This is a genomic window from Streptomyces sp. NPDC042346, from assembly GCF_055581845.1.
The window spans coordinates 556,023-608,864 of record NZ_JBVJEH010000001.1; the positions used below are offsets into that span (position 1 = coordinate 556,023).

Sequence of the window (52,842 nt, forward strand, 5' to 3'; positions counted from 1 at the left end):
CGCTCGCCGGGCCCGCGGGGGAGGACAGGGCGGCCCGCCTCGCCGAGGTGCGGCACGTGCTCTACCTCGTCTTCAACGAGGGCTACACGGCCAGCGGCGGCGACGACCTCACCGTGCCCGAGCTGGCCACGGAGGCGATCCGGCTCGCCCGGCTCCTGCACCGGCTCGTCCCCGAGGACACCGAGACGGCGGGCCTGCTCGCGCTCATGCTGCTCACCGACGCCCGCCGCCCGGCCCGCACGGGCCCGCACGGCGAGCTGGTGCCGCTCGCGGAGCAGGACAGGGGCCGCTGGGACGGCCGGCTGATCGCGGAGGGCATCGAGCTCATCAGCCGTACGCTGCCGAAGGGGCGGGTCGGCCCGTACCAGCTCCAGGCGGCGATCGCGGCCGTGCACGACGAGGCCGAGTCCGCCGGGGCGACGGACTGGCCGCAGATCCTCGCGCTGTACGAGCTGCTGGAGCGGACCGAGGACAACCCGGTGATCACGCTCAACCGCGCGGTCGCGGTCGCGATGGTCCACGGCCCGGAGGCGGGTCTGGAGCTGCTCGCCGGCCTCGCGGAGGACAAGCGGCTCGCGCGCCACCACCGGCTCCTCGCGACCCGCGCGCACCTTCTCGAACTGCTGGGCGACGAGGGGGGCGCGGCCGCCGCCTACCGCGAGGCGGCCCGTCACACGACGAGTGCTCCCGAGCGCCGTCATCTGACGGAGCGGGCGCGGCGGTTGGGATGAGAGGGGCTGAGCGGGACTTCCGGGGCGGCACGTGCGCCCCGAGGCTTGGCCGTACGTGACGTGGGGTACAGTCTTCGCCCCCGATTGGCGGCCGGAAGGTCCCGTATGGCAGACTGTCGGGGTTGCTCGGTTGAGTGCCGATGCTGCGCGCCTCCCGTCGGGAGGACCGGAAGCGAGTCCCACAGTACTCGTCGCTCCTTCTCAGGAGCGGACGTACGGGAATCTTCCGGGAAGCGTCAGCGGGGTGCAGACCAGGCACTCGGGTGGTGTTCTGCCCCCGGCCCGCGGTTCTAGGGACCGCACCCCCTTGGTTGGGAAATCCTTCGGGATTTCTGCGTAGAGGGAGTGCGACACGCCCGACCGCGTGGGTCGGAGACAGAGTCAAGAGAACCCCCGAGTCCAGAGCGTTACGAGAGACAGGACTACTAGTAGCCATGGCGGGACAGAAGATCCGCATCCGGCTCAAGGCCTACGACCACGAGGTCATCGATTCCTCGGCGAAGAAGATCGTCGAGACGGTGACGCGCACTGGTGCGTCGGTCGCGGGCCCGGTGCCGCTGCCCACTGAGAAGAACGTGTACTGCGTCATCAAGTCGCCGCACAAGTACAAGGACTCGCGCGAGCACTTCGAGATGCGCACGCACAAGCGCCTCATCGACATCCTCGACCCCACGCCGAAGACGGTTGACTCGCTCATGCGTCTCGACCTCCCGGCGGGCGTTGACATCGAGATCAAGCTCTGAGGGCGCGCGAGATGGCTAAGAACATCAAGGGCATCCTGGGCGAGAAGCTCGGCATGACGCAGGTCTGGGACGAGAACAACCGGGTCGTCCCGGTGACCGTCGTCAAGGCCGGCCCGAATGTCGTGACCCAGGTCCGTACGAACGACGTCGACGGCTACGAGTCGGTCCAGATCGCCTTCGGCGAGATCGACCCTCGCAAGGTGAACAAGCCCCTCAAGGGTCACTTCGCCAAGGCTGACGTCACCCCGCGCCGCCACCTGGTGGAGCTCCGCACCGCTGACGCCTCCGAGTACACGCTCGGCCAGGAGATCACCGCCGAGCTCTTCGAGGCCGGCGTGAAGGTCGACGTCACCGGCAAGAGCAAGGGCAAGGGCTTCGCCGGTGTCATGAAGCGCCACAACTTCCGTGGTGGCAAGGCGTCGCACGGTGCCCACCGCGTGCACCGCAAGCCCGGCTCCATCGGTGGCTGCGCCACCCCGGGTCGTGTCTTCAAGGGCATGAAGATGGCCGGTCGCATGGGCAACGAGCGTGTGACCACCCAGAACCTGACCGTCCACGCCGTTGACGCCGAGAAGGGTCTGCTGCTCATCAAGGGCGCCGTCCCCGGCCCTAACGGTGGCCTCGTCCTGGTCCGCACCGCGGCCAAGGGGGTTTGAGGAACCGATGAGCACCATTGACATCCTTTCGCCGGCAGGCGACAAGACCGGGACCGTCGAGCTCCCCGAGGAGATCTTCGGCGCCAAGGTCAGCGTTCCGCTGATCCACCAGGTCGTCGTCGCTCAGCTGGCCGCTGCCCGTCAGGGCACGCACAAGACCAAGCGTCGTGGCGAAGTCCGTGGTGGTGGCAAGAAGCCTTACCGCCAGAAGGGCACCGGCCGCGCCCGTCAGGGTTCGACCCGCGCTCCGCAGTTCGTCGGCGGTGGCGTCGTCCACGGCCCGCAGCCGCGTGACTACTCGCAGCGGACCCCGAAGAAGATGAAGGTCGCCGCCCTCCGCGGTGCCCTCTCGGACCGGGCCACCCACTCCCGCATCCACGTCGTCACCGGCGTGGTCGAGGGTGACGTTTCCACCAAGGCCGCGAAGACGCTGTTCGGCAAGATCTCGGAGCGCAAGAACCTGCTCCTGGTCGTCGAGCGCTCCGACGAGGCCGCGTGGCTGTCCGCTCGTAACCTGCCCCAGGTGCACATCCTGGAGCCGGGCCAGCTCAACACGTACGACGTGATCGTCTCCGACGACGTGGTCTTCACTCAGGCCGCCCTCGAGTCCTTCGTGTCTGGCCCCCAGACCGCTGAGACCGAAGGGAGCGACGCCTGATGACTGAGGCCGTCGTCACCAGCAAGACCTTCTCGGACCCGCGCGACATTCTCGTCAAGCCGGTTGTCTCGGAGAAGAGCTACGCCCTGCTGGACGAGAACAAGTACACGTTCATCGTCGCGCCTGGCTCCAACAAGACTCAGATCAAGCAGGCCGTCGAGGCGGTCTTCTCGGTCAAGGTCACCGGGGTCAACACGATCAACCGCCAGGGCAAGCGCAAGCGCACCAAGGCCGGTTTCGGTAAGCGCAAGGACACCAAGCGCGCCATCGTGACCCTTGCCGAGGGCAACCGTATCGACATCTTCGGCGGTCCGACCGCCTAAGGGCGGTCTGGATCGTCCGGAATCGGACGAGGACTGAGAAATGGGAATCCGCAAGTACAAGCCGACTACGCCGGGCCGTCGTGGCTCCTCCGTAGCCGACTTCGTCGAGATCACGCGGTCCACGCCGGAGAAGTCGCTGGTCCGCCCCCTGCACAGCAAGGGCGGCCGTAACAACACCGGTCGGATCACGGTTCGACACCAGGGTGGCGGCCACAAGCGCGCCTACCGGGTGATCGACTTCCGTCGTCACGACAAGGACGGCGTGCCGGCGAAGGTCGCTCACATCGAGTACGACCCCAACCGCACCGCGCGCATCGCGCTGCTCCACTACGCGGACGGCGAGAAGCGCTACATCATCGCCCCGAAGAACCTCTCGCAGGGTGACCGGGTCGAGAACGGCCCCGGCGCGGACATCAAGCCCGGCAACAACCTGGCGCTCCGCAACATCCCGGTCGGTACCACGATCCACGCGATCGAGCTCCGTCCCGGTGGCGGCGCCAAGTTCGCGCGCTCCGCTGGTGCCTCCGTGCAGCTGCTGGCGAAGGAGGGCACGATGGCCCACCTTCGTATGCCGTCCGGCGAGATCCGTCTCGTCGACGCCCGCTGCCGCGCGACGATCGGCGAGGTCGGCAACGCCGAGCAGTCGAACATCAACTGGGGCAAGGCCGGCCGTAAGCGCTGGCTGGGCGTTCGCCCGACCGTTCGCGGTGTGGCGATGAACCCGGTGGACCACCCGCACGGTGGTGGTGAGGGTAAGACCTCCGGTGGTCGCCACCCGGTCTCCCCGTGGGGTCAGAAGGAGGGTCGTACTCGCTCGCCGAAGAAGGCTTCGAGCAAGTACATCGTCCGCCGCCGCAAGACGAACAAGAAGCGCTAGGAGCGGGTTTAGATGCCGCGCAGTCTCAAGAAGGGACCCTTCGTCGACGGACACCTCGTAAAGAAGGTGGACGTACAGAACGAAGCCGGTACCAAGAACGTCATCAAGACCTGGTCCCGTCGCTCGATGATCATCCCGGCCATGCTCGGCCACACGATCGCGGTGCACAACGGCAAGACCCACATTCCGGTGTTTGTCACCGAGTCGATGGTCGGCCACAAGCTCGGCGAGTTCTCGCCGACGCGCACCTTCCGGGGTCACGTGAAGGACGACCGGAAGTCGAAGCGCCGCTAGTAGCGGGGTGGAATCGACCATGACAGACACTGGAAGGACAACCATGGAAGCCAGGGCCCAGGCGCGGTACATCCGCGTCACGCCCATGAAGGCCCGCCGAGTGGTGGACCTTATCCGTGGCATGGACGCCACGGAGGCTCAGGCGGTCCTGCGTTTCGCCCCGCAGGCCGCGAGCGTGCCGGTTGGCAAGGTGCTGGACAGCGCCATTGCCAACGCTGCACACAACTACGACCACACTGACGCCTCTTCGCTGGTCATCAGCGAGGCGTACGTCGATGAGGGCCCGACCCTGAAGCGGTTCCGTCCGCGTGCTCAGGGCCGTGCATTCCGGATCCGTAAGCGGACCAGCCACATCACCGTGGTCGTCAGCAGCAAGGAAGGAACCCGGTAATGGGCCAGAAGGTTAACCCGCATGGGTTCCGGCTCGGCATCACCACGGACTTCAAGTCCCGTTGGTACGCCGACAAGCTGTACAAGGACTACGTCAAGGAAGACGTCGCCATCCGTCGGATGATGACGTCCGGCATGGAGCGCGCCGGCATCTCGAAGGTTGAGATCGAGCGCACCCGTGACCGTGTGCGTGTGGACATCCACACCGCGCGTCCCGGCATCGTCATCGGCCGCCGTGGCGCCGAGGCCGACCGCATCCGCGGTGACCTCGAGAAGCTCACGGGCAAGCAGGTCCAGCTGAACATCCTCGAGGTCAAGAACCCCGAGATGGACGCTCAGCTGGTTGCTCAGGCCGTTGCCGAGCAGCTCTCCTCCCGCGTCTCCTTCCGTCGCGCCATGCGTAAGAGCATGCAGGGCACGATGAAGGCCGGCGCCAAGGGCATCAAGATCCAGTGTGGCGGTCGTCTCGGCGGCGCCGAGATGTCCCGCTCGGAGTTCTACCGCGAGGGTCGTGTGCCGCTGCACACGCTCCGCGCGAACGTGGACTACGGCTTCTTCGAGGCCAAGACGACCTTCGGTCGCATTGGCGTCAAGGTCTGGATCTACAAGGGCGACGTCAAGAACATCGCCGAGGTCCGCGCCGAGAACGCTGCGGCCCGTGCGGGTAACCGCCCGGCCCGTGGTGCCGGCGCTGGCGACCGCCCGGCCGGCCGTGGTGGCCGTGGTGGCGAGCGTGGCGGCCGCGGCCGCAAGCCGCAGCAGCAGTCCGCGCCGGCTGCCGAGGCCCCCAAGGCCGACGCTCCCGCCGCCGCTGCCGCTCCGGCTGAGAGCACCGGAACGGAGGCCTGACCGAAATGCTGATCCCCCGTAGGGTCAAGCACCGCAAGCAGCACCACCCCAAGCGCTCGGGTATGAGCAAGGGTGGTACGCAGGTTGCGTTCGGCGAGTACGGCATTCAGGCCCTCACGCCGGCGTACGTGACGAACCGCCAGATCGAGGCTGCTCGTATCGCGATGACCCGCCACATCAAGCGTGGCGGCAAGGTCTGGATCAACATCTACCCGGACCGCCCCCTGACGAAGAAGCCTGCCGAGACCCGCATGGGTTCCGGTAAGGGTTCTCCGGAGTGGTGGATCGCGAACGTCAAGCCGGGTCGGGTGATGTTCGAACTGTCCTACCCGAACGAGAAGATCGCGCGCGAGGCCCTGACCCGTGCGGCCCACAAGCTGCCGATGAAGTGCAAGATCGTTAAGCGCGAAGCAGGTGAGCTGTGATGTCGGCCGGTACCAAGGCGTCCGAGCTGCGCGAGCTGGGCAACGAGGAGCTTCTCAACAAGCTCCGCGAGGCCAAGGAAGAGCTGTTCAACCTCCGCTTCCAGGCGGCGACGGGCCAGCTCGAGAACCACGGCCGGCTCAAGTCCGTCCGTAAGGACATCGCCCGGATCTACACCCTGATGCGTGAGCGCGAGCTGGGCATCGAGACGGTGGAGAACGCCTGATGAGCGAGAGCAACGTGACTGAGAAGACCGAGCGCAACGCTCGCAAGGTCCGCGAGGGCCTGGTCGTCAGCGACAAGATGGACAAGACCGTCGTCGTCGCTGTCGAGGACCGCGTCAAGCACGCGCTGTACGGCAAGGTCATCCGCCGTACGAACAAGCTCAAGGCTCACGACGAGCAGAACGCTGCCGGCATCGGTGACCGCGTCCTCCTGATGGAGACCCGGAAGCTGTCGTCGACGAAGCACTGGCGCGTCGTCGAGATCCTCGAGAAGGCCAAGTAATTCTTGAAGGGGTAACCCTTCGAGTTCGTTCCGCCAGGCTCGGCCGGGGCTTCTTCTGAAGCCCCGGCCGGGAACCGGCAGACAATCAGGAGATAGACGTGATCCAGCAGGAGTCGCGACTGCGTGTCGCCGACAACACTGGTGCCAAGGAGATCCTTTGCATCCGTGTTCTCGGTGGCTCGGGTCGCCGCTACGCGGGCATCGGTGACGTCATCGTCGCCACCGTCAAGGACGCGATCCCCGGTGGCAACGTGAAGAAGGGTGACGTCGTCAAGGCGGTCATCGTTCGCACCGTCAAGGAGCGCCGCCGCCAGGACGGCTCGTACATCCGCTTCGACGAGAACGCCGCTGTCATTCTCAAGAACGACGGCGACCCTCGTGGCACCCGTATCTTCGGCCCGGTCGGCCGTGAGCTGCGCGAGAAGAAGTTCATGAAGATCATCTCGCTCGCGCCGGAGGTGCTGTAAGCATGAAGATCAAGAAGGGCGACCTGGTCCAGGTCATCACCGGTAAGGACAAGGGCAAGCAGGGCAAGGTCATCACGGCCTTCCCCCGCGAGAACCGCGTCCTCGTCGAGGGTGTCAACCGGGTCAAGAAGCACACCAAGGCCGGCCCGTCGCAGGCCGGTGGCATCGTCACGACCGAGGCCCCTGTCCACGTGAGCAACGTTCAGCTCGTCGTGGAGAAGGATGGCCAGAAGGTCGTCACGCGTGTCGGTTACCGCTTCGACGACGAGGGCAACAAGATCCGCGTTGCCAAGCGGACGGGTGAGGACATCTGATGGCTACCACCACTCCGCGTCTCAAGACGAAGTACCGCGAGGAGATCGCGGGCAAGCTGCGTGAGGAGTTCTCGTACGAGAACGTCATGCAGGTTCCCGGCCTCGTGAAGATCGTGGTCAACATGGGTGTCGGCGACGCCGCCCGTGACTCGAAGCTGATCGACGGTGCGATCCGCGACCTGACCACGATCACCGGTCAGAAGCCGGCCGTGACCAAGGCTCGCAAGTCCATCGCGCAGTTCAAGCTGCGTGAGGGCCAGCCGATCGGTGCGCACGTCACCCTCCGTGGCGACCGCATGTGGGAGTTCCTGGACCGCACCCTGTCGCTCGCGCTTCCGCGCATCCGCGACTTCCGTGGTCTGTCCCCCAAGCAGTTCGACGGGCGTGGCAACTACACCTTCGGTCTCACGGAGCAGGTCATGTTCCACGAGATCGACCAGGACAAGATCGACCGTGTCCGGGGTATGGACATCACCGTGGTGACCACGGCGACCAACGACGCTGAGGGCCGCGCCCTTCTCCGTCACCTCGGCTTCCCCTTCAAGGAGGCGTAAGCGAGATGGCGAAGAAGGCTCTCATCGCGAAGGCTGCCCGCAAGCCCAAGTTCGGCGTGCGTGGCTACACGCGCTGCCAGCGTTGTGGTCGTCCCCACTCCGTGTACCGCAAGTTCGGCCTGTGCCGCGTGTGCCTTCGTGAGATGGCTCACCGTGGCGAGCTGCCGGGCGTGACCAAGAGCTCCTGGTAATTCCCTTCCACCCTTTGGGTGTTGGGAATGACCGGAGACTCTCGGTAAGCACTGGGTTGGCGGTCGCCCACCCCTCCATGCCTTAGGCTAGGAGGGTTGGGCGTCCGTCGCCCGTACGACTTACTACGCCGTAGGTCCCCGCGCCGCACCCGTCCCGCCCCTGTGTGGGGAGAGGGATGGCGCATACAGGAAACCCCGGCGAGAGAGGCCGAAGGCCAATTCATGACCATGACTGATCCGATCGCGGACATGCTGACTCGTCTGCGTAACGCGAACTCGGCATACCACGACTCTGTGACGATGCCGCACAGCAAGATCAAGTCTCACATCGCGGAAATCCTCCAGCAGGAGGGCTTCATCACGGGCTGGAAGGTCGAGGACGCCGAGGTCGGCAAGAACCTCGTCCTCGAGCTCAAGTTCGGTCCGAACCGTGAGCGCTCCATTGCGGGCATCAAGCGGATCTCGAAGCCCGGTCTCCGGGTTTACGCGAAGTCCACCAACCTGCCGAAGGTTCTCGGCGGCCTGGGCGTGGCGATCATCTCCACGTCCCACGGCCTCCTGACCGGCCAGCAGGCAGGCAAGAAGGGCGTAGGTGGGGAAGTCCTCGCCTACGTCTGGTAGTCGGGAAAGGAAGGAAAGCTCATGTCGCGTATTGGCAAGCTGCCTATCCAGGTTCCCGCCGGCGTGGACGTCACCATCGATGGCCGCACGGTCACGGTGAAGGGTTCCAAGGGCACCCTGAGCCACACCGTCGCCGCTCCGATCGAGATCGTTAAGGGCGAGGATGGCGTGCTCAACGTCAACCGTCCGAACGACGAGCGTCAGAACAAGGCCCTCCACGGCCTGTCCCGCACGCTGGTGGCCAACATGATCACCGGTGTGACCCAGGGTTACGTGAAGGCGCTCGAGATCAGCGGTGTCGGTTACCGCGTTGCCGCGAAGGGCTCCAACCTGGAGTTCCAGCTCGGCTACAGCCACCCGATCCTTATCGAGGCGCCCGAGGGCATCTCGTTCAAGGTCGAGTCGCCGACCAAGTTCTCGGTCGAGGGCATCGACAAGCAGAAGGTCGGCGAGGTCGCCGCCAACATCCGCAAGCTTCGCAAGCCTGACCCTTACAAGGCCAAGGGCGTGAAGTATGCGGGTGAGGTCATCCGCCGCAAGGTCGGAAAGGCTGGTAAGTAAGCCATGGCATACGGTGTGAAGATCGCCAAGGGCGACGCCTACAAGGGCGCCGCCAAGAAGCGCCGCCACATCCGCATCCGCAAGAACGTGTCGGGTACGGCGGAGCGTCCGCGCCTCGTCGTGACGCGTTCCAACCGCGGTATCACCGCTCAGGTCATCGACGACCTCAAGGGTCACACCCTTGCGTCTGCGTCGACCCTGGACGCGTCGATCCGTGGCGGCGAGGGTGACAAGTCCGAGCAGGCCAAGCAGGTCGGTTCCCTGGTCGCCGAGCGCGCCAAGGCCGCCGGTGTCGAGGCTGTCGTGTTCGACCGTGGTGGCAACAGGTACGCCGGGCGCATTGCCGCTCTGGCTGACGCCGCCCGCGAAGCCGGGCTGAAGTTCTAAGCCCCGGTTCCGGGACTAACGGACGTAACAGAGAGAGGTAATCCAATGGCTGGACCCCAGCGCCGCGGAAGCGGTGCCGGTGGCGGCGAGCGGCGGGACCGGAAGGGCCGCGACGGTGGCGCTGCCGCCGAGAAGACCGCGTACGTTGAGCGCGTTGTCGCGATCAACCGCGTCGCCAAGGTTGTCAAGGGTGGTCGTCGCTTCAGCTTCACCGCCCTGGTTGTCGTCGGTGACGGCGACGGCACGGTAGGTGTCGGTTACGGCAAGGCCAAGGAAGTTCCCGCGGCCATCGCCAAGGGCGTCGAGGAAGCCAAGAAGAACTTCTTCAAGGTTCCCCGCATCCAGGGCACCATCCCGCACCCGATCCAGGGCGAGAAGGCGGCCGGCGTTGTCCTGCTGAAGCCTGCTTCCCCCGGTACCGGTGTTATCGCCGGTGGCCCGGTGCGCGCGGTGCTCGAGTGCGCCGGCGTTCACGACATCCTGTCGAAGTCGCTCGGCTCCGACAACGCGATCAACATCGTGCACGCGACCGTGGCGGCCCTCAAGGGTCTGCAGCGTCCCGAGGAGATCGCGGCGCGCCGTGGTCTGCCCCTCGAGGACGTCGCTCCCGCGGCTCTGCTCCGTGCGCGTGCTGGGGCGGGTGCGTAATGGCTCGCCTCAAGGTCACGCAGACGAAGTCGTACATCGGCAGCAAGCAGAACCACCGCGACACCCTGCGTTCGCTTGGCCTCAAGAAGGTCAACGACGTGGTTGTCAAGGAGGACCGCCCCGAGTTCCGCGGCATGGTGCACACCGTCCGCCACCTCGTGACGGTCGAGGAGGTTGAATAACATGGCGGAGAACAACCCGCTGAAGGCCCACAACCTCCGTCCCGCCCCCGGTGCCAAGACCGCGAAGACCCGTGTCGGTCGTGGTGAGGCGTCGAAGGGTAAGACGGCCGGTCGTGGTACCAAGGGTACGAAGGCCCGTTACCAGGTTCCGCAGCGCTTCGAGGGTGGGCAGATGCCCCTCCACATGCGTCTGCCGAAGCTCAAGGGCTTCAAGAACCCGTTCCGCACCGAGTTCCAGGTCGTGAACCTGGACAAGCTCGGCGCTCTCTACCCCGAGGGTGGAGAGGTCACGGTGGCCGACCTGGTCGCCAAGGGCGCGGTTCGCAAGAACAGCCTCGTCAAGGTGCTCGGCACCGGCGAGATCACCGTGGCGCTGCAGGTTTCGGTTGACGCCGTCTCCGGCTCCGCCAAGGAGAAGATCGCCGCCGCTGGTGGCACCGTCACCGAGCTCGTCTGAGTTCGGCTCGACACCACAAAGCCTGGCCGGTTCCCCCTCGGGGGGCCGGCCAGGCTTTTTGTCGTGTCCGGCGGGGCGGTGTCAGGCCGCGGCCGAGGTGAGTCCCCGGGCCTTGAGACAGGCCTGGAGCCGGCTCTCGACCTGCCCTTCCGCGCGGTGACGGGCTCGGGCCGGTCGGCACGCCGGAGGCGTTCCTCCGCCACTCGTCCGTCGATCCGCGTCACCCCGGTGCTCGGCGAACGTCTCCACCTTTCGGTGCGACATGACGGACTGGTCGGCGTTCGACGGTGCCGTCTCCGTGAACTGGATCCGGGAGACGGCCACGACCGTGGCCGTCACCGCGGCACAGCCCGCGAGGGCCGTCGAGGTGCGCTTCACGGCCCCGAGCAGGAGCGCGGCACCCGCGGCACCCGCGACGGGGAGCGACTTCTGCACAGGTGGTTCCCCCAGAAGTGGTCGTTGCGATGAGTGATTCCGGCCAGTCGGATCCGGAACCGCACGAAGCAGTCTCTGAGGACGGCATGCCCTGTCATCACGTCTCTTGGTCGGGATGCGCACCCGACGAACGTCGGATGGCCGCGACCGGGACGGCCGCCCGCGGCCGATGCGCAGTTGACGTGCCTCGGAGACGTTTCCCGCTGGCAGTGGTGGCGGGTATGGTAGCGGCTGTTAGCTTCCCCGGCAGTCTGCGCTTCTGGCGTGCGGCTGCCGTGTTCTGTTCTTGCTCGCATTCAAACCGTCACCCTCACGCGCGTAACGCGGGGGTCGCAGGAGGCACCGTGCTCACCGCGTTCGCCCGGGCGTTCAAGACGCCCGACCTGCGCAAGAAACTGCTCTTCACGCTCGCCATCATCGTGCTGTACCGCCTCGGCGCGCACATCCCGGTGCCCGGCGTCAGCTACGAGGCTGTTCAGCAGTGTGTCAAGCAGGCCAGCGAGGGCAACAACAGCCTGTTCGGCCTGGTCAACATGTTCAGTGGCGGGGCGCTGCTGCAGATCACCATCTTCGCGCTCGGCATCATGCCGTACATCACGGCGAGCATCATCCTGCAGCTGCTGACCGTCGTGATCCCGCGCCTGGAGGCCCTCAAGAAGGAGGGTCAGTCCGGTACCGCCAAGATCACGCAGTACACGCGGTACCTGACGATCGCCCTCGCCATCCTCCAGGGCACCGGTCTCGTGGCCACCGCGAAGAGCGGCGCGCTCTTCAGCGGCTGTGTGGTCGCCGACCAGGTCGTGCCCAACCAGTCGATCTTCACGATCGCCACGATGGTCCTCACGATGACCGCGGGCACCGCCGTCGTCATGTGGCTCGGTGAGCTCGTCACCGACCGTGGCATCGGCAACGGCATGTCGATCCTGATGTTCATCTCGATCGCCGCCGGCTTCCCGGGCGCCCTGTGGAAGATCAAGGTCGAAGGCGACCTGGCCGACGGCTGGATCGAGTTCGGCACCGTGATCCTCGTGGGCTTCGCGATGGTGGCCCTCGTGGTCTTCGTCGAGCAGGCTCAGCGGCGCATCCCCGTGCAGTACGCGAAGCGGATGATCGGTCGGCGTTCCTACGGCGGTACGTCCACTTACATCCCGTTGAAGGTGAACCAGGCAGGTGTGATTCCTGTCATCTTCGCGTCGTCGCTGCTCTACATCCCGGCCTTGATCGCCCAGTTCTCGAACTCCACCGCAGGGTGGAAGACCTGGATCGAAGCCCACTTCGTCAAGGGTGACCACCCCTACTACATCGCGACGTACTTCCTCCTGATCGTGTTCTTCGCCTTCTTCTACGTGGCGATCTCGTTCAACCCCGAGGAAGTAGCCGACAACATGAAGAAGTATGGTGGCTTCATCCCGGGTATCCGGGCTGGTCGACCTACTGCTGAGTATCTGAGCTACGTGCTCAACCGGATCACTTGGCCGGGCTCGCTGTACTTGGGTCTGATCGCTCTTGTGCCGACGATGGCGTTGGCAGGCTTCGGTGGCGCCAATGCCAACTTCCCCTTCGGTGGGACGAGCATCCTCATCATCGTGGGTGTGGGGCTGGAGACCGTGAAGCAGATCGAGAGCCAGCTCCAGCAGCGCAATTACGAAGGGTTCCTCCGCTGATGCGAATCGTCCTCGTCGGACCGCCCGGTGCGGGCAAGGGCACGCAGGCCGCGTACCTTGCCAAGAACCTGGACATCCCGCACATCTCAACGGGTGACCTGTTCCGTGCCAACATCTCGCAGGGCACGGCGCTCGGGCTCGAGGCTCAGTCGTACATGAAGGCCGGCCAGCTCGTGCCGGACTCCGTGACGATCGGGATGGCCAAGGACCGCATGGAGCAGCCGGACGCCGTCAACGGCTTCCTGCTCGACGGGTTCCCGCGCAACGTGGCCCAGGCCGAGGCTCTGGACGCGATCCTCAAGGCCGGGCACGTCCAGCTGGACGCGGTCCTGGACCTGGAGGTCCCCGAGGACGAGGTCGTGAAGCGGATCGCGGGTCGCCGCATCTGCCGCAACGACAGTGCGCACGTCTTCCACGTGACGTACAACGCGCCGAAGACCGCAGGCGTCTGCGACGCCTGCGGCGGCGAGCTCTACCAGCGCGACGACGACTCCGAGGAGACCGTCCGCCGGCGCCTGGAGGTCTACCACACGGAGACCGAGCCGATCATCGACTACTACCGGTCGCAGAGCCTGGTGTCGACGATCTCCGCGCTCGGCAAGGTGGACGAGGTCACGGCGAAGGCCATGGCCGCGCTGAAGAAGTAACCCCGGTTCGTCCGATACGGCCGCGGTGCCCTTGAGGGGCGCCGCGGCCGTATCGTTGTTCTGTCCCGTGTACACGCAAGGAAGGGCCCCCGACGATGGTGCAGATCAAGACCCCCGAGCAGATCGCGAAGATGCGCGAGGCGGGACTGGTCGTCGCCGCCATCCACGCGGCGACCCGCGAGGCGGCCGTGCCGGGTGCCACGACCCGGGACCTGGACGAGGTCTCGCGGAAGGTCATCGCCGACCACGGGGCGAAGTCGAACTTCCTCGGGTACGGCGGCTTCCCCGCGACGATCTGCACCTCGGTGAACGAGGTCGTCGTCCACGGCATCCCCGACGAGAAGACCGTCCTCAAGGACGGCGACATCATCTCCATCGACGCCGGCGCGATCGTGGACGGCTGGCACGGTGACGCGGCCTTCACGGCCTTCGTGGGCACCGGCCACGCGCCCGAGCTCGTCGAGCTCTCGCGGGTGACGGAGGAGTCGATGTGGGCGGGCATCGCGGCGATGAAGCTCGGCAACCGGCTCGTCGACGTCTCGAAGGCCATCGAGACGTACATCAAGCGGCAGCCCCGCCCGTCGGTCGGCGAGCACAGCCTCGGTCGGTACGGGATCGTCGAGGACTACGGCGGCCACGGCATCGGCACCGAGATGCACATGGACCCGCACCTGCTGAACTACGTCTCCCGCAAGCGCGGCAAGGGCCCGAAGCTGGTCCCCGGTCTCTGCCTGGCGATCGAGCCGATGGTCTCCCTGGGCACCCCGCACACCGAGGTCCTCAAGGACGACTGGACGGTCGTCACGACCGACGGCACCTGGTCCTCCCACTGGGAGCACTCGATCGCCCTCACCGAGGAGGGCCCCCTGGTCCTGACCGCGGTCGACGGCGGCAAGGCGAAGCTGGCGGAGCTGGGTGTGACGGCGGCGCCGGACCCGCTGGCGTAGCGCCGGATCCTCTCACGTACCCGCTTGCGTAATGATCTTCTACTGTGGGCAAACTTCCCGGATTCGTCTTTTCCAGGGGCCTGACGTAGACTGATGCGTCGGCTCTCGTGTACCCGTGTGTCCGCATACGGCGGCGAGAGTCGATCAAGGTAGCCGATTCGAAAGGCGAAGCGTGGCCAAGAAGCAAGGTGCCATCGAAATCGAGGGCACCGTGATCGAGTCCCTCCCGAACGCCATGTTCAAGGTGGAACTCCAGAACGGTCACAAGGTCCTCGCGCACATCTCCGGCAAGATGCGGATGCACTACATCCGAATCCTTCCGGACGACCGGGTCGTCGTGGAGCTCTCTCCGTACGACCTGACGCGTGGCCGGATCGTCTACCGGTACAAGTAGATCTTGCCCGCACCCCGCTTCACGGCGCGGGTGGTGGCACTGACCCGGAGAACCTCACATCCCATGAAGGTCAAGCCGAGCGTCAAGAAGATCTGCGACAAGTGCAAGGTGATCCGCCGTCACGGTCGGGTCATGGTCATCTGCGACAACCTGCGCCACAAGCAGCGCCAGGGCTGACGCACGCCGACCGACCTGCATTTCGCAGTTCTTCGCGCGACGCATAGCAGTACGTACATACGCAGAGCCCGTCGGGCCGTGTTCCACGGTTGACGGCACCTCCGGCGGGGGCCGGGGACCCGGACGTACCACTCTTCGAGACTTCGAAGGGTCGGCGGTCGGGAGCGGTTCTGCAGCAGACCCCCGAGAACACAGGAGCCATTGAATGGCACGCGTTTCCGGTGTTGACATCCCGCGCGAAAAGCGTGTGGTGGTCGCACTCACCTACGTCTTCGGCATCGGGCGTACCCGGTCCGAGGAGATTCTCGCCGCGACCGGCGTGAACGAGTCCACCCGTGTCCGTGACCTTGCCGAGGAAGACCTCGTCAAGATCCGTGAGTACGTGGACGCCAACCTCCAGACCGAGGGTGACCTCCGCCGCGAGATCGCCGCCGACATCCGCCGCAAGGTCGAGATCGGCTGCTACCAGGGCCTGCGCCACCGTCGTGGCCTGCCCGTTCGCGGTCAGCGCACCAGCACGAACGCTCGTACCCGCAAGGGCCCGCGTCGCGCCATCGCCGGCAAGAAGAAGCCGGGCAAGAAGTAGTCCTCAGCGGACGCTTGACCAAGCGGTCTTCGCTGTAGGACCGACCACCTCCCGTAGGAGTTATAGATGCCCCCCAAGGGTCGTCAGGGCGCTGCCAAGAAGGTGCGCCGCAAGGAAAAGAAGAACGTCGCTCACGGGCACGCCCACATCAAGAGCACGTTCAACAACACCATCGTCTCGATCACGGACCCCGCGGGCAACGTGATCTCCTGGGCCTCCGCCGGCCACGTCGGCTTCAAGGGCTCGCGCAAGTCCACCCCGTTCGCCGCGCAGATGGCCGCTGAGTCGGCCGCTCGCCGCGCGCAGGAGCACGGCATGCGCAAGGTCGACGTCTTCGTCAAGGGTCCGGGCTCCGGCCGCGAGACCGCGATCCGCTCCCTCCAGGCCACGGGCCTCGAGGTCGGTTCGATCCAGGACGTCACCCCCACGCCGCACAACGGCTGCCGTCCCCCCAAGCGCCGCCGCGTCTGACGCACGGCTGCTTGACCCAGGCTTCGGGCGGTACGGCTCTTCGGACCGTGCCGCCCGTACCCTTGTAGGTGCTACATCCCGTCGGGCGTCAAATAGTGGGCGTCCACGACAGAAGGACATAACGACATGCTGATCGCTCAGCGTCCGTCGCTGACCGAAGAGGTCGTCGACGAGTTCCGCTCCCGGTTCGTGATCGAGCCGCTGGAGCCGGGCTTCGGCTACACCCTCGGCAACTCCCTCCGCCGTACCCTCCTCTCCTCGATCCCGGGTGCCGCTGTCACCAGCATCCGCATCGACGGTGTCCTGCACGAGTTCACCACCGTGCCGGGCGTCAAGGAGGACGTCACCGACCTCATCCTGAACATCAAGCAGCTGGTCGTCTCCTCGGAGCACGACGAGCCGGTCGTGATGTACCTGCGCAAGCAGGGCCCGGGTCTGGTCACCGCCGCCGACATCGCGCCCCCGGCCGGTGTCGAGGTGCACAACCCCGACCTCGTCCTCGCCACGCTCAACGGCAAGGGCAAGCTGGAGATGGAGCTGACCGTCGAGCGCGGTCGCGGCTACGTCTCCGCCGTCCAGAACAAGCAGGCGGGCCAGGAGATCGGCCGTATTCCGGTCGACTCCATCTACTCGCCGGTGCTCAAGGTCACGTACAAGGTCGAGGCGACCCGTGTCGAGCAGCGCACCGACTTCGACAAGCTGATCGTCGACGTCGAGACCAAGCAGGCCATGCGCCCGCGTGACGCCATGGCGTCCGCCGGCAAGACCCTGGTCGAGCTGTTCGGTCTGGCGCGCGAGCTCAACATCGACGCCGAGGGCATCGACATGGGCCCGTCCCCCACGGACGCCGCCCTCGCCGCCGACCTGGCGCTGCCGATCGAGGAGCTCGAGCTCACCGTTCGTTCGTACAACTGCCTCAAGCGCGAGGGCATCCACTCCGTGGGTGAGCTCGTGGCGCGCTCCGAGGCCGACCTGCTCGACATCCGCAACTTCGGTGCGAAGTCGATCGACGAGGTCAAGGCGAAGCTGGCCGGTATGGGCCTCGCGCTGAAGGACTCGCCGCCCGGATTCGACCCGACCGCCGCCGCTGACGCCTTCGGCGCCGACGACGACGCGGATGCCGGTTTCGTCGAGACCGAGCAGTACTGATTCTCTTCCTGAGGATCGATTGACCTCTGCCGGCCGGTTTCGGCTGGTCGCGCAGTTCCCCGCGCCCCTTTAGGGGGCGCGGGGTCTCCGACGGGTGACCGCCCGCTCGGATACTGACCTCGGTACCTGATACGGCCGGGGCAGACACCAAGGAGAAACACCATGCCGCGTCCCGCGAAGGGTGCCCGCCTCGGCGGTTCCGCCGCTCACGAGCGTCTGCTGCTCGCCAACCTGGCGAAGTCCCTCTTCGAGCACGGCCGCATCACGACGACCGAGGCCAAGGCCCGTCGCCTGCGTCCCGTCGCCGAGCGCCTGATCAGCAAGGCGAAGAAGGGCGACATCCACAACCGTCGCCTGGTGCTGCAGACGATCACCGACAAGGGCATCGTCCACACCCTCTTCACCGAGATCGCCCCGCGTTACTCGGAGCGTCCGGGTGGTTACACCCGTATCACCAAGATCGGCAACCGTCGTGGCGACAACGCCCCGATGGCCGTGATCGAGCTGGTCGAGGGCGAGATCGCCAAGAAGGCGACCGTCGCCGAGGCCGAGGCCGCCACCGTGCGCGCCGTCAAGGAGGCCGACGCGGCCGCCGAGGCTCCGGCCGAGGAGTCGAAGGACGCGTAAGCGTTCCGACGAGTTTCTCGTGTGCGGGCCCGTACCCCCCTGGGGGTGCGGGCCCGTTCCCGTGTGTTTGATGGTTCGAGAGGATGGTTCCGCGTGAGCGATGACGTGCAGGACGGGTTCGTACGGGTACGCCTTGACCTGTCGTACGACGGCAAGGAGTTCTCCGGCTGGGCCAAGCAGCCCCAGGGCCGGCGCACCGTGCAGGGCGACATCGAGGCCGCGCTGCGGACCGTGACGCGGTCCACGGAGACGTACGAGCTGACCGTCGCCGGCCGGACCGACTCCGGGGTCCACGCGCGCGGTCAGGTCGCCCACGTCGACCTGCCCGTCGAGCTCTGGGAGGAGCACCGGGACAAGCTGCTCAGGCGGCTCGCGGGGCGGCTCTCCCACGACGTACGGGTGTGGAAGGTGGAAGAGGCTCCCGCCGGCTTCAACGCCCGGTTCTCGGCGATCTGGCGCCGCTACGCCTACCGCGTCACCGACAACCCCGGGGGCGTCGACCCGCTCCTGCGCGGGCACGTCCTGTGGCACGACTGGGCCCTCGACATGGACGCCATGAACGAGGCCGCGACCGCGCTCGTCGGCGAGCACGACTTCGCCGCGTACTGCAAGAAGCGCGAAGGGGCCACGACCATCCGCACCCTCCAGGTGCTGCGGTGGGAGCGGCGGGCCGACGGCATCCTCGAAGCGACCGTGAAGGCGGACGCCTTCTGCCACAACATGGTCCGCTCGCTCGTCGGCGCCATGCTCTTCGTCGGCGACGGACACCGGCCGGTCGACTGGCCCGGCAAGGTGCTCGCCGCCGGCGTGCGGGACTCGGCCGTCCACGTCGTACGGCCGCACGGCCTCACCCTCGAAGAGGTCGGCTACCCGGAGGACGCGCTCCTCGCCGCGCGCAGCAAGGAGGCCCGCAACAAGCGGTCACTCCCCGGGAGCGTTGGCTGCTGCTGAGGCCTGCGCGCGACCGCGGGCGTAGATCTGGTTGAACGCGAAGGTGCCGAGGTCGTCGCTGGCCTGGAAGACCGGCTTGTCGGCCTTGGTGACCTTCTTGCCGTTGGTGAAGCCCGCCTGCGTGAAGTAGGCGTAGCGGCCGGCCGAGTTCGCGCGGCGCAGGCAGACCGTGTCGTGACAGAACTCACGCACACCCGCGCCCGCGAGCGGCGAGATGCCGCCGGTGGCCTGGCCCTTCGCCTTCAGCGCCGCCGCCTCGGACGGGAAGACGGCCACGCCGACGGTGATCGCCACGCCGTCCTTCACGTAGGTGGCGCGCAGGAGCTTCTGGCAGCCGTTCTTCTTGAGGACGGCACCGAGACCGCCCTGCGTGACGGACGCGCAGTTCGTGGTGGCGGAGGTCGCGCCCTTCTTGTACGGGCGGCCGTTCATGCTCATCTTCTTGCCCGGGAACAGGCCGTCCGCGGTGAGCGGCGCCTTGTCCTTCTTCGGGTCCGAGATGTAGTCCTTCGGGTTCGGCGGGGGCGGCGGCGCCACCGAGGAGAACGTCGGCTCGGGCGTGGGGGAGCCGGTGGCGGAGACCGTGGGGGTGACGACCCCGCCGTTCTTCGACTCGTCGTTCGTCTTGTTCGTGGACACGACGGCCGTGGCGACGATCGCGCCCACGGCGAGGGTCGCCAGCGCCCCGCCGCCGATCAGCAGCCAGCGCTTGCGGCGGCCACGGCTCGCCGAGGCGTCGGCGAGGGCACCCCAGTCGGGCGTCGGCCCGCCGCCCTGCGCCCCCGGGAAGGGGTCCGGCTGCTGCTGCCCCTGGCCCGGCTGCCCGCCGAACGGCTGCTGCCCGCCGTAGCCGGGCTGCTGCCCGTACCCCGGCTGCTGCCCTCCGTGGCCGGCCTGCTGCCCGTACCCCGGCTGCGGTCCGTGGCCCGGCTGTCCCTGCCCCTGCTGCTGCGGCTCCTGCGGCCACTGCGGTCCCCCAAAGCTCATGCCGCGCATCCTAATCCGGTTGGGCGAAGGGGACGCGTGCGGTGACAATGCACCCCATGGGACATGTCGAGGCCGCACATCTTGAGTACTACCTTCCGGACGGGCGGGTCCTGCTCGGGGACGTCTCCTTCCGCGTCGGGGAGGGCGCCGTCGTCGCCCTCGTCGGAGCCAACGGCGCCGGCAAGACCACACTGCTCCGGCTGATCTCCGGGGAGCTCCAGCCGCACGGAGGCTCGGTCACCGTCAGCGGCGGCCTGGGCGTCATGCCGCAGTTCATCGGCTCTGTACGGGACGCGTCCACCGTCCGTGACCTGCTGGTCTCGGTGGCGCAGCCGCGGATCCGGGAGGCCGCGAAGGCGGTCGACGAGGCCGAGCACCTGATCATGACGGTCGACGACGAGGCCGCGCAGATGAAGTACGCGCAGGCCCTCAGCGACTGGGCCGAGGTGCAGGGGTACGAGGCCGAGACGGCCTGGGACATCTGCACCATGGCGGCGCTCGGCATGCCGTACGAGAAGGCGCAGTTCCGGGAGGTGCGGACGCTCTCCGGCGGTGAGCAGAAGCGCCTGGTCCTGGAATCGCTGCTGCGCGGCCCCGACGAGGTGCTGCTCCTCGACGAGCCGGACAACTACCTCGACGTGCCCGGCAAGCGGTGGCTGGAGGAGCGGCTGCGGGAGACCCGCAAGACCGTGCTCTTCATCTCCCACGACCGGGAGCTGCTCTCCCGGGGAGCCCAGAAGATCGTCGCGGTCGAGCCCGGCCCGGCCGGCTCGGACGTGTGGGTGCACGGCGGCGGCTTCGACACCTTCCACGAGGCGCGGCGCGAGCGGTTCGCGCGCTTCGAGGAGCTGAAGCGGCGCTGGGAGGAGAAGCACGCCCAGCTGAAGAAGCTGGTCGTCAACCTGCGGCAGGCGGCGTCGGTCTCCCACGACATGGCCTCGCGGTACGCGGCGGCGCAGACCCGGCTGCGGAAGTTCGAGGAGGCGGGTCCGCCGCCGGAGCCGCCGCGCGAGCAGGACATCAAGATGCGGCTGCGCGGCGGGCGCACCGGGGTGCGGGCCGTGACCGTGGAGAACCTCGAGCTGACCGGTCTCATGAAGCCGTTCTCGCTGGAGATCTTCTACGGGGAGCGGGTCGGCGTCCTCGGGTCGAACGGCTCCGGGAAGTCGCACTTCCTGCGGCTGCTCGCGGGGGACCCCACGGTCGCCCACACGGGCGACTGGAAGCTGGGCGCGCGGGTCGTGCCCGGGCACTTCGCGCAGACCCACGCGCACCCGGAGCTGGCCGGGCGGCCGCTCGTCGACATCCTGTGGACGGAGCACGCCAAGGACCGGGGCGGCGCGATGTCGATGCTGCGGCGGTACGAGCTGGAGCGGCAGGGCGACCAGTCGTTCGACAAGCTGTCCGGCGGGCAGCAGGCGCGGTTCCAGATCCTGCTGATGGAGCTGGCGGGCACGACGGCGCTGCTCCTCGACGAGCCGACGGACAACCTGGACCTGGAGTCGGCCGAGGCGCTCCAGGACGGCCTGGAGTCGTACGACGGGACGGTCCTTGCGGTCACCCACGACCGCTGGTTCGCGAAGAGCTTCGACCGGTTCCTGGTGTTCGGGTCCGACGGAGTCGTACGGGAGACGACGGAGCCGGTCTGGGACGAGCGACGGGTCGAGCGGGCGCGGTGACCCGGGTCGGTCGGCGGGCGCCTGGGGCACGCGTCGACGGACGGAGTCCGGCGCAGCCGGGCGAAGCCGGGGAGGCCCCCTGGGGCCTCCCCGTGCGAGGGCGGCGTAGAGGAGTGGTCCTGGTGTCTCGCGGCGTTTTGACCCGTCCGGGGTGGCGCGGGTACTGTTGCGGTTTGTTATGCGTATGGGATTTGTCGTTCTCACACGACGGGCCCTTACGCAGGTTCCCTGGAGCAGTTACCAGTGGCTCGCATACGGGCAGCGTCCCGGCAGTGCAGGCCCCAGCTGCATGATCGCTTCAGGTGTGTCTGGACTCCATCCACTGAAGAAGCGAAGGCTACGAAGTGCGTACGTACAGCCCCAAGCCCGGCGATGTCACTCGCCAGTGGCACATCATTGACGCGCAGGACATCGTCCTGGGCCGTCTGGCGACCACGGCTGCGAACCTCCTCCGAGGCAAGCACAAGCCGATCTACGCCCCGCACATGGACATGGGCGACTTCGTCATCATCATCAACGCTGACAAGGTCCACCTGTCCGGCAACAAGAAGACCCAGAAGCTGGCGTACCGCCACTCCGGCTTCCCGGGTGGTCTCCGCTCCGTCCGTTACGACGAGCTGCTGGAGAAGAACCCCGAGAAGGCCGTCGAGAAGGCCATCAAGGGCATGATCCCCAAGAACACCCTGGGCCGTCAGATGCTCTCGAAGCTGAAGGTCTACGCGGGCCCGAACCACCCGCACGCTGCGCAGCAGCCGGTTGCGTTCGAGATCACCCAGGTCGCGCAGTAGTTCCGGCCACACCCCCTAAGAACGAAAGAAATCTGAGGAGCATCGTGGCCGAGACCACCCCCGAGACCCCCGTCGACGAGTTCGAGGGCGTTGAGGAGTACACCACCGAGACCGAGCTCGTCGAGGGTGAGTACACCTCCGAGTCGCTCGCGTCCCGCTTCGGCGACCCGCAGCCGGCCGCCGGCCTGGGCCGTCGCAAGAACGCCATTGCCCGCGTCCGGATCGTTCCGGGCACCGGCAAGTGGAAGATCAACGGTCGCACCCTTGAGGACTACTTCCCCAACAAGGTGCACCAGCAGGAAGTCAACGAGCCCTTCAAGGTGCTCGAGCTCGACAACCGCTACGACGTCATCGCCCGCATCGCGGGTGGCGGTGTCTCCGGCCAGGCCGGCGCCCTGCGCCTCGGTGTGGCCCGTGCGCTGAACGAGGCGGACGTCGAGAACAACCGCCCGGCGCTGAAGAAGGCCGGCTTCCTCTCCCGCGACGACCGTGCGGTCGAGCGCAAGAAGGCCGGTCTCAAGAAGGCCCGTAAGGCCCCGCAGTACAGCAAGCGTTAATCACGCCTGCTCGGACTGTTTTCGTACGCCCCGGCGGCACTGCCCGTGCCGTCGGGGCGTACGTTTTTTCATAACCATTTCCACCTTTTCCACCTTGACGTTCATCTTTCATCGGCTTGGGCACGTATTTTCGGAGGACAGCTGTGGGACGACTCTTCGGCACGGACGGCGTGCGCGGCGTCGCCAACGCGGACCTGACGGCGGAGCTGGCGCTCGGTCTCTCGGTCGCGGCGGCACACGTACTGGCCGAAGCGGGCACCTTCGAGGGCCACCGGCCGACCGCCGTGGTCGGACGGGACCCGCGCGCGTCGGGAGAGTTCCTGGAAGCGGCCGTCGTGGCGGGTCTCGCCAGCGCCGGTGTCGACGTGCTGCGCGTCGGCGTCCTCCCCACCCCCGCCGTGGCCCACCTCACCGGCGTCCTCGGCGCCGACCTCGGCGTGATGCTCTCCGCCAGCCACAACGCGATGCCCGACAACGGCATCAAGTTCTTCGCCCGCGGCGGCCACAAGCTCGCCGACGACCTCGAGGACCGCATCGAGTCCGTCTACGAGGAGCACCGCACCGGCGCTCCCTGGGCGCGTCCGACCGGTGCCGGCGTCGGCCGGGTCCGCGACTACGACGAGGGCTTCGAGACGTACGTCTCCCACCTCCTCACCGTCCTCCCCAACCGTCTCGACGGCCTCAAGGTCGTCCTCGACGAGGCCCACGGCGCCGCCTCCCACGTCTCGCCCGAGGCGTTCACCCGGGCCGGCGCCCAGGTCGTCACCATCGGCGCCGAGCCGGACGGCCTCAACATCAACGACGGCTGCGGCTCCACCCACCTGGGTCTGCTCCGCGCCGCCGTCGTCGAGCACGGCGCCGACCTCGGCATCGCGCACGACGGCGACGCCGACCGCTGCCTCGCCGTGGACGCCGCGGGCAACGAGGTCGACGGCGACCAGATCCTCGCCGTGCTCTCCCTCGCCATGCGCGAGGCCGGGACGCTGCGCGGCGACACCGTCGTCGCGACCGTCATGTCCAACCTGGGCTTCAAGCTCGCCATGGAGCGCGAGGGCCTGAACCTCGTCCAGACCGCGGTCGGCGACCGCTACGTCCTGGAGTCCATGAAGGAGAACGGCTACGCGCTCGGCGGCGAGCAGTCCGGGCACGTCATCGTGCTCGACCACGCCACCACCGGCGACGGCACCCTCACCGGCCTGATGCTCGCCGCCCGGATCGCCGCCACCGGCAAGTCCCTCGCGGAGCTCGCCGGCGTGATGGAGCGCCTCCCGCAGATCCTCATCAACGTCCCGGACGTCGACAAGTCCCGTGTGAAGACCTCCGGCGACCTCGCCGCCGCGGTCACCGCCGCCGAGACGGAGCTCGGCGCCACCGGCCGTGTCCTGCTGCGCCCCTCCGGCACCGAGCCGCTGGTCCGCGTCATGGTCGAGGCCGCCGACATCGAGCAGGCCCGCGCGGTCGCGCAGCGCCTGGCGGACGTCGTGAAGTCCGCGCTGGGCTAGGCTTTCTGAAGCACCGTCATGCAGCGGGGGAGGCCCCGTCGCACCCGGAGTCCGGGCGCGACGGGGCCTCCTTGTCGTTCCGGACGCCCCAGGCCCTCAGGCGGTCTTCGGCTTGCGCCGCCAGCGGCCGCGCTGGGTGCGCCACAGCAGCTTCTGCCCGTACAGCGTCAGCACTCCGGCCAGCACGATGCCGGAGAGGTTGAGCAGCAGCTGCTCGACCGAGCCCCACATCTGGCCCACCTCGCCGTAGCTGAGCGCCACCGCCGCGTTCGCGCCCGCCGGGACGGTCGTCACCGAGATCGCCACGCCCACCAGGGCGCCCGACTTGGAGGACGTGAGCGAGAGCATGCCGGCCACGCCCGCGAGCAGCGCCACGACGAAGGAGAACGGGTCCGGCTTCCAGATGAAGCTGGTCTGCGGGCGGCCCGCGTCCAGCTGCTCCTTGCTGAACAGGTCGAGCGCGTCCATCCCCAGGCTGAAGACCGTGGTGGCCGCGATCGCCACCGCGAAGCCGACGAGCAGCGCGATCAGCGAACGGACGGCGAGCTTCGGGGCCCGCTGCACCACCGCCGTACAGATCCCGGCGAGCGGGCCGAACTCCGGGCCGACGGCCATGGCGCCCACGATCAGGATCGAGTTGTCCAGGACGACACCGCAGGCCGCGATCATGGTCGCCAGGATCATGAACGCGCTGTACGTGATCGAGAGCGTCGACTCCTCGTGGGTCGCCCCCGTCAGCTGCTCCCAGATCACCGCGTCCGCGGGCTCGCCGGGTGCCTCCTTCTCGGCCGCGTCGGCGCGCGTGGAGAGGGAGAGGTCGATGTCCTCGACCGCGATCGAACCGTCCTGATCGATCCTCAGCTCGCGCAGGCCGTTGAGGAGTTCATGGCCGGCCTCGCGGGCCACGTCGCACAGGACGACGTCACCGACCGGGTCCCGGGCCGCGCCCGGCAGCACCACCAGATGCGCGGTGCCGACCGTCGACTCGATCATTTCGACGGCGGCCCGGGTGCGGTCGGACGGGACGATCAACCGGAGATGCAGCATGCCGTGAGCTTACGGAGGTCAGAGCTTCCGGAGGCTCAGCCGCTGCACCTTGTGGTCGGGGCCCTTGCGGACGACGAGGGTGGCGCGGCCGCGGGTCGGGGCCACGTTCTCCAGCAGGTTGACCTTGTTGATGGTCCGCCACATCGTGCGGGCGTAGTCGAGCGCCTCGTCCTCGGAGACCTGCGTGTACCGCTGGAAGTACGAGGACGGGTTCTGGAACGCGGTGTCGCGCAGCTTGCGGAAGCGGTTGAGGTACCAGCGCTCGATGTCCTCCGGCCGCGCGTCCACGTACACCGAGAAGTCGAAGTAGTCGGCGAGACCGACGCGGGTGCGGCCGTCCAGGCCGGGCAGGGCCGGCTGGAGGACGTTCAGCCCCTCCACGATGAGGATGTCGGGGCGGCGGACGACGAGCCGCTCGCCGGGCACGCGGTCGTAGATCAGGTGCGAGTAGACCGGGGCCGTGACCTCCTCCTTGCCCGCCTTGATGTCCGCGACGAACCGGGTCAGCGCCCGGCGGTCGTACGACTCGGGGAAGCCCTTGCGGGCCATGAGGCCGCGCGCCTTCAGCTCCTCCATCGGATAGAGGAAGGCGTCCGTGGTCACCAGCTCCACGCGCGGGTGCTCCGGCCAGCGGGCGAGGAGGGCCTGGAGCAGTCGGGAGACCGTCGACTTGCCGACGGCGACCGAACCGGCGACCCCTATGACGAACGGGGTGCCGCGCTGCTCCGCGCTCTCGCCCAGGAAGGTGTTGAGGGCGCCGCGCAGGCCGCTGGTGGCCTGCACGTAGAGGTTGAGCAGCCGGGAGAGCGGGAGGTAGACGTCCCGGACCTCGTCGAGGTCGATGACGTCCCCGAGGCCGCGGAGCCGCTCGACCTCGTCGGCGGTGAGGGGCAGCGGCGTCTTGTCGCGGAGGTCGCTCCACTCGGCGCGGGTGAGGTCGACGTACGGGGTCGCCTCGGAGGGCCGGCGGTGGCCGGTGCCGCTCCGGGGGGTGCCGGTGCCGTTCCCGGGGCTTGCGGTGCCGCTCCGGGGGGTGCCGGAGCCGTTCCCGGGGCTTGCGGTGCTGTTTCCCGGGCTTCCGGTGCTGGTCCCGTTCCCGGGGCTGCCGGTCCCGTTGCCGGGGCCTCCGGTCCCGGCGCCGTCGCGGGGACCTTCTCCGTTGGAGCTTCGTGGCGGCGAAGTGATCACGCTGCCATTGTCGTGGGTCGGCGGCGTCCGTGGGCCGTGGGGTCGGTCACGCGACAAAAGCCTCCGTCCGGCCGCGGCCCCGGGGCGATCATGCCGGGGTGCCGCGTGCCCCGGATCTCACGCGGGGCAGGGTCCGGCCGGCTGCCGACGCGCTGCCGCCGAACTCCGCAGACTCCGGCCTTCCGGCCGCCTTCCGTCCTACGCTTCCGACATGTGCGGAATCGTGGGATACGCCGGCGGGCAGTCGGCGCTTGATGTGGTGGTCGCGGGCCTCAAGCGGCTCGAATACCGGGGCTACGACTCGGCCGGTGTCGCGGTGCTCTCCGACGGGGGACTCGCCGCGGCCAAGAAGGCGGGCAAGCTCGTCAACCTGGAGAAGGAGCTCGTGGACCGGCCGCTGGCCGGCGGCTCCGTGGGCATCGGGCACACCCGGTGGGCCACCCACGGCGGGCCGACCGACCTCAACGCGCACCCGCACCTGGACAACGCCGGGCGCGTCGCCGTCGTCCACAACGGCATCATCGAGAACTTCGCCGCCCTCCGCGAAGAGCTGACCGAGCGCGGCCACGACCTGCTCTCCGAGACCGACACCGAGGTCGTCGCCCACCTCCTCGCCGAGGAGTTCTCCTCCGCAGGGGACCTGGCCGAGGCCATGCGGCTCGTCTGCCGCCGCCTCGACGGGGCCTTCACCCTCGTCGCCGTCCACGCCGACCAGCCCGACGTGGTCGTCGGCGCCCGCCGGAACTCCCCGCTCGTCGTCGGCGTCGGCGAGGGCGAGAACTTCCTCGCCTCCGACGTGTCCGCCTTCATCGCCCACACCCGCTCGGCGATCGAACTCGGCCAGGACCAGGTCGTCGAGCTCACCCGGGACGGCGTCACCGTCACCGACTTCGACGGGGTGCCCGCCGACGTACGGGCCTACCACGTCGACTGGGACGCCTCCGCCGCCGAGAAGGGCGGCTACGACTACTTCATGCTCAAGGAGATCGCCGAGCAGCCCAAGGCCGTCTCCGACACCCTCCTCGGGCGGATCGACGGGGCCGGCCGGCTCACCCTCGACGAGGTACGCATCCCCGACGCCGTGCTCCGCGAGGCCGACAAGGTCGTCATCATCGCCTGTGGCACCGCCTTCCACGCCGGCCTCATCGCCAAGTACGCCATCGAGCACTGGACCCGCATCCCCTGCGAGGTCGAGCTCGCCAGCGAGTTCCGCTACCGGGACCCGATCCTCGGCCAGAAGACCCTGGTCATCGCGATCTCCCAGTCCGGCGAGACCATGGACACCCTCATGGCGCTCCGGCACGCCCGCGAGCAGGGCGCCAAGGTCCTCGCCGTCTGCAACACGAACGGTTCGACGATTCCGCGTGAGTCCGACGCCGTGCTCTACACCCACGCCGGGCCCGAGGTCGCCGTCGCCTCGACCAAGGCGTTCCTGACGCAGCTCGTCGCCTGCTACCTGCTCGCGCTCTACCTCGGGCAGGTGCGCGGCACCAAGTGGGGCGACGAGATCCACGCCGTGGTGCGTGAGCTCGCCCGCATCGGCGACGAGGTCGAGCGGGTCCTGGAGACGATGGAGCCGGTCCGGGCCCTCGCCCGCTCCCTCGCCCACAAGAACACCGTCCTCTTCCTCGGCCGGCACGTCGGCTACCCGGTGGCCCTGGAGGGCGCGCTGAAGCTCAAGGAGCTCGCGTACATGCACGCCGAGGGCTTCGCCGCCGGAGAGCTCAAGCACGGCCCGATCGCGCTCATCGAGGAGGACCTGCCGGTCGTCGTCGTGGTGCCCTCGCCCAAGGGCCGCTCCGTCCTCCACGACAAGATCGTCTCCAACATCCAGGAGATCCGGGCCCGCGGTGCGCGGACCATCGTGATCGCCGAGGAGGGTGACGAGGCCGTCGTCCCGTACGCCGACCACCTCATCCGGATCCCGGCGACGCCTACGCTGCTCCAGCCGCTGGTCTCCACGGTGCCGCTCCAGGTCTTCGCCTGCGAGCTCGCCACCGCGCGGGGCAACGAGGTCGACCAGCCGCGCAACCTGGCCAAGTCCGTGACCGTGGAGTGAGTGGGAAATGATCATTGGGGTGGGGATCGACGTGGCGGAGATCGACCGGTTCGCCGCGTCGATCGAGCGCACACCGGGGCTGCTCCAGCGCCTCTTCGTCGAACGCGAGCTGCTGCTCCCGAGCGGCGAACGGCGCGGGCCGGCCTCGCTCGCGGTGCGGTTCGCCGCGAAGGAGGCGCTGGCGAAGGCGCTCGGCGCGCCGGGCGGGCTGCACTGGACGGACGCCGAGGTGTACGTCGAGGGGACCGGGCAGCCGCGGCTCCGGGTGCGGGGGACGGTGGCGGCGCGGGCGGCGGAGCTGGGCGTGAAGCACTGGCACGTCTCGCTGAGCCACGACGCGGGGGTGGCCTCGGCCGTGGTGATCGCCGAGGGGTGAGTCCGGTGCGAGGACCGGGGCCCGACCGCTGCTTCGGCGGTCGGGCCCCGGTCGTCTGCGCGCGGCTGCCAGGGCCGGCGGCGGGTTGTGTGTGCCGCGCGCGTCTCAGGGGGGGTCGTCCTGTTCGGTCGCCGTCGTACGGCGGCGTCGGTGGGCCAGGACGAGGGCCGCGGCGCCCAGGGCGGCGAGGCTCGTCGCCGCGAGGGTGACGGGGAGGACGCGGCTGCCGGTGGTGGCGAGACTTCCGTTGTCGCCGCCCGTGGGGGCGGTGGGGGCTATGGGGGTGGTGGAGGCGGTGGCGGTCATGACGTCGGTGGTGCCCGTGGGTGTGGACGGGGGAGTGGGCGGCGGTGGGGGTGTGGTTGGCGTCGCTGTCGCCGTCGGCGTCGGCGCTGTGGAGTCCGAGGGCGTGGGCGTGGGCTCGGGGGTGGTCGCGGTCGGTGTCGGGTCCGTCGGGGTCGGTTTCGGGGTCGGTCCCGTCGGGTCCGTCGGCGTCGGTTCTGGGGTCGTGGGCTCCGGGGGCGTCGGTTCCGGGGTCGGCTCCGGGGGTGTCTTCCGTACCGTCTGGGTGACCGCTCCGCCCGCCACCGTGTAGAGCGTGTGCTCCTCCGTGTCCAGGGCGAGCGCCGAGGGCCGTTCGCCCGTCGGGATCGTCTCCGTCACCTCACCCTTCGCCGGGTCGACGACCGCCACGGACGAGGCGCCGGTCCGTGCCGCGTACAGGATCGCGGTCCCCGGGTCGTACGCGAGGGCCTTCGGGTTGCCGTCGACGGCGACCGTGCCGGTGACCTTCCGCTCCTCCAGGTCGACGACCGAGACCGTACCGGCGGCGAGGTTGGCCACGTATCCCGTGCGGCCCACCGGGTCGACCGTGACGCCCATGCTGCCGAGGGCGGTCGTGCCGAGGCTGACGGTGCCCGTGAGGCGGCCGGTGGCGCCGTCGACGGCGTTGAGGACGTTGCGGTAGACGACGGAGCCGTTCTCGACGGCGCCGCCGACGTAGGTCGCGTACCCCGTGTGGTGGGTGGTGTCGACGGCGAGTCCGGCCGGGTGGAAGGGGAGGACGACGGGGTCGCCGACGGGCGTGCCGGTGGCCGTGTCGTACACCGTCACCGATTTGGCGGCCTGGTTGCCGACGTACAGCCGTCCCTGCCCCGGGTCGGCGGCGAGGTGGGTGACGCTGCCGTCGAGGGTGATGCGGTGGTCGGTGAGGGTGCGGCCCGCGGTGTCGTAGACGGCGATACGGGTCGACAGGCCGAGGTAGAGGGTGCCGGCGGCGCCGAGGGCCATCACCGTGGCCGGGGCCGGGAGTTCGACGGGGTCGCCGACGGGCGCGCCGGTGGAGGTGTCGTAGGCCGTGAGGCGGTGGGCCGTGCCGTCGCTGCTGCTGACGTAGAGGCGGTCGGCGGCCGGGTCGACCTCGGCGTCGAGGGCGCTGCCGGAGGGCGGGGTGAGGGTGCGGAGGGTCTCGTGGAGGTTCTCGGGGAGGGGTGGCGGCGGCGTTGCCGCCGTGCTCGCGAGGACGAGCACGGCGGCGGCCGTCAGGAGGGCGGTTCTCACTGGAAGGTCACCGGCACGTAGACGTCGTACTTCCGGTCGGAGCTGTCGAAGTGGTCCGCGCGGGTGACGATCGCGCAGGTCACGCCCCCCTGGCCACAGGTGACGGCGTCGGAGAGCCTGGCCTTGACGTGGATCTGGACGGAGAAGGAGCCGAGGCCGCCGGACTCGGTGAACGGGGAGGAGTTGGACGGGGACATCCAGTACCAGTCGCTGTTCACCCAGTGGGAGGCGCCGGTGGTGCCGGTCTCGTCCTGGCCGCCGAGGCAGGGGGTGGGCTTGCTGTTCCAGGTGGCCGGGTCGGAGGTGTTCACCCCCGCGGGTATCGCGCAGAGCCCCACGTAGACGCCCTGGTCGGGGTTGTAGCCGGAGCCGGTGACGGTGACGTTCGCGCCGGCGGCGGAGGCGGTGTTCGGGGCGGTCAGGGAGAGGTTGTAGCTGCGGGTGCCGTCGGTGACGGTGCGGCCGGCGGTGGCCGCGGAGGCGGCGGAGGCGAGGCCGACGGTGAGGGCGGCGGCGGAGGCGAGGGTGAGGGCGGTGCGGGCGAGGGTGCGGGTGCTGGTGCGCATGGCGGAGCGGCCTTTCCAGGCGATGGCTAGTTAGGTAAGGCAAACCTAAGTTGATCGATGAGGGGGCGTCAACCCTCGCTTTCGGGCGGGCGCTTGGGCCCCTCGGCGCTCCGGGCGGAGGCCCGAGGACTGCGGCAGACTGCTGGACATGCGTACCGCTCACCGCGTGGAGACCGTCCGGGCCGCCGAGGCCGCACTCATGGCCCGCCTCCCGGAAGGCGCCCTCATGCAGCGGGCCGCCGCCGGACTCGCCGCCGCCTGCCGCGGCCTGCTGCCGCGGGTGTACGGGGCGAGGGTCGTGCTGCTCGTCGGCAGCGGCGACAACGGCGGCGACGCGCTGTACGCCGGGGCCCGGCTCGCCCGGCGCGGGGCCGGCGTCACCGCCGTACTCCTCGGGGACCGGGCCCACGAGGGCGGGCTCGCGGCGCTCCGGGGCGCCGGCGGGCGGATCACCGACGACCCCTTCGAGGCGCTGGCCGTCGCCGACCTCGTCCTCGACGGCATCACCGGCATCGGCGGGCGGGGCGGGCTCCGGGCCGACGCCGTCCCCGTCGCCCGGGCCGCGCGCGGCTCCGACGCGGTCGTCGTCGCCGTCGACCTGCCGAGCGGCGTCGACGCCGACACGGGCGAGGTGGCCGGGGAGGCGCTGCGGGCCGACGCGACGGTGACCTTCGGGACGTACAAGCCGGGGCTGCTCGTCGACCCGGCGCGGGAGTACGCGGGGGCGCTGCGGCTCGTCGACATCGGCCTCGGGCCCTTCCTCCCCGGAGTGCCGGAGATGGAGGCCCTCCAGCACGAGGACGTCGCACGGCTGCTGCCCGTGCCGGGCGCCGAGAGCGACAAGTACCGGCGCGGGGTCCTCGGCGTCGTCGCCGGCTCCCCCCGCTACCCCGGCGCGGCGGTCCTCGCGGTGGCGGGGGCGCTGCGGGGCGGGGCCGGGGCCGTCCGGTACGTCGGGCCCGCGGGGGACGCGGTGCTCGCGCGGCACCCGGAGACGCTGGTGCACTCCGGGCGGCCGGAGATGGCCGGGCGGGTACAGGCCTGGGTCGTCGGACCCGGGCTCGGCGAGGGGCCCGGGCCCGGCGTCGCGGTCGCCGAGGTCCTCGCCTCCGACGTGCCGGTGCTCGTCGACGCGGACGGCCTGCGGGGGCTGGACCCGGCGGTCGTACGGGCCCGCCCGGCGCCGACTCTGCTCACCCCGCACGCGGGGGAGGCGGCGGCGCTGCTGGGCGTGGCCCGGGAGGAGGTGGAGGCGGGACGACTCGCGGCGGTACGGGAGCTGGCGGGGCGCTTCGGGGCGACGGTGCTGCTCAAGGGGTCGACGACGCTGGTGTGCGGGCCGGAGGGCGGGCCGGTACGGGTGAACCCGACGGGGACGCCGTGGCTGGCGACGGCGGGGAGCGGCGACGTCCTGTCCGGGCTGGCGGGGTCGCTGCTGGCGGCGGGTCTTTCGGTGGTGGACGCGGCGTCGGCCGCGGCGTATCTGCACGGGTTGGCGGCGCGGCGGGCGTCTGCCGCGCGGGGCTCGGCGGGGCCGGTGCCGGCGGTGGCGGCGGGGCCGGTGACGGCCGGCGAGGTGGCGGAGTCCCTGCGGGGGGCGTGGGGGGACGTGACGGCGTAGGGGGTGGGGGGCCGGATTCCCCCACCCCGCCCCTTCCCGAAACCCTGCCGGGGGCTGGTGGGGGCGAGGGGATGGGGGGCCCGTGGGCTGCGCCCCGGGTTCCCCTTCGGGGCTGCGCCCCGGGCCCCCCTTCGGGGCTGCGCCCCGGGTTCCCCTTCGGGGCTGCGCCCCGGGTTCCCCTTCGGGGCTGCGCCCCGGGTTCCCCTTCGGGGCTGCGCCCCGGGCCCCCCTTCGGGGCTGCGCCCCGGGCCCCCCTTCGGGGCTGCGCCACCGGGTGGGCGGCCCTCCTTGCCGTGTCGCTGGTCGCCGGGCTTGGCGTGACCCGCCTGGCCGTGCACTACGTGGCCACCGGTGTGGTCTCCCGTGGTGACGCGTCCCGCCGCCGCATCCGTACCGTGGCCCTTCTCCTCCGTACCCGGGCCGTCCTCGCCGCGATCGTCCTGTACCTCTCCTTCGGGCAGTAGCGGCTCGTCCGCGCCCACTCGGGCGAACCCGTTGCCCCACCCGCGCGACCCGGCGCGCTCCGAGCGGCCGGCGGGGATTGGGTGGGTCGGGTGATCATCCGGAGAAGTCGTACCGCGCCGCTGTTGTTCGTCCTCGCCGCCGTCCTCGCCCTCGGGCCCACCGCCGCCGTCGCCGACACGCCCGAGCCGCTCGTGCCCGGGGTGCCCGGTGGCGGGCGGGCCGAGTACCCGATGGACACGCCCGATCAGGTGCTGCCTCCGTTGCAGCCCCAGGGCGGCGTGCCCGTGCCCGAGCCCGAGGAGGGGGTGGACGAGCTGGTCGAGTACCTGCCGCGGAGTGTCGTCGGGGCCGCCTGCACCGCCACCGCCGGGACCTACCAGCGGCAGGTCGAGCGGTTGCTCGGACTGGCGGTGGACGGGCGGCAGTCCCGTGCCGACTGCAAGGCCGTCAAGGCGTTCCAGGTGAGGGAGAAGATCAAGCCCGCCAACGGGTACGCCGGGCCCGTCACCTGGGCCCGGGCCGAGTTGCTCGCCGCGCGGAAGAACCTGGATCCGGGGCGGCGCTGTCCCGTGAAGAAGTACGCCGTGGCCTGCGTCGATCTCGATCGGCAGCTGATGTGGGTGCGGAAGGGCAAGAAGGTGACCTATCGGGTGGTGAACGTGCGGAGCGGGCGGGCCGGGTACGCGACCCGGACCGGCTGGCACAGCGTCTACTGGCGGCACAAGGACCACTGGTCGTCCATCTACAACACCCCCATGCCGTACTCCCAGTTCTTCAGCGGCGGCCAGGCCTTCCACGCCGTCTACGGGCAGATCGCCACGCCCGGCGGCAGCCGCGGCTGCGTCAATCTCCGCCACGCCGACGCCCGGAAACTCTGGGACGTCCTGCGCAAGGGTGACCGGGTCTACATCTGGGGGAAGCGGCCCGGTAGCTGACACCTGAGAGACTGGGCGCGATGACTGAGACACCTCCGCCCCGCAGAGCCCGCGCCGAGATCGACCTCGGCGCGCTGCGTGCGAACGTCCGCACGCTGCGCGCCCGCGTCGCCCCCCACGTCCGGATCATGGCCGTGGTCAAGGCCGACGCGTACGGACACGGCGCCGTGCGCTGTGCCCGCGCCGCCCTCGAAGCGGGCGCGGACTGGCTCGGTACGGCCACCCCGCACGAGGCGCTCGCCCTGCGCGCCGCCGGGATCACCGACGTCCCCGTCATGTGCTGGCTCTGGACCCCCGGCGACCCCTGGGACCAGGGCATCGAGGCCGGTCTCGACATGTCCGTGAGCGGCATGTGGGCCTTGGAGGAGGTCGTCGAGGCCGCGCGGGCGACCGGGAAGACGGCGCGCATCCAGCTCAAGGCCGACACCGGGCTCGGGCGCAACGGCTGCCAGCCCGCCGACTGGCCCGAGCTCGTCGGGGCGGCGCTGAAGGCCGAGGCCGAGGGGCTCGTGAAGGTCACCGGGCTGTGGTCGCACCTCGCCTGCGCCGACGAGCCCCACCACCCCTCCATCGCCGCGCAGCTCGACGTCTTCCGTTCGATGCTCGCCGACGCGGAGGAGGCGGGCATCAGGCCCGAGGTCCGGCACATCGCGAACTCGCCGGCCACCCTCACCCTGCCCGAGGCCCACTTCGATCTGGTCCGGCCCGGCATCGCCCTGTACGGCGTCTCGCCGAGCCCCGAGCTCGGCACCTCCGCCGACCTGGGGCTCCGGCCCGTCATGTCGCTCAAGGCGAGCGTCGCCCTCGTGAAGCACGTGCCCGCCGGGCACGGGGTGAGTTACGGGCACCACTACGTCACCGGCGAGGAGACCACGCTCGGTCTCGTCCCGCTCGGATACGCCGACGGCGTCCCCCGGCACGCCTCGGGCCGCGGGCCGGTCCTCGTCGGCGACACGGTCCGTACGGTCGCCGGGCGCGTCGCCATGGACCAGTTCGTCGTCGACCTCGGCGGGGACACCCCCGAGCCCGGCACCGAGGCCGTGCTCTTCGGCCCCGGCGACCGGGGCGAGCCGACGGCCGAGGACTGGGCGGTGGCCGCCGGCACCATCGCGTACGAGATCGTCACCCGGATCGGGGCGCGCGTCCCGCGCGTCTACCTGGACGAATAGGGGTTCTTCGTGGGCGAGTCCAGGAGTTGGCGGCGGGCCGGGTTCGTCGGGGCCGCGATAGGCGTCCTCGCCGCGGGCGCCGCCGCCGGAGTCGCCGTCGAGCGGCTCACGGTCGGCCGTTCCGTACGCCAGAAGGCCCGGCTCGCCCTGGACTCCACCGGCCCGTACGGGAGCCTCCGCGGCACCTCGGGCCGGGCGCTCGCCGAGGACGCGACCGTCCTGTACTACGAGGTCGACGAGGTCGACGAGGCGGGTGACTCCGGACCGGGCACGTCCGGCGGGCGCCGGCGGCGGCTCTTCGGGCGCAAGGAGCCCGCCCCCGTCACCGTCGTCTTCAGCCACGGCTACTGCCTCAACCAGGACTCCTGGCACTTCCAGCGGGCCGCCCTCCGCGGTCTCGTCCGTACCGTCCACTGGGACCAGCGCAGCCACGGCCGCTCCGGCCACGGCGTCGCCCAGTCCGGGCCCGACGGGGTGCCCGTCTCCATCGACCAGCTCGGCCGCGACCTCAAGGCCGTCCTCGACGTCGCCGCGCCCGAGGGCCCGCTCGTCCTGGTCGGGCACTCGATGGGCGGCATGACGGTGATGGCGCTCGCCGAGCAGTACCCGGAGTTCGTCCGCGACCGGGTCGTCGGGGTGGCCTTCGTCGGCACCTCCGCCGGGAACCTGGGCGACGTGTCGTACGGGCTGCCGCTCGCCGGCGTCAACGCCGTCCGGCGGGTCCTGCCCGGGGTGCTGCGGGCGCTCGGCTCCCAGGCGGAGCTCGTCGAGCGCGGGCGCCGGGCGACGGCCGACCTCTTCGCCGGGCTGATCAAGAAGTACTCGTTCGCGTCGAAGGACGTGGACCCGGCGGTCGCCCGCTTCGCGGAGCGGATGATCGAGTCGACCCCGATCGACGTCGTCGCGGAGTTCTACCCGGCCTTCGTCGAGCACGACAAGGCCGCCGCCCTCACCGCCCTCGCGGAGCTGGAGCTGCCGGTGCTCGCGCTCGCCGGCGACAACGACCTCGTCACCCCCAGCTCGCACACCGAGGCCCTCGCCGACCTGCTGCCCGACGCGGAGCTGGTCATCGTCCCCGACGCGGGCCATCTCGTCATGCTGGAACACCCCGAGGCCATCACCGACCGGCTGGCCGACCTGCTCGTGCGCGCCGGTGCCGTCCCGGGGCCGGCGACCGTGGCCGCCGAAGCCGACGCCGGCAAGGGATAGGAGCCCGCGCAGGTCGGGGCTGGTCGGGGCTGGTCAGAGCTGGGGCGACTGGGGGGGTGTTCTTCCTGCCCGGCTTTCCCTGCGGGCGGGTGACCGCCAGCAGGGACATGTCGTCGCCCCGCTCGCCGTTCGCGTGCCGGTGGACATCCGCCACGAGCGAGGCCAGGAGCCTGTCGGGCGAGGTGAGCTCCCCGAGGGTCTGCTCCGGCGCGGGCCGAGGGTCCGGTCCGGTACGGGCTAAGTTGGCGGGTATGGAAGCAGCGCACCCGCCCGTCTCCGGCGCCACCCTCGCCATCGACTCCCCCGAGCAGATGGGGGACCTCGGCCGCCGGCTCGCGAAGATCCTCCGTCCCGGCGACCTCGTCATGCTCACCGGTGAGCTCGGTGCCGGGAAGACCACCCTGACCCGCGGCCTCGGCGAGGGCCTCGGCGTGCGGGGTGCCGTCACCTCGCCGACCTTCGTCATCGCCCGCGTCCACCCGTCCCTGACCGGCGGCCCGGCCCTCGTGCACGTCGACGCGTACCGCCTCGGCGGTGGACTCGACGAGATGGAGGACCTCGACCTGGACGTCTCGCTGCCCGAGTCCGTCGTGGTCGTGGAGTGGGGCGACGGCAAGGTCGAGGAACTGACCGACGACCGGCTGCACGTCCTCATCCACCGCGTGACCGGCGACACCGACGACGACCGGCGCACGGTCGTGCTGCGCGGGATCGGCTCGCGCTGGGCCGGCGAGGACCTCGATCTCGGCTGACGGCGGCCGTTCCGGCGCCGGGCGTACGTCTGATCGTAGGAGCTTCCGACAACGTGTCGGGAAGATATTGCGTGGGTCGTACGTGCCGTGGTGACATGGATGCACGAGCTGGTTAGGTGTACCTAACCTACGGGAGGCATGCATGGCCACGCCACAGCGCGCGGAAGCCGGACACGGCCGGGACCACGTCTCTATGGGTGAGCTGCTGGCGTCCTGTGCCGCGGCGCGTGCCCTGTCCACCCCGCCGCGCCGCCCCGGGCCCGAGCGGAGAGAGGGCGAGGGAGAGGAAGCCGTGCGGCGGGACGAAGCCGCCTAGGGCCTGTCCGGCGGATCAGGGCCGGAAAGGCCCTGGTCGTCAGGCGACGACGACGACCTTCGCGCCGATCGACGCGAACGTCCACAGCGCGTCGCCGTCCGCGCGCTTCATGCGGATGCCGCCCGTCTTCTTCTCCGGGTCCGGCTTCGGCGTCGAGCCGTCCACCGCCGCACTGAAGCCGATAGCCACGTCCTGGGCCGTCGCGAACCGCACCACGTGCTCGATCTTCACCCCGTCCGAGCCGCGCACCGAGCCCGAGCGCGAGGTCACCGTGTAGGCGCCCGTCAGCGGGTCCACCGTGCTCGGCATCACCGTGAACGTCCGGGTGGCCTTGCCCTTGGCGTCCACCAGCCACACCCGGCGGTCGGCGAGCGCGTACACGACCCGCTCGCCGGTGCCCGAGCCCGCCGGGACCGTCAGCGGGTTCTTCACCGGCTGCTTCGGGCCGCCGGTGGGAGAGGTGGAGGGGGCGGCGGTGCCCGGCGCCGTCGGCTTCACCGACAGATCGGCGGGGGCGTTCGCCGAGGCCTGGTACGCGAGGACGCCGACCGCGACGACGGCCGCCGCGGTGAGCCCGGCCACGAATCCCGAGCTGCTCCTTGCCACCGTGCCCACCTCTCGTACGAACGTATCGAAGGGTGACGGTAGCAGCCGGTGCCACCGCGGACCGGGCGCCGTGCCCGGGGTGCCCTCGCCGGGGCGCCGCCCGTCCCCGGAGCCGTAGGCTGTTCGCGTGCTGTTGCTCGCCATGGATACCGCCACCCCCGCCGTCACCGTCGCCCTCCACGACGGCGAGGCCGTCGTCGCCTCGTCGGGTCAGGTCGACGCCCGCCGCCACGGGGAGTTGTTGCTGCCCGCCGTCGACCGGGTCCTCAAGGAGGCCGGGCTCGCGCTCGACGCGGTCACCGGGATCGTCGTCGGCGTCGGCCCCGGGCCGTACACCGGCCTCCGGGTCGGTCTCGTCACCGCCGCGGCCTTCTCCTCCGCGCTCGGCGTGCCCGTGCACGGCCTGTGCACCCTGGACGGCCTCGCGTACGCCTCCGGCATCGACGAGCCCTTCGCCGTCGCGACGGACGCGCGCCGCAAGGAGGTCTACTGGGCGCGGTACGAGGACTCCCGCACCCGGGTGACCGACGCGGCCGTCGACCGGCCCGCCGAGATCGCCGAGCGGCTCGCGGGCCTGCCCGTCGTCGGCGCGGGCGCCCGCCTCTACCCCGAGGCCTTCCCCGACGCCCGCGACCCCGAGCACCAGTCGGCGGCGGCGCTCGCCGCCCTCGCGGCGGAACGGCTCGCGGCCGGCGGCGAAGGCTTCCTCGACCCGCTGCCGATGTACCTGCGCCGGCCCGACGCCCAGGTGCCCAAGAACTACAAGGTGGTCACGCCCCAGTGACCGGCGGCGTGGAGCTGCGCGAGATGCGCTGGTGGGACATCGCGCCGGTGCTCGCCCTGGAGGACGAGCTGTTCCCCGAGGACGCCTGGTCGGCGGGGATGTTCTGGTCGGAGCTCGCGCACGCGCGCGGGCCGCGTGCCACCCGCCGCTACCTCGTCGCGGAGGACCCGGCGGGGCGGCTCGTCGGGTACGCGGGGCTCGCCGCGGCCGGCGGACTCGGCGACGTCCAGACGATCGCCGTCGCCAGCGACCAGTGGGGTACGGGCCTCGGCGCCCGGCTCCTCACCGACCTGCTCCAGCACGCCACCGCCTTCGAGTGCGACGAGGTCCTCCTCGAAGTGCGCGTGGACAACACCCGGGCCCAGAAGCTCTACGAGCGCTTCGGCTTCGAGCCCATCGGTTTCCGGCGCGGCTACTACCAGCCCGGAAACGTGGACGCGCTCGTGATGCGACTGACCGTTCAAGGAACCGAGACCAACTGATGGCTGGACTGACTGATGGCTGCTGACGAACCCCTCGTACTCGGCATCGAGACCTCCTGCGACGAGACCGGCGTCGGCATCGTCCACGGCACCACCCTCCTCGCCGACGCCGTCGCCTCCAGCGTCGACACCCACGCCCGCTTCGGCGGCGTCGTGCCCGAGATCGCCTCCCGCGCCCACCTGGAGGCGATGGTCCCGACGATCGAGCGCGCCCTGAAGACGGCCGGGATCTCCGCGAAGGACCTCGACGGCATCGCCGTCACGGCCGGGCCCGGCCTCGCGGGCGCGCTGCTCGTCGGCGTCTCGGCCGCCAAGGCGTACGCGTACGCCCTCGGCAAGCCGCTGTACGGCGTCAACCACCTCGCCTCGCACATCTGCGTCGACCAGCTGGAGCACGGCAAGCTGCCCGAGCCGACGATGGCCCTGCTGGTCTCGGGCGGGCACTCCTCGCTGCTGCTCTCCGCCGACATCACCTCCGACGTGCGCCCCCTGGGCGCCACCATCGACGACGCGGCCGGCGAGGCCTTCGACAAGATCGCCCGCGTCCTCGACCTCGGCTTCCCCGGCGGACCGGTCATCGACCGGCTCGCCAGGGAGGGCGACCCGAAGGCGATCGCCTTCCCGCGCGGACTGAGCGGCTCCCGGGACCCCGCGTACGACTTCTCCTTCTCCGGCCTCAAGACCGCCGTGGCCCGCTGGATCGAGGCCAAGCGGGCGGCCGGCGAGGACGTGCCCGTACGGGACGTGGCCGCGTCCTTCCAGGAGGCGGTCGTCGACGTGCTCACCCGCAAGGCCGTCCGGGCCTGCAAGGACGAGGGCGTCGACCACCTGATGATCGGCGGCGGCGTCGCCGCCAACTCGCGGCTCCGGGCCCTCGCCGAGGAGCGCTGCGAGCGGGCCGGCATCCGGCTGCGCGTGCCGCGCCCGGGCCTGTGCACCGACAACGGCGCGATGGTCGCCGCGCTCGGCTCCGAGATGGTCGCCCGCAACCGGCCGGCCTCGGACCTGGAGCTGTCGGCGGACTCGTCCCTGCCGGTGACGGACCCGCACGTGCCGGGCCGTGTGCAGGACCACGCGCACGACCACGACCACGTGCACGAGGTCAGCAAGGAGAACCTGTACTCGTGAGGCTCACCCTCATGTGGGAGGCGCGGGCCGCCCAGGGCCGCGGCGCCGAGCTCCTGGAGTGGGCCAGGGCCCAGGTCCTGGCCCACGAGCCGCTGCGCCGGGAGATCTTCCGCGCCCCGCAGGACCGGGTCCTGGTCCTGACGTGGTGGGAGGCGGAGACCTTCGGCGCCGAGCTGCCCGAGCTGCCCGAGCCGGACGCGGAGCTCATCACCCGTCCGGTCCACCGCTGGCGCTTCGAGGCGGTCGACACCTCCTGAGCAACCCTGGGGGCCGTTCGCGCATCCCCTAGGGCGTGGACAAGAAGATCGTGGTGTGGGCGGCGCTGACCGTCGTCGCTCTGTTGGTGACCGGCTGCGCGGTGGAGGACTCCGCCGCCGCCCCCGCCCGGGGGACGGTCACCACCGCCCCCGCGGCTTCCCCGTCCGCCGGTGGAGCCGATGGAGCCGATGGAGCAGGCGGAGCAGGCGGAGCAGGCGGAGCGTCCGCCGGCGCCGGTGCCGAGGCCCCCGAGGCCGCGTCCGCCGCCGCGTACCGCCGCTGGGGGCTCAAGCCCTTCGCCGCCCCGCCCGCCCCGCCGGCGGTCAAGCCGGTCGTCCGCGAGCCCGGCGGCCCCGTCCCCGTCATCAGCGACATCCCCACCACCGAGAAGATCGTCTTCATCACGATCGACGACGGGGCCGAGAAGGACCCCGAGTTCGTGCGGATGATGAAGGACCTCAAGGTCCCGGTCACGATGTTCCTCACCGACTCGGCGATACGCGCCGACTACGGCTACTTCGCCCCGCTCGCCGCCCAGGGCCACGGCGTCGCCAACCACACCCTCACGCACCCGAACCTCCGCACGCTCTCCCGGGACGCCCAGCGCCGCGAGATATGCGACCAGCAGACGAAGCTGGCGAAGGAGTACGGCACGCCCCCGCGGCTCTTCCGCCCGCCGTACGGCAACTGGAACGAGGACACCCGCGCCGCCGCCGGGACCTGCGGGGTGGACGCGATCGTGCTGTGGCGCGAGTCCATGCAGATCAAGAACATGCAGTACCAGCGCGGCGACCGGAAGCTGCACCCCGGCGACATCATCCTGGCCCACTTCCGGGGCAAGGCCGAGCTCAAGGGCCGGACGATGACCGAGATGACGGCCACGATGCTGCGCCGCATACAGGAGCAGGGCTTCACCGTGGCCCGCCTGGAGGACTACGTCTAGAAGATCTTCGGGCGTGGTGTCGACGGGAGCCCGGCCCGTTCGACGTATGTGTGGAAGGCGGGGAACGGCCCCGCCACCGCACCACCGAGGAGTCGTCATGCCCCGCTTCCTGTCGCTCGTCCGCATCGAGGAGAACACCATCGACATGGAGAGCGCCGACCCCGGCTTCGAGGAGCGGATGGGTGCGCTCTTCGAGGAGATCACCAAGGCCGGCGCCATGGTGGACACGGCCGGTCTCCGGCCCACCGCCGAGTCCACCCGGATCACCTGGTCGGACGGGAAGCTGTCGTTCACCGACGGACCGTTCACCGAGACCAAGGAGGTCGTCGGCGGCTACGCGATGCTCCAGTGCAAGGACATGGCCGAGGCCGTCGAGTGGGGGAAGCGTTTCCTCGCCGTCCACCCGCCGCAGTGGAAGGTCGGCCTGGAGGTCCGCGAGGTCGAGGAGATGCCGGAAGGCTGACCTCCGTGTGTGCTGTCATGTGAACCATGACGGTGGAAAGCACCCTGGAGACGGTCTGCCGGATGGAGTCGGCGCGGATCATCGCCACCGTGGCGCGGATCGTCCGGGACGTCGGCATCGCCGAGGAGATCGCCCAGGACGCGCTGGTCTCCGCCCTTGAGCAGTGGCCGCGGTCAGGAATCCCGGAGCGGCCGGGAGCCTGGCTGACGGCCACCGCCAAGCACCGCGCCGTCGACCTCGTGCGGCGGCGCGAGACGTACGCCCGGAAGCTCGCCGAGGTCGGCCGGACGCTCACGGAGGAGTCGTACGACCCCGAGCCGTCCGGCCCGGGCGACATCGACGACGACGTCCTCCGGCTCGTCTTCACCACCTGCCACCCGGTGCTCTCCGCCGACGCCCGCACGGCGCTCACGCTGCGGCTCGTCGGCGGGCTCCGGACGGACGAGATCGCCCGCGCCTTCCTCGTCCGGGAGGCGACGGTCGCGGCGCGGATCACCCGCGCCAAGCGGACCCTGGCGCAGGCGGGCGTCGAGTTCGAGGTGCCGTACGGGGAGGAGAGGGTCGCCCGGCTCGGCTCCGTCCTGGAGGTCGTCTACCTGATCTTCAACGAGGGGTACGCGGCGACCGCGGGCGACGACCTGCTGCGGCCCGGCCTGTGCGAGGACGCGCTGCGGCTGGCCCGCGGCCTCGCCGCGCTCCTGCCCGGGGAGAGCGAGGTCCACGGGCTCGCCGCCCTCCTGGAGCTCCAGGCCTCCCGGACGGCGGCCCGTACCGGCCGCGACGGGCAGCCGGTCCTCCTCGCCGACCAGAACAGGAGCCGCTGGAACCGGCTGCTCGTGCGGCGCGGGTTCGCCGCCCTGGAGCGGGCCGGGGACGGGCGCTCCTACGGGCCGTACGCCCTCCAGGCCGCGATCGCCGCCTGCCACGCGCGGGCCGCCTCGTACGCGGAGACGGACTGGCGGACCATCGCCGCCCTGTACGGCCGGCTGGCGGCCGTCGCGCCCTCCCCGGTGGTCGAGCTGAACCGCGCGGTCGCCGTGTCGATGGCGGAGGGCCCGGAGGCCGGACTCGTGCTCGTCGACGCCCTGGCCGGCGGAACCGCCCTGGCGGGCTACCACCTGCTGCCGAGTGTGCGCGGCGACCTGCTGGCCCGGCTCGGGCGGACGGCGGAGGCCCGGGCGGAGTTCGAGCGGGCCGCCTCGCTGACGCGCAACGCGCGGGAGCGGGAGCTGCTCCTCGGCCGTGCCCGGGAGGGCGGGGAAGCAGGGGCTCAGTAGCGGAGGATCTGCCCCGCCGTCGTACCGACGAGGACCGTGCCGTCGGGAGCCGCGTGCACCGACACCGGCCCGTAAGGGGGCAGGTCACGCCGGTCGAGGACGGTGCCGTCGGTGGTGTCGACCGAGAGCAGGGTGCCGTCGACGCACAGGGCGTGCAGGACGCCCTCGTGGGCGTCGAGGGCGAAGACCTCGGAGTCCAGGGGCGTGGTCCAGGTGACGTCCCCGGCGGGGAAGGTGCGGCGGACCAGCTCCGTCCGGCCGTGCAGGAGCGCGGGGCCGGCGCTGTCGGAGACGTACACCGCCCTGCCGAGCGGCCGGTCGACCATGAAGGGCTCCAGTGGGAAGAGCACGGTCTCTGCGGTGGTGACCGGGTCGAAGGCGATCACCTCGCGGCGCCGCCGCCCGTACAGCAGCTCGGGGCAGCGGCGGACGTCGAGCGGGACGAGGTCGTACCGGTCCGGTTCGTGGACCCCGCCGAGCGGGGTGCCGTCGGCGGCGAAGGCACGGGTGTTGGGCGGGGCGGGGGGTTCGGTCTCGGAACCGCGGTCGTACGTGTCCCGGATGGCCCACACCCCGTCGGTACGGGCCGACAGCGCGGCCGCGAAGGGCACCGAGGGCCGGTCGAGGACCGTGCCGTCGGAGAGGTCGACGAGCGGGAAGTCCGTCCGGGTACGGGAGTCGGGGCCGGGGACGGCGACGCGTGCCGTCCGCTCGTCGGCGGCGACCTCGATCCGCTGACCGCCGGCCCCCGACGGCGCGGGAACGCTCCACAGCAGCGAGCCGTCGGGGGACCAGCACTCGACCACGGCGTGGCCGCGGGTGGCGAGCACCCGGCCGTCGCTCAGCCCGGCCACGGCCCGGACCCCGCCGAGGCCGTCGTAGCTCCGGCCCGCGCGTGCGGCGAGCGCCTGGAGCAGGGGGCGCGTGGGCTCCGTGTCGAGGTACTCGACCTGGGCGTCCGGGGGGAGCGGTGTCCGGGGGAGGGTGCGCAGGTCGAGGGCGTCGGGGGTGAGGCCGAGCCAGTCGCCGCGGACGACGGTGGCGCGGGAGTGGAGCTGCGCGCAGTCCGACTCCCAGGTGAAGAAGGTGAGTTCGAGCGAGCGGTCGTCCAGCCAGCGGGCCGGCTCGATGCCCCGGTCGGGGTCGGTGAAGTCGACGCGGTGGCCCGTGTCGGGTTCGAAGAGGGTGAGGCCGCCCACGCGCTGGTACGCGTCGCCGTTGTTGAGGCCGATGGACAGCAGCGGGAGCGTGGGGTGGAAGTCGATCGCCTCGGCGTCCAGCGGGAACGTCAGGAGGTGCGCGCAGGAGAGGTCGGCGGCGCGGTAGACGGCCACTCGACTCTCCTGGTACCCGATCCAACTGGCCGCGATCCACTGCTCGTCGGCGCTGGTGATCACCTGGGAGGCGTAGCCGAACACCTCGGGGAAGGGCTCGTCGTGGAAGGGGGCGCTCGGCGGTGCCGTCGGCTCAGGCATGGTGCTCCGTCATGTGGGTGAAGGTGGTGCGGGTGATGACGGCCAGCGTCTCCGGGGTCGCCTCCGATGCGAGCTTCCGGAAGGACGCGGCGAAGGCGGCTGACTCCGCGCAGCGCATACGCGCCTCCAGGGCCTGGGTGAGGCGCGGGACCACCTCGTAGGAGCAGTCCGGGTGCTCGCCCTCGATGTACGCCCGCAGGCTCTCCTCGTACGAGGCGTACTCGCCGTCGTACGCCCAGCCGTCCAGCGACAGCAGCAGCGGGAACCGCGCCCGCACCTCCCAGGCGGCGAGCGGCACGTCCTCGTACGTGGCGTCGCCCTGGCGGTCCGCGAGCCGCAGCAGCATCGCGAGCTCGGTCAGGAACGCGGGCACGCCCTTCGCTCCGGCGGCCGCCCGCCAGGACCGGCGGTCGGCCTCGGGGCAGGTCGCGAGGAACTCCTCGCTGAACGCCGTGGCCATGTAGTCGAGTTGGGAGGCGAGGGTCTGCGGGGTGTGCCGCCAGGCGGGGTCCCAGTACTCCGTCCGCGTGACGCGGGTGAAGCGCAGGACCTCCCACTCCAGCGGGTCGGATCCGGCGGCGGCCAGTCCGACGAGGTGCGCGATCGGCCCCGTGGTGAACATGCCTTCCGGATGTAGCGCCATGATCTCTCCCCCCCGTTCGGATCCTGCCGCTACGGAAGGGTAGCCACCGGCCCTTCGTGCACCGGCCCTTCGTTCACCGGCCCCCGCCCGCCGGGCGGCCGATCAGCATCGTCGGGGCCCCCGCGACCCGGGTGAGGAGCACCGTCGCGGAGTGGGGGCCCTTCGGCTTCACCTTCCGCCGGATCTCCTCGGGTTCGACCGCAGAGCCGCGCTTCTTCACGGTCAGGGTGCCGACCTCGCGCTCCCGCAGCAGGGCCTTCAACTTCTTGAGGTTGAAGGGGAGTTCATCGGTGATCTCGTACGCGGAGGCGTACGGGGTGGGGACGAGCTCGTCCGCCGTGACATAGGCGATCGTCTCGTCGATCAGGCCGCCCGACACGTCCTGCGCGAACTCGGCGACGAGGTGCGCGCGGATGACGGCGCCGTCCGGCTCGTAGAGGTAGCGGCCGACCGGGCGGACCGCCGGGTCGGGCAGTCCCCGGCCGAGGAGCCCGGCGCCCGCGGGCAGCAGCGTGGCGCGGCGGGCGCCCGGCTCCGTACCGAACCAGAGCACGGCCTCCTTCACGTCCCCGCCGTCCGAGATCCACTCGGCCTCGGCCTCCGCGGGGACGGCCTCGTGCGGGATGCCGGGGGCGACCTTCAGGGCGGCGTGCGGGGCCTTGCGGGCCGCCTCGACGGCCCAGGAGAGCGGCGGGGAGTACGCCTCGGGGTCGAAGATCCTGCCCCGGCCGCCGCGCCGCGCCGGGTCGACGAAGACCGCGTCGTACGGGCTGGTGTCGATCGCGGTCACGTCGGCCTCGCGGACCTCGATGAGCGTGCCGAGGCCGAGCGCCTCGGCGTTGGCGCGGGCCACCTCGGCGGTGAGCGGGTCGCGGTCGACGGCGAGGACGGAGATCCCGGCGCGGGCGAGGGCGATCGCGTCGCCGCCGATCCCGGAGCAGAGGTCCGCGACGCTGCCGACGCCGAGCGCCTTGAGCCGGGCTGCCCGGTACGTGCCGACCGAGGCGCGGGTCGACTGCTCGACGCCGTTGGGCGTGAAGTACATCCGGTACGCGTCCTCGGCGCCGAACTTCGCCACCGCGCGCTGGCGCAGCCGGGCCTGGCCGACCGCTGACGTGACGAGCTCGGCGGGGTGGTCGCGGCGCAGCCGGGAGACGACCGCCAGCTCCTGGGCGGGGTCGTAGTCGCGCAGGGCGGCGAGGAGCGCCTGTCCCTCGGGGGTGAGCAGGGCGGTGAAGTGGGCGAGGTCGGTCACCCGTCCCATTGTGGGCCCTGCGGCGCTGTGGGCCGGCCGGGGGACGTGGGCGCCGTACCGCGGTGTCGTGGTCCGGTGGGGGTGCGTGCACTGACAGGATGCGGCGCCATACCGCTTGTACGACAAGAGGAAGAATTTATGGTGATCAGCGCGCACCCTGTCCGGCGGTCCCTCGGGGCCGCTCTCGTCGTCGCAGCCCTCGCCACCACCGCCACGGCCTGTTCCGGCGCGGACCCCGCCGAACCGCAGCGCGGCGCGCCCGCCCCCGCCGCCGGGCAGCAGGGCGGGGTCCAGGCCCAGGCCCCGGACTCGGCCGGCGCGCTCAACGCGTACGTCGAGAGGGTCCGCAAGCAGAAGGCGGCCCGCGCGCTCGCCGCCAAGAAGTGGGGCCTCGCCCGCCCCCCGCTCGACGCGCCGGCCCCGCCGAAGGTCAAGCCGAGGATCACCACCCGCAAGGGCTTCGAGACGGACGGCGAGGGCCTGCCGCCCGTCTTCACCACCGTGCCGACGAAGCAGAAGGTCGTCTTCCTGACGATCGACGACGGCGCGGAGAAGGACCCCGCGCTGCTGCGGATGATGAAGGACCTCCGCATCCCCTTCAGCGCCTTCCTCAGCGACTACGTCGTCAAGGACGACTACGCCTACTTCGCGCGGATGCAGAAGTCGCAGGAGTCCGGGGTCTCCCTGCACAACCACACCCTCAACCACCGCTACCTGCCCGGGCTTTCGTACAAGCAGCAGAAGCGCGAGATCTGCGGGATGCAGGACGTCATCGAGAAGCGGTTCGGCAAGCGGCCCCCGCTCTTCCGCCCGCCGTACGGCAACTACAACGAGGACACGCTGCGCGCCGCGAAGTCCTGCGGGGTCAAGGCGGTCCCGCTCTGGGCCTCCGAGGCCTTCCCGGACCACATGGAGTGGCGCGAGTGGGACCGGGACCTGCACCCCGGCGACATCGTGCTCACCCACTTCCGGGGCAAGGAGGACTGGAAGGGCAGCATGCCCGACATGATCCGGCGGGTGATGAACGTGATCACGGCCAAGGGGTACGCGGTCGCGAAGCTCGAGGACTACGTATGAGCGGGCGGTCGGTGAACGGGTCGCACCGGCTGCGCACGGCGCTGGCCGGCGTGGCACTGACCGGCGCCGTGCTCGCCGTCTCCGGCTGCGCCTCGTCGGTCGACCCGATCGAACGGCTGGGCCGGAAGGCGGCGGAGCGGATGGGGACACGGGACGCGACGACTGTTGCGGAGGGCACGGCCCGGACCGCCGGGGAACCCGTACGCCCGGCACACCCGGCCCACCCGGCACGCGCTGACGATCTCGTCCGGAGCGGCGGCCGAGCCGGCTGACCCCGGAGGCCGGAACGACGCGCGGCGGTGCGGAATTGGCACTCCGCTTGACCGAGTGCTAATCGCGGTCATAGTCTCAGGTCTGGCACTCCCCACTGGAGAGTGCCAACACAGCGACAGGCAGGTCCGGCACCCGCGACGACGGATCCACCTGGTCGCCACCTCAGACAGTTGACCCCGTAATCTCCGAAGGGGGAGGTCGGATCGTGACGACCACCAGCTCCAAGGTTGCCATCAAGCCGCTCGAGGACCGCATTGTGGTCCAGCCGCTCGACGCCGAGCAGACCACCGCCTCTGGCCTGGTCATCCCGGACACCGCGAAGGAGAAGCCCCAGGAGGGTGCTGTCCTCGCCGTGGGCCCGGGCCGCTTCGAGAACGGCGAGCGTCTTCCGCTCGACGTTCAGGTCGGCGACGTCGTGCTCTACAGCAAGTACGGCGGCACCGAGGTGAAGTACAACGGCGAGGAGTTCCTCGTCCTCTCGGCTCGCGACGTGCTCGCGATCATCGAGAAGTAATTCACCGAGTACCTGAAGTATCTGAAGCAGATGCTTTGAGCTGCGCCCCTTGACCCCGCACCAGGGCGTCCGGGGGCGCAGTTCGTTCCACCCGATTCCGAGAGGGCTGAACCGCTCCCATGGCGAAGATCCTGAAGTTCGACGAGGACGCCCGTCGCGCCCTTGAGCGCGGCGTCAACAAGCTTGCCGACACGGTGAAGGTGACGATCGGCCCCAAGGGCCGCAACGTCGTCATCGACAAGAAGTTCGGCGCCCCCACCATCACCAACGACGGTGTCACGATCGCCCGTGAGGTCGAGATCGAGGACCCGTTCGAGAACCTCGGCGCCCAGCTGGTGAAGGAGGTGGCGACCAAGACCAACGACATCGCGGGTGACGGCACCACCACCGCCACCGTGCTCGCCCAGGCCCTGGTCCGCGAGGGTCTGCGCAACGTCGCCGCCGGCGCCTCCCCGGCCGCCCTGAAGAAGGGCATCGACGCCGCCGTCAAGGCCGTCTCCGAGGAGCTCCTCGCCACCGCGCGCCCGATCGAGGACAAGTCCGACATCGCCGCCGTCGCCGCGCTCTCCGCGCAGGACCAGCAGGTCGGCGAGCTCATCGCCGAGGCGATGGACAAGGTCGGCAAGGACGGTGTCATCACCGTCGAGGAGTCCAACACCTTCGGCCTGGAGCTCGACTTCACCGAGGGCATGGCCTTCGACAAGGGCTACCTGTCCCCGTACATGGTCACCGACCAGGAGCGTATGGAGGCCGTCCTCGACGACCCGTACATCCTGATCAACCAGGGCAAGATCTCCTCGATCCAGGACCTGCTGCCGATCCTGGAGAAGGTCATCCAGGCCGGCGCCAGCAAGCCGCTGCTGATCATCGCCGAGGACGTCGAGGGCGAGGCCCTGTCGACCCTGGTCGTCAACAAGATCCGTGGCACCTTCAACGCCGTGGCCGTCAAGGCCCCGGGCTTCGGCGACCGCCGCAAGGCGATGCTCGGCGACATGGCCACCCTCACCGGTGCCACCGTCATCGCCGAGGAGGTCGGCCTCAAGCTCGACCAGGCCGGCCTGGACGTGCTGGGCACCGCCCGCCGCGTGACGATCACCAAGGACGACACCACCATCGTCGAGGGCGGCGGCAACGCCGACGAGCTCGCGGGTCGCGTCAACCAGATCAAGGCCGAGATCGACGCCACGGACTCCGACTGGGACCGCGAGAAGCTCCAGGAGCGCCTCGCGAAGCTGGCCGGCGGCGTGTGCGTGATCAAGGTCGGCGCCGCCACCGAGGTGGAGCTGAAGGAGAAGAAGCACCGTCTGGAGGACGCCATCTCCGCGACCCGCGCCGCGGTCGAGGAGGGCATCGTCTCCGGTGGTGGCTCCGCTCTGGTCCACGCCGTCAAGGTCCTCGAGGGCAACCTCGGCAAGACCGGCGACGAGGCCACGGGTGTCGCGGTCGTCCGCCGCGCCGCCGTCGAGCCGCTGCGCTGGATCGCCGAGAACGCCGGCCTCGAGGGCTACGTCATCACCTCGAAGGTGGCGGAGCTCGACAAGGGTCAGGGCTTCAACGCCGCGACCGGCGAGTACGGCGACCTGGTCAAGGCCGGCGTCATCGACCCGGTGAAGGTGACGCGCTCCGCCCTGGAGAACGCCGCGTCGATCGCCTCCCTCCTCCTCACCACCGAGACCCTCGTGGTGGAGAAGAAGGAAGAGGAGCCGGCGGACGCGGGCCACGGCCACGGCCACTCCCACTGAGGCTCGTAGCTGACCACTGAGGCCCGGTGCTCCCGTCGCGGGAGCACCGGGCCTCGTGCTTGACCCGTGTCAGCCCTCGACGGCGCCGAGCTGCCCCATGAGCCCGAGCAGGTCGTACTGCCACCATCCCTCGACGATCTTCCCGTCGTCCCGGAAGCGGTGGATGACCGTGCCGCCCATGGTCACGTCCATGCCGGTCGGCTGGAGCCCCATGAAGTCCCCGGTGTGGCTGCCCTTCCACGTCCAGCGCGTGCAGACCCGGTCGCCCTCGGCGATCTGGTCGTCGACGGCGAAGGCGAAGTCGAAGCCGCCCCGCCACATCTCCACCTCGCGCCGGACGGCGTCCATGCCGATGACGTCCTGCTCGTTGGTCGGGTCGTGGTCGTGATAGCCCTCGGCCAGCACCTCGTCGAGCAGCGCCAGCTCCTGCTCCTCGGCGAGCATCGCCATGAGCCGCCGGGCGTTCGCCTTGTACAGCGCCTCGTCCCGCACCACGTCCAGATCGGTGAAGGTCGGCATCTCGTCACAGAGCGCGACCATCTCCCGGAAGATCCGGTCGGTCTCGGGGAGCTGCGAATTCCGCATGGCCACGTCGTAGGACGGGAACTCGATGATCTCCACGATGTGGGAGGCGTCGGAACGATCCTTGCCGACGATGCTGTGGGTGGCGGTCCGCTTGCCCTCGGTGCGCTCCACCCACTGGTCCATGAGCCGGTTCAGGTCGTCCGCCCGGCTCGTCTTGCAGTCGATTATCTGTACGAAGGTCATGACGCCTCCCGGCCCCGGTAGGACCCTTCCAGTCTAGGTTGGGTGCATGGAGCGGGCAGGGGGAGAGCGGTCGATCACGGTCGAGAACGGGACGGGCGTCGTCGTGATCGGCGACGGCAACCGCATCGGGTCACCGGAACCGGCGGCGGTCCGCTCCGGATACCGCGAACAGGTCCGCCGGATCGCCCCCGCGGAACTCGTCGACCGCGAAGCCGAGTTGGCGGAGCTGGCGGCCTTCTGCCGTGCCGACTCCGGCCCCGCGTACGTGTGGTGGCGCGCGGAGGCCTGGGCCGGCAAGACCGCGCTGCTCTCCTGGTTCGCCCTCGACCCGCCGCCGGGCGTACGGATCGTCCCCTTCTTCATCACCGCGCGACTCGGCGCCCAGAACGACGTCGTCGCGTACGTCGACGTCGTCCTGGAGCAGCTCGCGGAACTGGCCGGCGAAGGCCTCCCGGCGCTCCTGACGGCCGCCACCCGCGAGGCCCACCTGCTGCGTCTGTACGCCGCGGCCGCCGCGTCCTGCGCCGGCCGCGGCGAACGGCTGGTCCTCCTGGTCGACGGCCTGGACGAGGACCGGGGCGTGACGACGGGCCCGGACGCCCACTCGATCGCGAGCCTGCTGCCGTACGACCTCCGGGTGATCGTCTCCGGCCGCCTGAACCCGCCCCTCCCGGCCGACCTGCCGGAGAACCACCCGCTCCGGGACCCGGAGGCCGTACGGATCCTCTCCCCGTCCCCGAAGGCCCGCGCGATCCGGGCGGAGGCGGAACGCGAACTGAAGCACCTGCTGGAGGCGGGCGGACTTCCGTACGACCTCCTGGCCCTCCTCACCGCCGCCGGCGGCGGCCTGACGGCGGACGACCTCGCGGAACTGACGGGCGCCATCCCGTACCGGGTGAAGGACGTGCTGCGGACCGGCCCGGGGCGGACGTTCGCGCTGCGCGGCGAGGCGTACCTGCTCGCGCACGAGGAACTCGCCGCGAGGGCACGGGAGATGCTGGGGGAGCGGGAGCTCGACCGCCGGCGCGGGGCCGTGACCGCCTGGGCGGAGGAATGGCGGCGCCGTGGCTGGCCGGCGGACACACCGGCCCATCTCCTGCACGGCTGGTTCCCGGCGCTCCGGGCCGCCGGCGATCTGGAGGGGATGCTGGGGTGCGCGCTCGACGCCGCACGGCACGACCGGCTCCTCGAAGCGACCGGCGGAGACGGCGCCGCGGCCGCCGAGATCCGCGCGGCCGGGGACGCCGTACTCGCCCGGGGCGACCGGCCGGACCGTGTCCTCACCATGCTTCGCCTCGCGATGCGCCGGGACGTCCTGGGCCTGCGCAGCGGCACTGTCCCGCCCGAACTCGCCGGTGCCTGGGTCATGGCCGGCGAGGTGGACCGTGCGATCGCCCTCGCCGGCGGCGAGAGCCCTCTCCGTACCGTCCGCGTCCTCGCCGAGGTCGCCACCAGACTGCTCCGCGCGGGCGACCGGGCCCGCGCGGCCGAGCTGGT

The 52,842-nt window shown here is 70.5% G+C and carries 67 protein-coding genes (2 of these 67 running past the window's edge); 56 read left to right on the plus strand and 11 right to left on the minus strand.

Going from position 1 to position 52,842, the window contains the following annotated elements:
• The 22 genes from ACZ6K0_RS02715 to rplO all read left to right on the plus strand — a co-directional run.
• Positions 1 to 731, plus strand: partial view of an RNA polymerase sigma factor gene (locus tag ACZ6K0_RS02715; protein WP_469229395.1) — the 3' portion only. 508 nt of this gene lie to the left of the window's left edge; the window shows 731 of its 1,239 coding nt (coding positions 509-1,239); its start codon lies off the left edge, out of view; its stop codon occupies positions 729 to 731.
• Positions 732 to 1,165: 434 nt separating this feature from the next.
• On the plus strand, positions 1,166 to 1,474 hold the full coding sequence (gene rpsJ / locus ACZ6K0_RS02720) for a 30S ribosomal protein S10 (protein WP_003948644.1): 309 nt from the start codon (positions 1,166 to 1,168) through the stop codon (positions 1,472 to 1,474).
• 11 nt (positions 1,475 to 1,485) lie between these two features.
• Positions 1,486 to 2,130 carry a 50S ribosomal protein L3 gene (rplC, locus tag ACZ6K0_RS02725; protein WP_024755405.1) on the plus strand — a complete coding sequence of 215 codons (645 nt, stop codon included), beginning with the start codon at positions 1,486 to 1,488 and terminating at the stop codon, positions 2,128 to 2,130.
• 7 nt (positions 2,131 to 2,137) lie between these two features.
• Complete coding sequence (rplD, locus tag ACZ6K0_RS02730) at positions 2,138 to 2,788, plus strand: 50S ribosomal protein L4 (protein ID WP_125744788.1); 651 nt, start codon at positions 2,138 to 2,140, stop codon at positions 2,786 to 2,788.
• Positions 2,788 to 3,111, plus strand: coding sequence for a 50S ribosomal protein L23 (rplW, locus tag ACZ6K0_RS02735; protein ID WP_024755407.1), 324 nt, complete (start codon positions 2,788 to 2,790; stop codon positions 3,109 to 3,111). The genes rplD and rplW overlap by 1 nt, the downstream gene beginning before the upstream one ends.
• 40 nt (positions 3,112 to 3,151) lie before the next feature.
• Complete coding sequence (gene rplB, locus ACZ6K0_RS02740) at positions 3,152 to 3,988, plus strand: 50S ribosomal protein L2 (RefSeq protein ID WP_315891596.1); 837 nt, start codon at positions 3,152 to 3,154, stop codon at positions 3,986 to 3,988.
• 12 nt (positions 3,989 to 4,000) lie between these two features.
• The gene (gene rpsS, locus ACZ6K0_RS02745) at positions 4,001 to 4,282 is read left to right on the plus strand and encodes a 30S ribosomal protein S19 (RefSeq protein ID WP_024755409.1); all 282 of its coding nucleotides are present in this window, start codon (positions 4,001 to 4,003) and stop codon (positions 4,280 to 4,282) included.
• Positions 4,283 to 4,325: 43 nt separating this feature from the next.
• Positions 4,326 to 4,673, plus strand: coding sequence for a 50S ribosomal protein L22 (rplV, locus tag ACZ6K0_RS02750; protein WP_024755410.1), 348 nt, complete (start codon positions 4,326 to 4,328; stop codon positions 4,671 to 4,673).
• Entirely contained in the window at positions 4,673 to 5,521 is an 849-nt protein-coding gene (rpsC, locus tag ACZ6K0_RS02755; RefSeq protein ID WP_017239578.1) for a 30S ribosomal protein S3, read from the plus strand. Before rplV ends, rpsC begins: the two co-directional genes overlap by 1 nt.
• 5 nt (positions 5,522 to 5,526) lie before the next feature.
• On the plus strand, positions 5,527 to 5,946 hold the full coding sequence (gene rplP / locus ACZ6K0_RS02760; protein WP_015035580.1) for a 50S ribosomal protein L16: 420 nt from the start codon (positions 5,527 to 5,529) through the stop codon (positions 5,944 to 5,946).
• On the plus strand, positions 5,946 to 6,170 hold the full coding sequence (rpmC, locus tag ACZ6K0_RS02765; protein ID WP_017239580.1) for a 50S ribosomal protein L29: 225 nt from the start codon (positions 5,946 to 5,948) through the stop codon (positions 6,168 to 6,170). Before rplP ends, rpmC begins: the two co-directional genes overlap by 1 nt.
• Positions 6,170 to 6,451, plus strand: a complete 282-nt coding sequence (gene rpsQ / locus ACZ6K0_RS02770; protein WP_024755411.1) for a 30S ribosomal protein S17 — start codon at positions 6,170 to 6,172, stop codon at positions 6,449 to 6,451. The genes rpmC and rpsQ overlap by 1 nt, the downstream gene beginning before the upstream one ends.
• Before the next feature lie 98 nt (positions 6,452 to 6,549).
• Positions 6,550 to 6,918, plus strand: a complete 369-nt coding sequence (gene rplN / locus ACZ6K0_RS02775; protein ID WP_003956455.1) for a 50S ribosomal protein L14 — start codon at positions 6,550 to 6,552, stop codon at positions 6,916 to 6,918.
• A 2-nt stretch (positions 6,919 to 6,920) separates the two neighbouring features.
• The gene (gene rplX / locus ACZ6K0_RS02780) at positions 6,921 to 7,232 is read left to right on the plus strand and encodes a 50S ribosomal protein L24 (protein ID WP_030214024.1); all 312 of its coding nucleotides are present in this window, start codon (positions 6,921 to 6,923) and stop codon (positions 7,230 to 7,232) included.
• Positions 7,229 to 7,786 (plus strand): 50S ribosomal protein L5, encoded by a 558-nt coding sequence (rplE, locus tag ACZ6K0_RS02785; RefSeq protein WP_099054322.1) that lies wholly within the window; start codon positions 7,229 to 7,231, stop codon positions 7,784 to 7,786. Before rplX ends, rplE begins: the two co-directional genes overlap by 4 nt.
• A 5-nt stretch (positions 7,787 to 7,791) precedes the next feature.
• Entirely contained in the window at positions 7,792 to 7,977 is a 186-nt protein-coding gene (locus ACZ6K0_RS02790) for a type Z 30S ribosomal protein S14 (protein WP_003948630.1), read from the plus strand.
• A 222-nt stretch (positions 7,978 to 8,199) separates the two neighbouring features.
• Positions 8,200 to 8,598, plus strand: a complete 399-nt coding sequence (gene rpsH, locus ACZ6K0_RS02795; protein ID WP_015035585.1) for a 30S ribosomal protein S8 — start codon at positions 8,200 to 8,202, stop codon at positions 8,596 to 8,598.
• Between the two features lie 21 nt (positions 8,599 to 8,619).
• On the plus strand, positions 8,620 to 9,159 hold the full coding sequence (rplF, locus tag ACZ6K0_RS02800) for a 50S ribosomal protein L6 (RefSeq protein WP_376412968.1): 540 nt from the start codon (positions 8,620 to 8,622) through the stop codon (positions 9,157 to 9,159).
• Between the two features lie 3 nt (positions 9,160 to 9,162).
• On the plus strand, positions 9,163 to 9,546 hold the full coding sequence (rplR, locus tag ACZ6K0_RS02805) for a 50S ribosomal protein L18 (protein WP_469229396.1): 384 nt from the start codon (positions 9,163 to 9,165) through the stop codon (positions 9,544 to 9,546).
• A 45-nt stretch (positions 9,547 to 9,591) separates the two neighbouring features.
• Positions 9,592 to 10,194, plus strand: a complete 603-nt coding sequence (gene rpsE / locus ACZ6K0_RS02810) for a 30S ribosomal protein S5 (RefSeq protein WP_017239585.1) — start codon at positions 9,592 to 9,594, stop codon at positions 10,192 to 10,194.
• Entirely contained in the window at positions 10,194 to 10,376 is a 183-nt protein-coding gene (rpmD, locus tag ACZ6K0_RS02815) for a 50S ribosomal protein L30 (protein ID WP_024755415.1), read from the plus strand. Before rpsE ends, rpmD begins: the two co-directional genes overlap by 1 nt.
• Before the next feature lies 1 nt (position 10,377).
• A complete protein-coding gene (gene rplO / locus ACZ6K0_RS02820) occupies positions 10,378 to 10,833 on the plus strand; it encodes a 50S ribosomal protein L15 (protein ID WP_125744792.1) in 456 nt (151 codons plus the stop codon).
• A gap of 81 nt (positions 10,834 to 10,914) precedes the next feature.
• Here the strand turns inward: rplO and ACZ6K0_RS02825 are convergent, their stop codons facing one another.
• On the minus strand, positions 10,915 to 11,268 hold the full coding sequence (locus ACZ6K0_RS02825) for a hypothetical protein (protein WP_376412973.1): 354 nt from the start codon (positions 11,266 to 11,268) through the stop codon (positions 10,915 to 10,917).
• Between the two features lie 344 nt (positions 11,269 to 11,612).
• Here ACZ6K0_RS02825 and secY point away from each other — a divergent pair, with 344 nt between their 5' ends.
• From secY to truA, 10 genes are all read left to right on the plus strand, one after another.
• The gene (gene secY, locus ACZ6K0_RS02830) at positions 11,613 to 12,932 is read left to right on the plus strand and encodes a preprotein translocase subunit SecY (RefSeq protein ID WP_376412975.1); all 1,320 of its coding nucleotides are present in this window, start codon (positions 11,613 to 11,615) and stop codon (positions 12,930 to 12,932) included.
• On the plus strand, positions 12,932 to 13,579 hold the full coding sequence (locus tag ACZ6K0_RS02835) for an adenylate kinase (protein WP_376412978.1): 648 nt from the start codon (positions 12,932 to 12,934) through the stop codon (positions 13,577 to 13,579). Before secY ends, ACZ6K0_RS02835 begins: the two co-directional genes overlap by 1 nt.
• Positions 13,580 to 13,674: 95 nt before the next feature.
• Positions 13,675 to 14,526 carry a type I methionyl aminopeptidase gene (map, locus tag ACZ6K0_RS02840; RefSeq protein ID WP_469229407.1) on the plus strand — a complete coding sequence of 284 codons (852 nt, stop codon included), beginning with the start codon at positions 13,675 to 13,677 and terminating at the stop codon, positions 14,524 to 14,526.
• Positions 14,527 to 14,698: 172 nt separating this feature from the next.
• Positions 14,699 to 14,920, plus strand: a complete 222-nt coding sequence (infA, locus tag ACZ6K0_RS02845) for a translation initiation factor IF-1 (protein WP_003956442.1) — start codon at positions 14,699 to 14,701, stop codon at positions 14,918 to 14,920.
• A 63-nt stretch (positions 14,921 to 14,983) separates the two neighbouring features.
• Entirely contained in the window at positions 14,984 to 15,097 is a 114-nt protein-coding gene (gene rpmJ / locus ACZ6K0_RS02850; protein WP_003956441.1) for a 50S ribosomal protein L36, read from the plus strand.
• A gap of 205 nt (positions 15,098 to 15,302) precedes the next feature.
• Positions 15,303 to 15,683 carry a 30S ribosomal protein S13 gene (rpsM, locus tag ACZ6K0_RS02855; protein ID WP_024755422.1) on the plus strand — a complete coding sequence of 127 codons (381 nt, stop codon included), beginning with the start codon at positions 15,303 to 15,305 and terminating at the stop codon, positions 15,681 to 15,683.
• A 66-nt stretch (positions 15,684 to 15,749) separates the two neighbouring features.
• Positions 15,750 to 16,154, plus strand: a complete 405-nt coding sequence (rpsK, locus tag ACZ6K0_RS02860; RefSeq protein WP_006376016.1) for a 30S ribosomal protein S11 — start codon at positions 15,750 to 15,752, stop codon at positions 16,152 to 16,154.
• 126 nt (positions 16,155 to 16,280) lie between these two features.
• Positions 16,281 to 17,303 carry a DNA-directed RNA polymerase subunit alpha gene (locus tag ACZ6K0_RS02865; RefSeq protein WP_024755423.1) on the plus strand — a complete coding sequence of 341 codons (1,023 nt, stop codon included), beginning with the start codon at positions 16,281 to 16,283 and terminating at the stop codon, positions 17,301 to 17,303.
• Positions 17,304 to 17,465: 162 nt separating this feature from the next.
• Positions 17,466 to 17,930: a 50S ribosomal protein L17 gene (gene rplQ, locus ACZ6K0_RS02870; protein WP_024755424.1), complete on the plus strand. Its 465-nt coding sequence runs from the start codon at positions 17,466 to 17,468 to the stop codon at positions 17,928 to 17,930.
• Between the two features lie 93 nt (positions 17,931 to 18,023).
• Entirely contained in the window at positions 18,024 to 18,881 is an 858-nt protein-coding gene (gene truA / locus ACZ6K0_RS02875; RefSeq protein WP_376412983.1) for a tRNA pseudouridine(38-40) synthase TruA, read from the plus strand.
• Here the strand turns inward: truA and ACZ6K0_RS02880 are convergent.
• Positions 18,852 to 19,868: a hypothetical protein gene (locus ACZ6K0_RS02880; protein ID WP_469229420.1), complete on the minus strand. Its 1,017-nt coding sequence runs from the start codon at positions 19,866 to 19,868 to the stop codon at positions 18,852 to 18,854. The genes truA and ACZ6K0_RS02880 overlap by 30 nt on opposite strands.
• A gap of 56 nt (positions 19,869 to 19,924) precedes the next feature.
• Between ACZ6K0_RS02880 and ACZ6K0_RS02885 the strand changes: the two genes are divergently transcribed.
• The 4 genes from ACZ6K0_RS02885 (at position 19,925) to glmM (ending at position 24,394) form a co-directional block, all read left to right on the plus strand.
• Positions 19,925 to 21,547: an ABC-F family ATP-binding cassette domain-containing protein gene (locus tag ACZ6K0_RS02885; RefSeq protein WP_376412989.1), complete on the plus strand. Its 1,623-nt coding sequence runs from the start codon at positions 19,925 to 19,927 to the stop codon at positions 21,545 to 21,547.
• Positions 21,548 to 21,891: 344 nt separating this feature from the next.
• Positions 21,892 to 22,335, plus strand: coding sequence for a 50S ribosomal protein L13 (gene rplM / locus ACZ6K0_RS02890; RefSeq protein WP_376412992.1), 444 nt, complete (start codon positions 21,892 to 21,894; stop codon positions 22,333 to 22,335).
• Positions 22,336 to 22,379: 44 nt separating this feature from the next.
• On the plus strand, positions 22,380 to 22,892 hold the full coding sequence (gene rpsI, locus ACZ6K0_RS02895; RefSeq protein WP_015035601.1) for a 30S ribosomal protein S9: 513 nt from the start codon (positions 22,380 to 22,382) through the stop codon (positions 22,890 to 22,892).
• A 143-nt stretch (positions 22,893 to 23,035) separates the two neighbouring features.
• A complete protein-coding gene (gene glmM / locus ACZ6K0_RS02900; RefSeq protein WP_376412996.1) occupies positions 23,036 to 24,394 on the plus strand; it encodes a phosphoglucosamine mutase in 1,359 nt (452 codons plus the stop codon).
• A 96-nt stretch (positions 24,395 to 24,490) separates the two neighbouring features.
• Here glmM and ACZ6K0_RS02905 read toward each other — a convergent pair whose 3' ends face one another.
• Positions 24,491 to 25,441: a DUF389 domain-containing protein gene (locus tag ACZ6K0_RS02905; RefSeq protein WP_376412999.1), complete on the minus strand. Its 951-nt coding sequence runs from the start codon at positions 25,439 to 25,441 to the stop codon at positions 24,491 to 24,493.
• A gap of 18 nt (positions 25,442 to 25,459) precedes the next feature.
• Positions 25,460 to 26,629, minus strand: a complete 1,170-nt coding sequence (gene coaA, locus ACZ6K0_RS02910; protein WP_469229424.1) for a type I pantothenate kinase — start codon at positions 26,627 to 26,629, stop codon at positions 25,460 to 25,462.
• A 211-nt stretch (positions 26,630 to 26,840) separates the two neighbouring features.
• On the opposite strand from coaA, the gene glmS reads away from it, so the two are divergent.
• Positions 26,841 to 28,688, plus strand: a complete 1,848-nt coding sequence (gene glmS, locus ACZ6K0_RS02915; RefSeq protein ID WP_469229426.1) for a glutamine--fructose-6-phosphate transaminase (isomerizing) — start codon at positions 26,841 to 26,843, stop codon at positions 28,686 to 28,688.
• Between the two features lie 7 nt (positions 28,689 to 28,695).
• Complete coding sequence (locus tag ACZ6K0_RS02920; protein ID WP_376413010.1) at positions 28,696 to 29,064, plus strand: holo-ACP synthase; 369 nt, start codon at positions 28,696 to 28,698, stop codon at positions 29,062 to 29,064.
• Between the two features lie 105 nt (positions 29,065 to 29,169).
• On the opposite strand, the gene ACZ6K0_RS02925 is transcribed toward ACZ6K0_RS02920, so the two are convergent.
• Both ACZ6K0_RS02925 and ACZ6K0_RS02930 read right to left on the minus strand, forming a co-directional pair.
• Positions 29,170 to 30,624 (minus strand): hypothetical protein, encoded by a 1,455-nt coding sequence (locus tag ACZ6K0_RS02925; protein ID WP_469229428.1) that lies wholly within the window; start codon positions 30,622 to 30,624, stop codon positions 29,170 to 29,172.
• On the minus strand, positions 30,621 to 31,190 hold the full coding sequence (locus ACZ6K0_RS02930) for a hypothetical protein (RefSeq protein WP_469229430.1): 570 nt from the start codon (positions 31,188 to 31,190) through the stop codon (positions 30,621 to 30,623). Before ACZ6K0_RS02930 ends, ACZ6K0_RS02925 begins: the two co-directional genes overlap by 4 nt.
• A gap of 148 nt (positions 31,191 to 31,338) precedes the next feature.
• On the opposite strand from ACZ6K0_RS02930, the gene ACZ6K0_RS02935 reads away from it, so the two are divergent.
• From ACZ6K0_RS02935 to tsaE, 6 genes are all read left to right on the plus strand, one after another.
• Positions 31,339 to 32,811: an NAD(P)H-hydrate dehydratase gene (locus tag ACZ6K0_RS02935; protein ID WP_469229432.1), complete on the plus strand. Its 1,473-nt coding sequence runs from the start codon at positions 31,339 to 31,341 to the stop codon at positions 32,809 to 32,811.
• Positions 32,812 to 33,104: 293 nt separating this feature from the next.
• Positions 33,105 to 33,275, plus strand: a complete 171-nt coding sequence (locus ACZ6K0_RS02940) for a hypothetical protein (protein ID WP_469229433.1) — start codon at positions 33,105 to 33,107, stop codon at positions 33,273 to 33,275.
• Between the two features lie 96 nt (positions 33,276 to 33,371).
• Positions 33,372 to 34,211: a L,D-transpeptidase family protein gene (locus tag ACZ6K0_RS02945; RefSeq protein WP_469229674.1), complete on the plus strand. Its 840-nt coding sequence runs from the start codon at positions 33,372 to 33,374 to the stop codon at positions 34,209 to 34,211.
• A gap of 20 nt (positions 34,212 to 34,231) precedes the next feature.
• The gene (gene alr / locus ACZ6K0_RS02950; RefSeq protein WP_469229435.1) at positions 34,232 to 35,380 is read left to right on the plus strand and encodes an alanine racemase; all 1,149 of its coding nucleotides are present in this window, start codon (positions 34,232 to 34,234) and stop codon (positions 35,378 to 35,380) included.
• A 9-nt stretch (positions 35,381 to 35,389) separates the two neighbouring features.
• Positions 35,390 to 36,589 carry an alpha/beta fold hydrolase gene (locus tag ACZ6K0_RS02955; protein ID WP_469229436.1) on the plus strand — a complete coding sequence of 400 codons (1,200 nt, stop codon included), beginning with the start codon at positions 35,390 to 35,392 and terminating at the stop codon, positions 36,587 to 36,589.
• A 251-nt stretch (positions 36,590 to 36,840) separates the two neighbouring features.
• Positions 36,841 to 37,341: a tRNA (adenosine(37)-N6)-threonylcarbamoyltransferase complex ATPase subunit type 1 TsaE gene (tsaE, locus tag ACZ6K0_RS02960; protein WP_376413027.1), complete on the plus strand. Its 501-nt coding sequence runs from the start codon at positions 36,841 to 36,843 to the stop codon at positions 37,339 to 37,341.
• 355 nt (positions 37,342 to 37,696) lie between these two features.
• On the opposite strand, the gene ACZ6K0_RS02965 is transcribed toward tsaE, so the two are convergent.
• Positions 37,697 to 38,263, minus strand: a complete 567-nt coding sequence (locus ACZ6K0_RS02965) for a L,D-transpeptidase (protein ID WP_469229437.1) — start codon at positions 38,261 to 38,263, stop codon at positions 37,697 to 37,699.
• Between the two features lie 127 nt (positions 38,264 to 38,390).
• Between ACZ6K0_RS02965 and tsaB the strand changes: the two genes are divergently transcribed.
• The 7 genes from tsaB to ACZ6K0_RS03000 all read left to right on the plus strand — a co-directional run bounded on the left by tsaB (position 38,391) and on the right by ACZ6K0_RS03000 (position 43,598).
• Positions 38,391 to 39,047, plus strand: coding sequence for a tRNA (adenosine(37)-N6)-threonylcarbamoyltransferase complex dimerization subunit type 1 TsaB (gene tsaB / locus ACZ6K0_RS02970; RefSeq protein WP_376413034.1), 657 nt, complete (start codon positions 38,391 to 38,393; stop codon positions 39,045 to 39,047).
• A gap of 23 nt (positions 39,048 to 39,070) precedes the next feature.
• A complete protein-coding gene (gene rimI, locus ACZ6K0_RS02975; RefSeq protein WP_376413049.1) occupies positions 39,071 to 39,529 on the plus strand; it encodes a ribosomal protein S18-alanine N-acetyltransferase in 459 nt (152 codons plus the stop codon).
• Between the two features lie 15 nt (positions 39,530 to 39,544).
• Complete coding sequence (gene tsaD, locus ACZ6K0_RS02980; protein WP_376413037.1) at positions 39,545 to 40,657, plus strand: tRNA (adenosine(37)-N6)-threonylcarbamoyltransferase complex transferase subunit TsaD; 1,113 nt, start codon at positions 39,545 to 39,547, stop codon at positions 40,655 to 40,657.
• A gap of 11 nt (positions 40,658 to 40,668) precedes the next feature.
• Positions 40,669 to 40,914: a hypothetical protein gene (locus ACZ6K0_RS02985; RefSeq protein WP_376413052.1), complete on the plus strand. Its 246-nt coding sequence runs from the start codon at positions 40,669 to 40,671 to the stop codon at positions 40,912 to 40,914.
• Positions 40,915 to 40,949: 35 nt separating this feature from the next.
• Positions 40,950 to 41,858 (plus strand): polysaccharide deacetylase family protein, encoded by a 909-nt coding sequence (locus ACZ6K0_RS02990; RefSeq protein WP_469229439.1) that lies wholly within the window; start codon positions 40,950 to 40,952, stop codon positions 41,856 to 41,858.
• Positions 41,859 to 41,955: 97 nt separating this feature from the next.
• Positions 41,956 to 42,321: a YciI family protein gene (locus ACZ6K0_RS02995; protein ID WP_073910548.1), complete on the plus strand. Its 366-nt coding sequence runs from the start codon at positions 41,956 to 41,958 to the stop codon at positions 42,319 to 42,321.
• Positions 42,322 to 42,347: 26 nt separating this feature from the next.
• Positions 42,348 to 43,598: an RNA polymerase sigma factor gene (locus tag ACZ6K0_RS03000; protein WP_376412799.1), complete on the plus strand. Its 1,251-nt coding sequence runs from the start codon at positions 42,348 to 42,350 to the stop codon at positions 43,596 to 43,598.
• Here ACZ6K0_RS03000 and ACZ6K0_RS03005 read toward each other — a convergent pair.
• The 3 genes from ACZ6K0_RS03005 to ACZ6K0_RS03015 form a co-directional block, all read right to left on the minus strand.
• Complete coding sequence (locus tag ACZ6K0_RS03005) at positions 43,592 to 45,073, minus strand: hypothetical protein (protein ID WP_469229441.1); 1,482 nt, start codon at positions 45,071 to 45,073, stop codon at positions 43,592 to 43,594. The genes ACZ6K0_RS03000 and ACZ6K0_RS03005 overlap by 7 nt on opposite strands.
• Entirely contained in the window at positions 45,066 to 45,716 is a 651-nt protein-coding gene (locus tag ACZ6K0_RS03010) for a hypothetical protein (RefSeq protein WP_469229443.1), read from the minus strand. Before ACZ6K0_RS03010 ends, ACZ6K0_RS03005 begins: the two co-directional genes overlap by 8 nt.
• A gap of 73 nt (positions 45,717 to 45,789) precedes the next feature.
• Positions 45,790 to 46,980, minus strand: a complete 1,191-nt coding sequence (locus ACZ6K0_RS03015) for a THUMP-like domain-containing protein (RefSeq protein WP_376412792.1) — start codon at positions 46,978 to 46,980, stop codon at positions 45,790 to 45,792.
• A gap of 129 nt (positions 46,981 to 47,109) precedes the next feature.
• Here ACZ6K0_RS03015 and ACZ6K0_RS03020 point away from each other — a divergent pair, with 129 nt between their 5' ends.
• The 4 genes from ACZ6K0_RS03020 (at position 47,110) to groL (ending at position 50,577) form a co-directional block, all read left to right on the plus strand.
• On the plus strand, positions 47,110 to 48,048 hold the full coding sequence (locus ACZ6K0_RS03020) for a polysaccharide deacetylase family protein (protein WP_469229445.1): 939 nt from the start codon (positions 47,110 to 47,112) through the stop codon (positions 48,046 to 48,048).
• Positions 48,045 to 48,320 (plus strand): hypothetical protein, encoded by a 276-nt coding sequence (locus tag ACZ6K0_RS03025; protein WP_376412786.1) that lies wholly within the window; start codon positions 48,045 to 48,047, stop codon positions 48,318 to 48,320. Before ACZ6K0_RS03020 ends, ACZ6K0_RS03025 begins: the two co-directional genes overlap by 4 nt.
• A 206-nt stretch (positions 48,321 to 48,526) precedes the next feature.
• On the plus strand, positions 48,527 to 48,835 hold the full coding sequence (gene groES, locus ACZ6K0_RS03030; protein ID WP_024756677.1) for a co-chaperone GroES: 309 nt from the start codon (positions 48,527 to 48,529) through the stop codon (positions 48,833 to 48,835).
• A gap of 119 nt (positions 48,836 to 48,954) precedes the next feature.
• Positions 48,955 to 50,577 carry a chaperonin GroEL gene (gene groL, locus ACZ6K0_RS03035; protein ID WP_376412783.1) on the plus strand — a complete coding sequence of 541 codons (1,623 nt, stop codon included), beginning with the start codon at positions 48,955 to 48,957 and terminating at the stop codon, positions 50,575 to 50,577.
• A gap of 69 nt (positions 50,578 to 50,646) precedes the next feature.
• Here the strand turns inward: groL and ACZ6K0_RS03040 are convergent, their stop codons facing one another.
• Positions 50,647 to 51,345 carry an ester cyclase gene (locus ACZ6K0_RS03040; protein WP_469229447.1) on the minus strand — a complete coding sequence of 233 codons (699 nt, stop codon included), beginning with the start codon at positions 51,343 to 51,345 and terminating at the stop codon, positions 50,647 to 50,649.
• Between the two features lie 46 nt (positions 51,346 to 51,391).
• Between ACZ6K0_RS03040 and ACZ6K0_RS03045 the strand changes: the two genes are divergently transcribed.
• Positions 51,392 to 52,842 carry the 5' portion of a thioesterase domain-containing protein gene (locus ACZ6K0_RS03045; protein WP_469229449.1) on the plus strand. The gene runs 2,029 nt beyond the window's last position, so only the first 1,451 of its 3,480 coding nucleotides appear in the window; its start codon is at positions 51,392 to 51,394; its stop codon lies beyond the right edge, outside the window.

Excerpts from the sequence above, each read along its gene's own strand:
- rpsJ (WP_003948644.1), top strand. The coding sequence starts at position 1,166 with ATGGCGGGACAGAAGATCCGCATCCGGCTCAAGGCCTACGACCACGAG.
- rplC (WP_024755405.1), top strand. The coding sequence starts at position 1,486 with ATGGCTAAGAACATCAAGGGCATCCTGGGCGAGAAGCTCGGCATGACG.
- rplD (WP_125744788.1), top strand. The coding sequence starts at position 2,138 with ATGAGCACCATTGACATCCTTTCGCCGGCAGGCGACAAGACCGGGACC.
- rplW (WP_024755407.1), top strand. The coding sequence starts at position 2,788 with ATGACTGAGGCCGTCGTCACCAGCAAGACCTTCTCGGACCCGCGCGAC.
- rplB (WP_315891596.1), top strand. The coding sequence starts at position 3,152 with ATGGGAATCCGCAAGTACAAGCCGACTACGCCGGGCCGTCGTGGCTCC.
- rpsS (WP_024755409.1), top strand. The coding sequence starts at position 4,001 with ATGCCGCGCAGTCTCAAGAAGGGACCCTTCGTCGACGGACACCTCGTA.
- rplV (WP_024755410.1), top strand. The coding sequence starts at position 4,326 with ATGGAAGCCAGGGCCCAGGCGCGGTACATCCGCGTCACGCCCATGAAG.
- rpsC (WP_017239578.1), top strand. The coding sequence starts at position 4,673 with ATGGGCCAGAAGGTTAACCCGCATGGGTTCCGGCTCGGCATCACCACG.
- rplP (WP_015035580.1), top strand. The coding sequence starts at position 5,527 with ATGCTGATCCCCCGTAGGGTCAAGCACCGCAAGCAGCACCACCCCAAG.
- rpmC (WP_017239580.1), top strand. The coding sequence starts at position 5,946 with ATGTCGGCCGGTACCAAGGCGTCCGAGCTGCGCGAGCTGGGCAACGAG.
- rpsQ (WP_024755411.1), top strand. The coding sequence starts at position 6,170 with ATGAGCGAGAGCAACGTGACTGAGAAGACCGAGCGCAACGCTCGCAAG.
- rplX (WP_030214024.1), top strand. The coding sequence starts at position 6,921 with ATGAAGATCAAGAAGGGCGACCTGGTCCAGGTCATCACCGGTAAGGAC.
- ACZ6K0_RS02790 (WP_003948630.1), top strand. The coding sequence starts at position 7,792 with ATGGCGAAGAAGGCTCTCATCGCGAAGGCTGCCCGCAAGCCCAAGTTC.
- rpsH (WP_015035585.1), top strand. The coding sequence starts at position 8,200 with ATGACCATGACTGATCCGATCGCGGACATGCTGACTCGTCTGCGTAAC.
- rplF (WP_376412968.1), top strand. The coding sequence starts at position 8,620 with ATGTCGCGTATTGGCAAGCTGCCTATCCAGGTTCCCGCCGGCGTGGAC.
- rplR (WP_469229396.1), top strand. The coding sequence starts at position 9,163 with ATGGCATACGGTGTGAAGATCGCCAAGGGCGACGCCTACAAGGGCGCC.
- rpsE (WP_017239585.1), top strand. The coding sequence starts at position 9,592 with ATGGCTGGACCCCAGCGCCGCGGAAGCGGTGCCGGTGGCGGCGAGCGG.
- rpmD (WP_024755415.1), top strand. The coding sequence starts at position 10,194 with ATGGCTCGCCTCAAGGTCACGCAGACGAAGTCGTACATCGGCAGCAAG.
- rplO (WP_125744792.1), top strand. The coding sequence starts at position 10,378 with ATGGCGGAGAACAACCCGCTGAAGGCCCACAACCTCCGTCCCGCCCCC.
- ACZ6K0_RS02835 (WP_376412978.1), top strand. The coding sequence starts at position 12,932 with ATGCGAATCGTCCTCGTCGGACCGCCCGGTGCGGGCAAGGGCACGCAG.
- map (WP_469229407.1), top strand. The coding sequence starts at position 13,675 with ATGGTGCAGATCAAGACCCCCGAGCAGATCGCGAAGATGCGCGAGGCG.
- rpmJ (WP_003956441.1), top strand. The coding sequence starts at position 14,984 with ATGAAGGTCAAGCCGAGCGTCAAGAAGATCTGCGACAAGTGCAAGGTG.
- rpsM (WP_024755422.1), top strand. The coding sequence starts at position 15,303 with ATGGCACGCGTTTCCGGTGTTGACATCCCGCGCGAAAAGCGTGTGGTG.
- rpsK (WP_006376016.1), top strand. The coding sequence starts at position 15,750 with ATGCCCCCCAAGGGTCGTCAGGGCGCTGCCAAGAAGGTGCGCCGCAAG.
- ACZ6K0_RS02865 (WP_024755423.1), top strand. The coding sequence starts at position 16,281 with ATGCTGATCGCTCAGCGTCCGTCGCTGACCGAAGAGGTCGTCGACGAG.
- rplQ (WP_024755424.1), top strand. The coding sequence starts at position 17,466 with ATGCCGCGTCCCGCGAAGGGTGCCCGCCTCGGCGGTTCCGCCGCTCAC.
- ACZ6K0_RS02880 (WP_469229420.1), bottom strand. The coding sequence starts at position 19,868 with ATGAGCTTTGGGGGACCGCAGTGGCCGCAGGAGCCGCAGCAGCAGGGG.
- ACZ6K0_RS02885 (WP_376412989.1), top strand. The coding sequence starts at position 19,925 with ATGGGACATGTCGAGGCCGCACATCTTGAGTACTACCTTCCGGACGGG.
- ACZ6K0_RS02905 (WP_376412999.1), bottom strand. The coding sequence starts at position 25,441 with ATGCTGCATCTCCGGTTGATCGTCCCGTCCGACCGCACCCGGGCCGCC.
- glmS (WP_469229426.1), top strand. The coding sequence starts at position 26,841 with ATGTGCGGAATCGTGGGATACGCCGGCGGGCAGTCGGCGCTTGATGTG.
- ACZ6K0_RS02920 (WP_376413010.1), top strand. The coding sequence starts at position 28,696 with ATGATCATTGGGGTGGGGATCGACGTGGCGGAGATCGACCGGTTCGCC.
- ACZ6K0_RS02930 (WP_469229430.1), bottom strand. The coding sequence starts at position 31,190 with ATGCGCACCAGCACCCGCACCCTCGCCCGCACCGCCCTCACCCTCGCC.
- ACZ6K0_RS02935 (WP_469229432.1), top strand. The coding sequence starts at position 31,339 with ATGCGTACCGCTCACCGCGTGGAGACCGTCCGGGCCGCCGAGGCCGCA.
- alr (WP_469229435.1), top strand. The coding sequence starts at position 34,232 with ATGACTGAGACACCTCCGCCCCGCAGAGCCCGCGCCGAGATCGACCTC.
- tsaE (WP_376413027.1), top strand. The coding sequence starts at position 36,841 with ATGGAAGCAGCGCACCCGCCCGTCTCCGGCGCCACCCTCGCCATCGAC.
- rimI (WP_376413049.1), top strand. The coding sequence starts at position 39,071 with ATGCGCTGGTGGGACATCGCGCCGGTGCTCGCCCTGGAGGACGAGCTG.
- tsaD (WP_376413037.1), top strand. The coding sequence starts at position 39,545 with ATGGCTGCTGACGAACCCCTCGTACTCGGCATCGAGACCTCCTGCGAC.
- ACZ6K0_RS02985 (WP_376413052.1), top strand. The coding sequence starts at position 40,669 with ATGTGGGAGGCGCGGGCCGCCCAGGGCCGCGGCGCCGAGCTCCTGGAG.
- ACZ6K0_RS02995 (WP_073910548.1), top strand. The coding sequence starts at position 41,956 with ATGCCCCGCTTCCTGTCGCTCGTCCGCATCGAGGAGAACACCATCGAC.
- ACZ6K0_RS03000 (WP_376412799.1), top strand. The coding sequence starts at position 42,348 with ATGACGGTGGAAAGCACCCTGGAGACGGTCTGCCGGATGGAGTCGGCG.
- ACZ6K0_RS03005 (WP_469229441.1), bottom strand. The coding sequence starts at position 45,073 with ATGCCTGAGCCGACGGCACCGCCGAGCGCCCCCTTCCACGACGAGCCC.
- ACZ6K0_RS03010 (WP_469229443.1), bottom strand. The coding sequence starts at position 45,716 with ATGGCGCTACATCCGGAAGGCATGTTCACCACGGGGCCGATCGCGCAC.
- ACZ6K0_RS03015 (WP_376412792.1), bottom strand. The coding sequence starts at position 46,980 with ATGGGACGGGTGACCGACCTCGCCCACTTCACCGCCCTGCTCACCCCC.
- ACZ6K0_RS03020 (WP_469229445.1), top strand. The coding sequence starts at position 47,110 with ATGGTGATCAGCGCGCACCCTGTCCGGCGGTCCCTCGGGGCCGCTCTC.
- ACZ6K0_RS03025 (WP_376412786.1), top strand. The coding sequence starts at position 48,045 with ATGAGCGGGCGGTCGGTGAACGGGTCGCACCGGCTGCGCACGGCGCTG.
- groL (WP_376412783.1), top strand. The coding sequence starts at position 48,955 with ATGGCGAAGATCCTGAAGTTCGACGAGGACGCCCGTCGCGCCCTTGAG.
- ACZ6K0_RS03040 (WP_469229447.1), bottom strand. The coding sequence starts at position 51,345 with ATGACCTTCGTACAGATAATCGACTGCAAGACGAGCCGGGCGGACGAC.